The following is a 57671-nucleotide window of genomic DNA, read 5'->3' on the forward strand; positions in this document are numbered from 1 at the left end:
TCGCGGGCGAGGCGGGGAGCGAGACGGCGGCCAGCGCGGCGAGGGTGAGTGCGCTCGCGGCGAGGGCCTTGCGGGGGGTGGGTCTCACACGTGGCTCCTTTGCGGCGGCCGGGTTTCCGGCCTGCTCGGTGGCTGTCCCCGACGGCGTGGGTGTGCCGGAGGGCGGTGCGCGACGGCTGCCGGAAGCCTGACAGATTTGACGCGGTCATGCCATCCGGGATTGGCAAAGGGTCACCGCCGGAACCGGACGCAACGCCCCCGCTCGCAGCGCCGACACGAGCCTCGTACGGGCCCGGCGGGCCTCTGCGAGGAGACGGAGGATGCCCCCCCGTACGGCCCGGGGCGACCCGCGCAACGGCGACGGAACGTCCCCCTCACGAAGACCGGAACGTGCCCCGCATGGACACGAAACGTGCCGGTTCACGGCCCCGGGTAGCCTGCCCCCCGCGGGACGGCAGCTGCCCGCTCACACCAGCCCGCCCCCCGCTGTGCGCCGGGCTTAACTCCTGGCGGCCGGTCCGGGAGACACCTGTGTAATGCACGGTTCGTACCGTCGCAGAGGCTTGCAGAGGCTCTCACCAGGCCGATCGTCAGAAGGAAAGGGGCGCCCGTGGCCGCGTTGGACCCGCCGACCGACAGCGCGACCACGACGAAGGTGCGCACGGTCTGCTCGTACTGCGGTGTGGGCTGCGGCATGGTCCTCGACATCGGCAGCGGACCGGACGGGCGCCGTACGGTCCTGAAGGCGTCCGGGGACAAGCAGCACCCGGCGAACTTCGGCCGGCTGTGCACCAAGGGCGCGACCACCGCCGACATGCTCGCCGCGCCCGGCCGGCTGGCCGGCGCCCTCGTCCGCCCGTACCGCGGCGAGGAACCGGAGCCCACCCCCGTGGACGCGGCGATCGCCGAGACGGCACGGCGGCTGCGGGCGATCGTCGACGAACACGGCCCCGACGCGGTCGCCCTCTATGTGTCCGGTCAGATGAGTCTCGAAGCGCAGTACCTGGCCAACAAGCTGGCCAAGGGCTACCTACGCACCAACCAGATCGAGTCGAACTCCCGGCTGTGCATGGCGAGCGCCGGAACCGGTTACAAGCTCTCCCTCGGCGCCGACGGGCCGCCCGGTTCGTACGAGGACCTCGACAGGGCGGACGTCTTCCTCGTCATCGGCTCCAACATGGCCGACTGCCACCCGATCCTGTTCCTGCGGATGATGGACCGGGTGAAGGCGGGCGCCAAGCTGATCGTCGTCGACCCGCGCCGCACCGCCACCGCCGCCAAGGCCGACCTGTTCCTCCAGGTCCGGCCGGGTACCGACCTCGCCCTCCTCAACGGCCTGCTCCGCCTCCTGCACGACGGCGGCCACACCGACCCCGACTTCGTCGCCGCGTACACCGAGGGCTGGGAGGCCATGCCGGAGTTCCTCGCCGACTACGCGCCCGCGACGGTCGCGGAGATCACCGGCATACCGGAGAGCGACCTGCGCGAGGCCGCCCGGCTGATCGGCGAGGCGGGGGAGTGGACCAGCTGCTGGACCATGGGCCTCAACCAGTCCACGCACGGCACCTGGAACACCAACGCGCTGATCAACCTCCACCTCGCGACCGGCAGGATCTGCCGCCCGGGCAGCGGCCCCTTCTCCCTCACCGGTCAGCCCAACGCCATGGGCGGCCGGGAGATGGGTTACATGGGCCCGGGGCTGCCCGGCCAGCGCTCCGTCCTCGTCGACGGCGACCGTGCCTTCGCCGAGGAGCTGTGGGGGCTCGAGCCGGGCACCATCAGGGCGGACGGCGTCGGCAAGGGCACCATCGAGATGTTCCGGAAGATGGCCGACGGCGACATCAAGGCCTGCTGGATCATCTGCACCAACCCGGTGGCCTCCGTCGCCAACCGCAGGACGGTCATCGAGGGGCTGGAGGCCGCCGAGTTCGTCGTCGCGCAGGACGTCTTCGCCGACACCGAGACGAACGCCTACGCCGACGTCGTGCTGCCGGGCGCGATGTGGACCGAGACCGAGGGCGTCCTGATCAACAGCGAGCGCAACCTCACCCTCGCCAGGCCCGCCGCCGACCCGCCCGGCGAGGCCATGGCGGACTGGCGGCTCATCGCGGCCGTCGCCCGCGCCATGGGTTACGAGAGCGGGTTCACGTACGACAGCGCCGAACAGATCTTCGAGGAGATCAAGCGCGCCCACAACGCGCAGACCGGTTACGACCTGCGCGGAGTGACCTACGACCGACTGCGTGCCACGCCGGTGCAGTGGCCGGCCGCCACCGCGGACGGCCCCGACCGCAATCCGATCCGGTACGTGAACGACGACGGCTCGCTCACCTTTCCCACGCCTTCGGGACGCGCCGTCTTCCACCCGCGTCCGCATGTGCCGCCCGCCGAGATGCCGGACGACGACTACCCGTTCTTCCTGAACACCGGCCGCCTCCAGCACCAGTGGCACACCCTGACGAAGACCGCGAAGGTGGCCAAGCTCAACAAGCTCGACCCCGGCCCGTTCGTCGAGGTGCACCCCGAGGACGCGGCCGCGCTCGGCCTCGCCGACGGCGATTCCGTCGAGGTCGCCTCGCGGCGCGGACGGGCCGTGCTGCCGGCCGTCGTCACCGACCGCGTGCTGCCCGGCTCCTGCTTCGCGCCGTTCCACTGGAACGACCTGTTCGGCGAGTACCTCAGCGTCAACGCGGTCACCAGCGACGCCGTCGACCCGCTGTCCTTCCAGCCCGAGCTGAAGGTGTGCGCGGTGTCCCTCACCAAGGTGTCTACGCCGGTCACCGTGCAGCCGCCGCCGTCGCGTTCCCCGGCGCCCGGGAACACGCCGGTCACGGAAGCGCCTGGGGAGGCGCCCGGGACCGTCCTCGTGCCGACCGCCGTCCAGCCGTCCGCGGCCGCGGTCTTCGGTCTGCGGCCGGCCCCGCCGCCGGTCCTGACCGAGCGTGAACGGCAGTACCTGGTCGGTTTCCTCGCCGGTGTCCCGGCCGGGGCCCCCGGCGTACCGGTGCTGCCGCCGGACGCGCCCTTCAGCCCCGAGCACGCGCTGTGGGTCAACGGCACCCTCGCCGGCATGTACTCCCGCACCGCCGCCGCACCCCCGCGGACCCCGGCGCGCCGGGTCGTGATCCTGTGGGCCTCCCAGACCGGCACCGCCGAGGACTTCGCCGCGACCACCGCCGACCGGCTCACCGAGGGCGGTCACACGGCCTCCCTCGTCGCCATGGACGAGGCGGACCCCGCGTCGCTGCCCTCCGACGCCGACCTGCTGCTGATCACCAGCACCTTCGGCGACGGCGACGCCCCCGACAACGGCGCCGGATTCTGGGACGGTCTCGCCGCGCTGGACACCGGCCGCCTGGAAGGCCACCGCTACGCCGTCCTCGCCTTCGGGGACTCCTCCTACGACGACTTCTGCGGGCACGGCCGGCGTCTGGACCGCCGGATGGACGAGCTCGGCGCGGTCCGGCTGGCCCCGCGCGCCGACTGCGAGCCGGACTACGAGACGGAGGCGGAGGCCTGGCTGGACCTGGTGGCCACCGCTCTCCAGGAGGCCACGGAACCGGTGCCCGCGGCCCCCGGCGCGGCCCCCGGCCCCGCCGGGGCGCGGGTGGCGGTCATGGCACCCGCGCCCGCGCCCGCTCCCGTCACGAAGGCCCCGGAGCCGCCCCGCGCCAGGCGCCCCGCCCCCGTCACCGCCCGCCTGACCGGCAACCGGTTGCTGAGCCTGCCGGGTTCCGGCAAGGAGGTCCGCCGCTTCACCTTCGACACCCGCGACAGCGAGACCCCGCTCGTCTACGAGGCGGGCGACGCCCTGGCCGTACGGCCGCTCAACTCCCCGGAAACGGTGGCGGAGTGGCTGAGCGTCACCGGGCTCGACGCGCACACCCGCGTGCACGTGAACGGCGTCGGCGAGATCGCTCTCGGCGAGGCCTTCCTGCGCCACCTCGACATCACCCGGATCACCCCGGCCCTGCTGCGCTTCACCGCCGACCGCACCCGCGACCCGCGTGAACTGCGCAAGCTGCTGCGCCCCGACAACAAGGACGAGCTGGCGAAGTGGTCCTGGGGCCGTCAGGCCGTCGACGTGGCCGCCGAGTTCGGGATCCGGGCCGACGCGCAGGAGTGGGCCGAGCTGCTGGGGCGGCTGCAACCGCGTCTGTACTCCATCTCGTCCAGCCCGCTGACCGATTCCCACCTCGTCTCGCTCACCGTCTCCGTGGTGCGCTACGAGAACCTGGCCGGCCGCCCCCGACAGGGCGTCTGCTCGCCCTTCCTGGCCGACGCCGAGCCCGGCACCGAGGTCGCGGTCCATGTGCAGCGCGCCCCGCACTTCCGCCCGCCGGCCGACCCGGCGACCCCGATGGTGATGGTCGGCCCCGGTACGGGAGTGGCGCCCTTCGTCGGCTTCCTCCAGGAGCGCCGGGCGCGGGGGCACCGGGCTCCCAACTGGCTGTTCTTCGGCGAGCAGCACCGGGCCACGGACTTCTACTACGAGGAGGAGCTGGCCGCCCTCCGCGGCGACGGCACCCTCGCCCGCCTGGACACCGCCTTCTCCCGCGACCAGCGGGCGAAGGTCTATGTCCAGGACCGGATCCGCGAGCACGGCTCGCATCTGTGGTCCTGGCTCCAGGACGGCGCCCACTTCTACGTCTGCGGCGACGCCTCCCGGATGGCCAAGGACGTCGACCTGGCCCTGCGCGACGTCGCCGTCCTGCACGGCGGCCTGAGCGAGCCGGAGGCGGCCGCCTATGTGAAGCAGCTCGCCTCCGACAAGCGGTACGTGCGGGACGTCTACTGACGGAAGTCACCAAAACAACCCGTGGGAGCGAGGGGTACCAAGTGGGCTTGCGCCGAAGAGAGTTGATATTCGGTCATCGCGGCGAGTCTATGTTCGTTTTATCAACAGGAGTGGACAAGATCTGACGCACCCTCCGTCCGTGCGAAGCCGCACGGATCGCCCCGAGGAAGGTCGTGGTCATGTCGCACCCGCACGTGTCGTCCATGGACCGGCCGGACCGCCCCCAGCGGGTGGAACCGGACCACCCGCGGCGGACGGCCGTCAGCCGTCGCCGTCTGCTCGAAGGGTCGGCCGCCGTCCTGGGCGCGCTCGCCCTGTCCGCGCCCGCCACCGCCCACCGCGCCGTCGCCGCGGACGGTGCCCCGCAGTGGGACGGCGCCATCGACGTCTTCCGGCTCGGTACCGAACCCCCGCACACGACCCTCATGCCGTACGCGGACCTCGCGCAGGCCCTGGCCGCCGACCGGACCCGCTCGCCCTACCGGCTGAGCCTCGACGGCACCTGGCGGTTCGCCCACGCAGACCGCCCCGACGACCGGGACCCCGACTTCCACCGGACCGACGTCGACGACAGCGGCTGGGACACCATCCCCGTTCCCTCCGCCTGGCAGCTGCACGGCTACGACCGCCCGATCTACATCAACATCACCTACCCGTGGTGGGGCGCCAACGGACTGGGGGAGGAGGCGCAGCCGCCCACCGCCCCCACCCGCTACAACCCCGTGGGCCAGTACCGGCGCACCTTCACGGTTCCGCGCGGCTGGGCGGGACGGCGGACGTTCCTGCACTTCGAGGGGGTCAAGTCCGCCCACTACGTATGGATCAACGGCGAACTGGTCGGCTACCACGAGGACTCCTACGACCCCGCCGAGTACGACATCACCCCGCACCTCAAGCCGGGCGCCAACCAGATCGCGGTGGAGGTCTACCGCTACTCGGACGGCGACTGGCTGGAGGACCAGGACATGATCCGGCTGAGCGGCATCTTCCGCTCGGTCTACCTGTACTCCACCCCGGCCGTCCACCTGCGCGACTTCAGGCTGGACACGCCGCTCAGCGACGGCCACACCGCGGCCGGGCTGTCGGTCACCGCGAGCGTGCGGGACTACGGCGGACAGGGCGCCGGCCGGTACTCCGTCGAGACCCAGCTCTACGACGCCGAGGGCCACCCGGTGTGGTCCCGGCCGCTGCAGCAGGCCGTCGCGCTCGGCTCCGGCGAGGAGACGGCCGTACAGGCCGCGAAGGCGGTGCCCGCGCCGCGTCTGTGGTCGGCCGAACACCCGTATCTGTACACCGCGGTGCTCCGCCTGCGCGACCCGGCGGGAAAGGTGATCGAAACCCTGTCCCACCGCGTCGGCCTGCGCGAGTTCGCGCTGACGGACGGGCTGATGCGCATCAACGGCAAGCCGGTCTCCTTCCGGGGCACCAACCGGCACGAGATGCACCCGGCCCGCGGCTCGGCCCTCAGCCGCGCCGACCTGGTCGAGGACATCGGCATCATCAAGCGGCTGAACATCAACTCCGTCCGCACCTCGCACTACCCCAACAACCCGCTGTGGCTGGAACTCGCCGACGAGTACGGCCTGTACCTCGTGGACGAGACCAACCTCGAGACCCACGGCATCCGGGGCGAGTACCCCGGCAACCACCCCGAGTGGACGACGGCGTGCGTGGCCCGCGCCCAGAACATGGTCCACCGCGACAAGAACCACGCCTCGGTCGTCATCTGGTCCCTCGGCAACGAGGCGGGCGGCGGCAGCACCTTCAACGCCATGCACGACTGGATCCGCTCCTACGACACCACCCGCGTCATCCAGTACGAGGGCGACGACCGCCCGGGGATCAGCGACATCCGCTCCGAGATGTACGACAGCCCCTCACGCGTCGAGCAACGGGCCAGGGACACCGCCGACACCCGGCCGTACGTGATGATCGAGTACTCCCACGCGATGGGGAACTCCAGCGGGAACTTCAAGAAGTACTGGGACCTGATCCGGCGTCACGACGTGCTCCAGGGCGGCTGGATCTGGGACTTCGTCGACCAGGCCCTGGACTGGCCCACCCCCGGCCGCAAGCTGTTCACCGAGACCGGGCCCGCCGCGCTCCGGGGCGAGCTCATCGCCCCCAGCGGCTCCTTCTCCCGCGACAAGGGCGTCCTCGGCGGAACCGTCTTCGCGCGCGACGCGGCGCTGGACCTCACCGGCTCCCTCACGCTGGAGGCCTGGATCACCCCGCACGTGACCGGCTACCACCAGCCGATCCTCGCCAAGGGCGACACCCAGTACGCCCTGAAACAGACGAACCGGACCCTCGAGTTCTTCATCTACGGCAGCGGCCAGTGGATCACCGCGAGCTGGGCGCTGCCGGACGACTGGACCGGCACCGAGCACCATGTCGCGGGCGTCTTCGACGCGGCGACCGGCACGCTGACCCTTCACGCCGACGGCGCGGTCCGCGCCACCCGGACCACCACGGTGCGCCCCGCGAACAACACCGCGCCGCTGTCCCTGGCCACCGACGTCGACAACCCGACCCGGGAGTTCAGCGGCACCGTGCGGCGGGCACGCGTGTACGCCCGGGCGCTGGGCGCCGCCGAACTGGCCTCCGCGGGGCGTGGTCCCGGCGACGACGGCGTACGGTTCTGGTTCGACGCCGCCACCGTCGGCCTCACCGAGAAACGGCCCCGCGAGAAGTCCTTCCGCGCCTACGGCGGCGACTGGGGCGACAACCCCAACGACGGGGCCTTCTCCGGCGACGGCATCGTCACCGCCGACCGCGGCCTCACCGGCAAGTCCGCCGAGGTCAAGCGGATCTACCAGGCCGTCGCCGCCGCACCTGCCGTTGGCGACCTGCTCGCCCCGGGAGCGGCGATCACCCTCACCAATGAGTACCTCTTCAGCAACCTCCGCGAGTTCGACGGGCGTTGGGAGCTCGTCCGGGACGGGGAGGTGGTGCGGCGCGGAAAGCTGAGCCGGGCCCAGCTGGACGTGGCCGGGCTGTCGAGCAAGGACATCACCGTGCCCTTCGAGCTGCCGGGCGCACCGGCGCCGGGTGCGGAGTACTTCCTCCAACTCTCGTTCACCACCAGGGAGAAGACGAAATGGGCGCGGTCCGGCTTCGAGGTGGCGAGGCACCAACTCGCCGTCGACGCCGGGAGCCCCGCCGTCACCCCCGTGCCGCTGGACCGCGTCCCGGCCCTCAGGCACGAGGACGGCGATGGATCGGTCACCGTCACCGGGAAGGGCTTCTCGGTCACCGTCGACAAGAAGTCCGGCGTCATCACGTCCTACAAGGCCGACGGCGTCCCGCTGATCTCCTCCGGACCGGCCCCCAACTTCTGGCGTGCGCCCACCGACAACGACCGGGGGAACGGCCAGCACACCCGCAACCAGACCTGGCGCGACGCCGGCGTGCGCCGCAAGGTGACCGGCGTGAGCGTGCGGGCGCTGCGCGACCGGGCCGTCGAGATCAAGGTCGCCGGCACGCTGCCCACCACGACGGAATCGACGTACACGACCACCTACACCGTGTTCGGGAACGGCGAGATCAAGGTCGACAACACGCTGCACCCGGGCGCCGCCTCACTGCCCTACATCCCGGAGGTCGGCACCCTGCTGTTCCTGCCCGCCCGTCTGGAGAAGCTCCATTACTACGGCCGTGGCCCCGAGGAGAACCACTGGGACCGCAACGACGCCACCGACGTGGGCCGGTACTCCGGCACCGTCAGCGGGCAGTGGACCTCCTATCTGCGGCCCCAGGAGAACGGCAACAGGACCGACGTCCGCTGGGTCGCCCTCACCGACGGCGACGGCACCGGCCTGCTGGTCTCCGGCGAGCCGCTGCTGGAGGTCAACGCCTCGCACTTCACCCCCGAGGACCTGTCCGTCGGAGCCCGCCACGACTACCAGCTCACGCCCCGCAAGGAGGTCGTACTGCGCCTGAGCCACCGGCAGATGGGCGTCGGCGGTGACAACAGCTGGGGCGCGCACACGCACGACGAGTACAAGCTGTTCGCCGACCGCGACTACGCCTACACCTACCGGCTCCGGCCGTTGACCGACGTCGACAGGGCGACGGCCGCGTCACGGCGGCCGACGTCGACCTCCGGCTGACCGCTTCGCACCGTCACCGGCGGTACGGGTGCGGGCACGGCCGGGTGGCCGGGCCGGTCCCGTACCGCCGTGGCGGTGATCACTCACGCATTCTCCCCGTCGGCGCGCGAGAATCGGATCGGCAGCACGCATCACCCGTGACGCACTCGACGGAAAAGGAAACGAACGCATGACCGAGCAGGACGAACGCTTCGACGTCGTGGTCCTCGGCGCCGGTCCGGGCGGCTACGTCGCCGCGGTCCGCGCCGCCCAGTTGGGCAAGCGCGTCGCCGTCGTCGAGGAGAAGTACTGGGGCGGCGTCTGTCTCAACGTGGGCTGCATCCCCACCAAGGCACTCCTGCGCAACGCCGAACTCGCGCACATCTTCACCCACGAGGCGAAGACCTTCGGCATCAGGGTCGACGGACAGGTCTCCTTCGACTACGGGGAGGCGTACCGCCGCAGCCGCAAGGTCGCCGACGGCCGGGTCAAGGGCGTCCACTACCTGATGAAGAAGAACAAGATCACCGAGATCGACGGCCGCGGCACCTTCGTCGACGACCACACCCTCCAGGTGGCGGGGTACGACGGCGACACCCGCACCATCGGCTTCGACCACTGCGTCATCGCCACCGGCGCCACCCCCAAGCTGCTCCCGGGCACCAAGCGCAGCGCCCGCGTGGTGACGTACGAGGAGCAGATCCTCGCCGACGACCTGCCGCAGTCGATCGTCATCGCGGGCGCCGGCGCCATCGGCATCGAGTTCGCGTACGTCCTGCACAACTACGGTGTGAAGGTCACGATCGTCGAGTTCCTGGACCGGGTCGCGCCCCTGGAGGACGCCGAGGTCTCCGCCGAGCTCGCCAAGCAGTACCGGAAGCTGGGCATCGACGTGCTCACCTCCACCCGGGTGGAGTCGATCGACGAGTCCGGTCCGCAGGTCCGCGTCACGGTCACCGGCAAGGACGGCGCCCAGCAGGTCCTGGAGTCCGACAAGGTCCTCCAGGCGATCGGCTTCGCCCCGAACGTGACGGGCTACGGCCTGGAGAAGACCGGCGTGCGGGTCACCGAGCGCGGCGCGATCGACGTGGACGGCCGCTGCCGCACCTCCGTGCCGCACATCTACGCCATCGGAGACGTCACCGCGAAGCTGATGCTCGCGCACGCCGCCGAGGCCATGGGCGTCATCGCCGCCGAGACGATCGCCGACGCGGAGACCATGGAGCTGGACTACGCCATGATCCCGCGCGCCACCTACTGCCAGCCCCAGATCGCCAGCTTCGGCTACACCGAGGCCCAGGCGAGGGAGAAGGGCTACGACGTCAAGGTGGCGAAGTTCCCGTTCACCGCGAACGGCAAGTCGCACGGCCTCGGCGACACCACCGGGTTCGTGAAGCTGATCAGCGACGCCAGGTACGGCGAGCTCATCGGCGGCCATCTGATCGGCCCCGACGTCACCGAACTGCTCCCCGAACTGACGCTCGCCCAGCAGTGGGACCTCACCGTCCACGAGGTCGCCCGCAACGTCCACGCCCACCCGACGCTGGGTGAGGCCGTCAAGGAGGCCGTCCACGGTCTCGCAGGCCACATGATCAACATGTAGCTCTTCCGCACCGCACGGGGCGGGCCCGTTCACCCGGACGGACCCGCCTCGCTCGCCGCCGCCGCCTGTCCGGGATGTGCTGGCATCCACCGGACCGAACCCGGTCGGACCGACGGCGAGGGAGTGCGCCATGCCGGAAAGCGGTGTTCCCGCCGACGCGGAACTGGAGGCACTCAGAGGCCGCATCGCGGCACTGGAGGCCGAACGAGCCCGTCGCCCCACGCACCACCGCGTCCGCTCGATCGTCGCGGTCGTCCTCATCGTCCTCGGCTGCGTCCTCGCCCCGCTGGGCGTGGTCGCGGCCTGGACCTCCAGCATCGTGGGAGACACCAGCCGTTACGTCGACACCGTCCGCCCGCTGGCCTCCGACAAGGACATCCAGAACGCGGCCGCCAACCGCGTCACGAACGCGCTGATGGAGCGCCTCGACCTCACCGCGCTCCTCCAGGACGCGGCCCCGGCCCAGCGTCCCCTGCTGGAGAAGGCCCTCGGCAAGCTCGGTCCCTCACTCGAGAGCGCCGTCCGCAGCTTCGTGCACGACAAGGCGCAGGCGGTCGTGGCATCCGACGCGTTCGAGAAGATCTGGACCGACGCCAACCGCAGAATCCACAGCTCCGTCGAGAAGGCCCTCACGGGCAGCGGCGGCGGCGCGGTGAAGATCGAGAACGACACGGTGACACTCGACCTCGCACCGGTCGTGGACCGGGTCAAGCAACGGCTGGTGGACTCCGGGATGACGGTCGCGGGGAAGATCCCCGAGATCCACACCGACTTCACCATCGTCAAGTCCGAGGACATCGGCAAGGTCAAGACCTACTTCCGGGTGCTGCAGCTGGTCGGCTTCTGGCTGCCCGTCATCGCGGTCGTGCTGGTGGCGGCCGGCGTACTGCTCTCGACCCACCGCCGCCGCGTGCTGATCGTCGCCGCGCTCTGCTTCGCCTTCGCCACCCTTCTCCTGGGCGTCGCGCTGACCGTCTTCCGGGTCGTCTACCTGGACGCCCTCCCGGCCGGCGTCTCCCAGCCCGCCGCCGGGTCCCTGTACGACACGCTCACCCGGTTCCTGCGCACCTCCGTGCGGTCGGTGGTCGCCCTCGGCGTGGTGATCGCCGTCGCCGCCTGGCTGACCGGACCCGGCCGCCATGCCGCCCTGGTGCGACGGCTGTGGCACTCGGGCATCGGCGCCGTGCGCGGGACCGCCGATCAGGCCGGGCTGCGCACCGGCCCCGTCGGCCCGTTCGTCGACCGCTACCGCACCTGGATCACCTGGATCCTGGCCGCGGGAGCCGTCCTGGCCTTCCTCCTGTGGCCGTACCCGACCGGCTGGGTCGTGGTCGGCCTGGCCCTCGCCCTGCTCTTCGCGATGGGAGTCGTCGACTTCCTCGCGGCCCGGCCCCGAAAGGACAGCCCCGCATGACTTCGCACTCCCCGACCGGAGAGCCGCACGGCGAGGTGGGCACCGCCTGGTCCACGCCGCGCGGCGGCCCGCCCCGGCCCACCGCGCAGGACAGCCGGGCCGGCGGCGTCGTCTTCGCCGGCGTCCTGATGCTGTGCAGCGGTGTGCTCGCCGTGCTCCAGGGCATCGCTGCCCTCGCGGAGGACGACGTCTACGCCCGCGTCGGCAGTTACGTCTACGAACTCGACCTCACGGGCTGGGGCTGGATCCACCTCGTCCTCGGCGTCCTCGCGGCGGCGACCGGCGCCGCCCTCCTCAAGGGCATGACCTGGGCGCGCTTCACCGGCATCTTCCTCGCCGCACTGAGCCTGGTCACCCAGTTCCTGTTCCTGCCCTACGAGCCGCTCTGGTCGATCGTCGTCATGGCGATCGACGTGTTCGTGATCTGGTCGCTGGTGACGTGGCAGGAGAGGGCGGCCCGCGGCACGGCAGGCCAGTGACCGCCGCGGAGGCCCCCCGGCGGCGCCGACGCCGGTGCCGGCACCGCCGGGGCCGACCCGGTGAGCGGTGCGGGCCACCGAGCTCGATGTCGGATTCTCGCCAGCGCCGCGCCCGCCCCGAGGCGATGCTGGACGTATGCAGAACGGGATGTACACCGATCGCGAGCGTTGCGTGCGGGCCGTGCGGTCGAAGGACGCGCGGTTCGACGGCTGGTTCTTCACGGCGGTCCTGACCACCGGCATCTACTGCCGGCCCAGCTGCCCGGTCGTGCCGCCCAAGCCGGAGAACATGGTCTTCCATCCGAGTGCGGCCGCCTGCCAGCAGGCCGGCTTCCGCGCCTGCAAGCGCTGCCGGCCCGACACCACTCCGGGCTCGCCCGAGTGGAACCAGCGCGCCGATCTGGTCGCCCGCGCCATGCGGCTGATCGCCGACGGAGTCGTCGACCGCGACGGCGTGCCCGGACTCGCGGCCCGCCTCGGCTACAGCACCCGCCAGGTGGAACGCCAGCTCCTCGCCGAACTCGGCGCCGGCCCACTGGCGTTGGCACGGGCCCAGCGCGCCCAGACCGCGCGCCTCCTCATCGAGACGACCGAACTGCCCATGGCACAGGCCGCGTTCGCGGCCGGGTTCTCCTCCATCCGCACCTTCAACGACACCGTGCGCGAGGTCTTCGCGCTCTCCCCGAGCGAACTGCGCGCCCGTGTCCCGCGGAAGAACCCCTCGGGCCGCCCGGCCACGCCCGGCACGCTCGCCCTGCGCCTCCCCTTCCGTGCCCCGCTCAACCCCGACAACCTCTTCGGCCATCTCGCCGCGACCGCCGTCCCGGGGGTCGAGGAGTGGCGGGACGGCGCGTACCGGCGCACCCTGCGGCTGCCGTACGGGCACGGCGTCGTGGCGCTCACCCCGCACCCCGACCACATCGGCTGCCGCCTCACCCTCAGCGACCTGCGTGACCTCACGGTCGCGATCAGCCGCTGCCGACGCATGCTCGACCTGGATGCCGATCCGGTCGCCGTCGACGGCCGGCTGCGCACGGATCCGCTGCTCGCGCCCCTGGTGGACAAGGCGCCGGGCCGCCGGGTGCCCCGCACAGTCGACGAGGCGGAGTTCGCCGTCCGCGCCGTACTGGGGCAGCAGGTCTCCACGGCGGCCGCCCGCACCCACGCGGGCCGCCTGGTCACCGCGCACGGTGAGCCGGTCGACGACCCGGAGGGCGGCCTCACCCACCTCTTCCCGACCGTCGAGGCACTCGCCGCCGTCGATCCCCGGACGCTGGGGATGCCCCGCACCCGCCGCACCACGCTCACCACCCTCGTCGGACAACTCGCCGAGGGAACACTCCACCTGGGGGTGGAGAGCGACTGGCCGCAAGCGCGTGCCCGGCTGCTCTCGCTGCCCGGCTTCGGGCCGTGGACGGTCGACGTCATCGCGATGCGCGCCCTGGGCGACCCCGACGCCTTCCTGCCCACCGACCTCGGAATCCGGCGTGCCGCCCAGGAGTTGGGGCTGCCCTCCACTCCGGCGGCGCTCACCGCCCGCGCGGCGGACTGGCGCCCCTGGCGGGCGTACGCCGTCCAGTACCTCTGGGCGACCGACAGCCACCCGATCAACTTCCTGCCCGTGTAAGGAACCTCAGTGAAACAGCACACGATCACCGACAGCCCGTACGGCGCGCTCACCCTCGTAGCCGACGACGGCGTCCTGTGCGGCCTCTACATGACCGGGCAGCGCCACCGCCCACCCGAGGAGAACTTCGGCCCCCGCGACGACACCCTCTTCGGGGACGCCGAGGAACAGCTGAACGCCTACTTCGCCGGCGAACTCGAGGAGTTCGACCTGGAGCTGCGCCTGCACGGCACCCCGTTCCAGCGCTCCGTCTGGACCGAACTGCGGAAGATCCCCTACGGCGAGACCCGGACCTACGGCGAACTCGCCGCGGCGCTCGGCAGTCCGGCCGCCTCCCGCGCGGTGGGCCTCGCCAACGGCAGGAACCCCGTCGGCATCATCGTGCCCTGTCATCGCGTGATCGGGGCCGGCGGCGGCCTCACCGGCTACGGCGGCGGCCTGGAACGCAAACAGCGCCTGCTGGACCTCGAGAAGGGGACACCCGTGTCCGCGCTCTTCTAGCTCCTGTTCAGGGACCGCCGGGCCCCGACCCGAGGAGAGGCGCCGTCAGAGCTCCGTCGCCGTGAGCTCCCGCAGCAGCTTCGGCAGCGCCGTCCCGATCGGCTCCCGGACGACCTCGTCGGCGACCTCGTCGTACGGCGTCGGCTCGGCGTTGACGATGACGAGCCGGGCCCCGTGGTCGGCGGCGACGCCGGCCAGCCCGGCGGCGGGCTGCACCTGGAGGCTGGTGCCGACGGCGACGAACACCTGGCAGGCCTTGGCGATGGCGAGGGACTCGCCCAGCACCACCGGATCGAGGCGTTGGCCGAACATCACCGTGGCCGACTTGAGGACGCCGCCGCACTCCAGGCACGGCGGGTCCTCCTCGCCGGCCTCGACACGGGCGAGGGCGTCCTCCATCGGGCCACGCGCATGGCACCGCGTGCACACGAAACCGCGTGCGGTGCCGTGGAGTTCCAGGACCTTGCGGGCCGGCATCCCGGCGAGCTGGTGCAGCCCGTCGACGTTCTGGGTGATGACCCTGACCGGCACCCCGGACCGCTCCAGCTCGGCGACGGCCCGGTGGGCCGCGTTCGGCTCGGCCTTCAGAGCGCGGTTCCCGCGCCGCATCTGCCAGGAGCGCCGCCGGATCTCCGGGTCACCCATGTAGTACTCGTACGTCACCAGCTTCTCGGCCTCGGGGTCCTTGCGCCACAGCCCGTTCGGACCGCGATAGTCGGGGATCCCGGAATCGGTGGAGACACCGGCACCGCTGAGGATGGCGACGAGAGGCTTGCCCATGGGTCCGAGGGTAGGACGCCCCGCACAGAGAGGCGAACGGTTTCCGCGGGGGTGGGTGCGTTCCGTCAGCGCCTCCGGCGGGCGTTGAGGCGGGCGGCCTGGCGGGTCAGATGGTCGCGCTCGGCCAGGTTGGGCGCCTTCCGGGCCGCCTCGGCGTAGAGCCGTGCCGCCGTCGCCGGGTCGCCGTCGCGTTCGTGGAGGTACGCCGCCACCGCGGTGTGACGGGGCAGCGAGTCGTCCAGTGCCGCGAGCGCCGCCAGACCGGCGCGCGGTCCGTCGGCCTCGCCGACGGCCACCGCGCGGTTGAGCCGGACGACCGGGTTGTCGGTCAGGCGCGTGAGCTCGTCGTACCACTCGACGATCTGCACCCAGTCGGTCTCCTCGGCGGTGGGCGCGTCGGCGTGCAGCGCCGCGATGGCGGCCTGGGCCTGGAACTCGCCCAGCCGGTCGCGGGCGAGGGCCGCCTGCAGGATCCGGACGCCCTCGGCGATCAACGCGGTGTCCCACCGGCCGCGGTCCTGCTCGGCGAGCGGCACCAGGCTGCCGTCGGGCGCGGTCCGGGTGGCGCGCCGGGCGTGGTGCAGCAGCATGAGGGCGAGCAGCCCCGCCACCTCGGGGTGGTCGATGGCGGCCGCGAGCCGGCGGGTGAGCCGGATGGCCTCGGCGGCGAGGTCGACGTCGCCGGAGTAGCCCTCGTTGAAGACCAGGTAGAGGACACGCAGCACGGTGGCGACATCGCCGGGCTGGTCGAAGCGGACACCGGAGACGGTGCGCTTGGCCCGGCTGATGCGCTGCGCCATGGTCGCCTCGGGCACCAGGTAGGCCTCGGCGATCTGGCGGGTGGTCAGCCCGCCGACGGCGCGCAGGGTGAGCGCGACCGCCGACGACGGCGTCAGCGACGGGTGGGCGCACAGGAAGTAGAGCTGGAGCGTGTCGTCCACCGCGGGCGCCGGCCCGGGCGCCGGCTCCTCCTCGGCCCGGTCCTCACGCCGGCGGCGGGCGGTGTCCGCCCGGGTCGCGTCGAGGAACTTGCGCCAGGCCACGGTGACCAGCCAGCCCTTGGCGTCCCGCGGCGGGTCGGCCGGCCAGACCCGGAGCGCCTCGACCAGCGCGTCCTGCACGGCGTCCTCGGCCGCCGCGAAGTCTGCTCCGCGGCGGACGAGGATGGCGAGCACGCCCGGTGTGAGGCTCCTGAGCAGGACCTCGTTCACTGTGGAGGTCATTCCGTGATGGTGGGGTGCGCGGCCAGGAACGGGCGTACCTCGAGCCATTCGTGGATCGGCTTGCCGCCCGCTCCGGGGGCGGCCGACAGCTGACCGGCCAGTTCGACGGCGCGCTCGTAGCTGTCGACGTCGATGATCATCCAGCCGGCGATGAGGTCCTTGGTCTCGGCGAACGGTCCGTCGGTGACGGGCGGGCGGCCCTCGCCGTCGTAGCGGACCCAGGCTCCCTCGGGGGCGAGGCCCTGACCGTCGACGAACTCGCCGGTCTTCTCCAGCCGGGCCGCGAAGTCGTTCATGTACTGGATATGGTCCGAGATCTCCTGCGGACTCCACTGGTCCATCGGGACGCAGTTGACCGGAGCGGGGGCGCCTCGGTAGTGCTTCAGCAGCAGGTACTTGGCCATCGTGGTTCTCCTCGGTACGGGTGCGACCCCTTGCGGTCGCCTTCACAGCGGGGACGGAGCCGGCCACGGGTTCTCGACATCCCCGGCCGAACTGTTTTCTCGGCTTTCGCGGACGGACCCGGCGGACGCGCGAAGACCTCGGAAAATCCGGGTCGTGTGAGCCGAGGCCGGGCCGGTCCGGCCGGTGCTACCGTCCCGGCATGGCCAAGGTCAACGTTTCGCTCGACGCCGAACTCGTCGTCGAGGTCATGGTGCTCACCGGTGTGGGCAACCCCCAGGACGCCGTCGAACTGGTCGTGCGCGACTACATCGAGCGCGGCCACCGCACGGAGGCCCGGACCGCCGTCCGGGACGAGGTCCTGCGCGAGGTGGACGGCACACCGCGCGACGTCCAGGGATGAGCGGAGCGCGGCAGGGCGGTCGGCCCACGGTCAGCGGGCGGGGCGGCCGTTCTCCAGCTCGGCCGTCGTCGAGCCGTCCGCCAGCGCGTCCAGGGCGGCCAGGACCCGGCGGCCCAGCGAGCCGAGCAGATAGTCGGTGATCTCCTCGCGCGGGACCAGCCGCCAGGACAGCAACTCCGCCTCCTGCAGCCGGATCGCCTTGAGGTCGTCCTCGCCGAGGACCCCGCCGTCGTACACGTACGCCGCCAGCGGCGGCCGGTCCGGGCCGAGCGCCCAGTCCACCGCGAGCAGCCGGCCCGGTTCGAGGTCGAGACCGATCTCCTCGAGCGTCTCGCGGCGCGCGGCCCGCCGGGGGCTCTCGCCCTCGTCGGACTCGATCGTGCCGCCCGGCAGGGCCCAGCCCGCCCGGTAGTTGGGCTCGACGAGCAGGACCCGCCCCTCGGCGTCACGGAAGAGGACGGCGGCGCCCGCCAGGACACGGGGCAGTGAGGCGATGTACGCGACGAAGTCGGGCGTGCTGGAGGTGCTCATCCGGAAAGCCTAAGCGGCGGGCGTCGGCGTGGTGGGCGTGTCGGGTCAGTTCTCCTCCGGCCGGTCCCACGTCCCGACCAGCCGGGTCGTCCGTCGCGCCAGTTCGCTGATGCGCGCACCGTCGAAGCCGAACACCGCGCTGCGCACGGTGTCCTCCAGCGGCTCCGTCCACTGGGGCGGGATCGCCGAGGCCCCGGTCAGGACACCGGCCACCGAACCGGCCGTAGCGCCGTTGGAGTCGGTGTCCAGGCCGCCGCGCACCGTGAGCGTGACGGTCCGGGTGAAGTCGCCGTCGCCGTACAGCAGACCGGCGGTGAGGACGGCGACGTTCGGGACGGTGTGGATCCAGCCCGTGCCCGCGGTCTCCTGCGTCACCGTCGCGACCGTGTCCTCCCAGGTCATGCGGGTGTCATGGAGGGAGGCGACCCGGCGCACGGTACGGGCGAGGCGGCTGCTCGCCGGGACGACGGTCAGCGCCTCGTCGAGCGCGTGGCGCACCGTCGGCGCGGTGAAGGCCGCCGAGATCAGCGCCGCCGCGAACATCGCGCCGTACACGCCGTTGCCGGTGTGCGAGAGCACCGCGTCCCGGCGGGCGAGGGAGGCGGCGCGGCGGGGGAGGCCCGGGCAGGTCCAGCCGTAGATGTCGGCGCGGATCAGGGCGCCGATCCACTCCTGGTACGGGTTGTCGTACGTCGCCGTCAGCGGCGGCTTCAGGCCGGCCGTGAGATTGCGGTAGGCGGCCCGCTCGGCGGTGAACGTCTGGAGATACGGCAGCCGCAGCAGCCACAGGTCGCCGACCTGTTCGGTGCTGAAGCCGAAGCCGTGGGTCTCCAGAAGGTGGAGGCCGAGGATCGCGTAGTCGACGTCGTCGTCGCGGCAGCTGCCGTGGATGCGGCCGCGCACGCACTCCCGCCACTCCGGGCGCAGCCGCAGGCAGTCCTCCTCGGTGGCCGGCTCGGGCAGGTAGTCGGTGAGCGGCAGCGCGGCGGCCCGCCGCAGATAGCGGTCGATGCGCTCGCGCGTCCACGAATCGCCCTGCTCGACCGGTTTGCCGAGCATGTTGCCCGCGATCCGGCCCAGCCAGCCCCCGAGGACGCGGTCGGCGAGCTCCGGCTCGCCGCCCACAGAGGTCATGAGTCCGGTCTACCGGATTCCCGGAACACCCGCGAGGGCTCGGGCGGCCACAGACGCCGCTCAGGGTTGTTCCAGGGTCCGGGCACCGCATGACGGCGGGGGCGGCTTGAGGTTAAGGTCGCAGCGGCGCGACTGGCCCTGACGTGCGCGGGGCCCGGAGAGCAAGGGGATGGCAAGGTGACGGACGCTCCAGCGCGGGGCACCCGACGGGTGCTCGTGGCCGCGGACAAGTTCAAGGGCTCGCTGACGGCCGTGGAGGTCGCCGAGCGGGTGACGGCCGGGCTGCGCCGGGCCGTGCCGGACGTCGAGGTGGAGGCCCTGCCCGTCGCCGACGGCGGTGACGGGACCGTCGCCGCGGCGGTCGCGGCCGGGTTCGAACGCCGGGAGGTACGGGTCGCCGGGCCCCTCGGGCAGGAGGTGACCGCCGCGTTCGCCGTGCGAGGTGACACCGCGGTCGTGGAGATGGCGGAGGCGAGCGGCCTGCAACGGCTCCCGGCCGGCGTCTTCGCCCCGCTCACGGCGTCGACGTACGGCTCGGGCGAGCTGCTGCGGGCCGCGCTGGACGTGGGCGTGCGGACGATCGTGTTCGGGGTCGGCGGCAGCGCCACCACGGACGGCGGCGCGGGCATGCTGTCCGCGCTCGGCGCCCGGTTCCTGGACGCGGACGGCGAGCCGGTGGCCCCGGGCGGCGGCGGCCTCGCGGAGCTGGCCCGCGCCGACCTGTCGGAGCTGGACCCTCGGCTGACCTCCGTGGAGCTGGTCCTGGCCAGCGACGTCGACAACCCGCTGACCGGCCCCAAGGGCGCACCGGCGGTGTACGGCCCGCAGAAGGGCGCCTCGCCGGACGACGTCGAGACGCTGGACGCGGCGCTCGCGCACTACGCGGAGGTGCTGGAGACGGCGCTCGGGTCGAAGGCGGCGGAGTACGCCGCCGCGCCGGGCGCTGGCGCCGCGGGCGGCATCGGCTACGGGGCGCTGCTCATCGGCGCCCGGTTCCGCGCCGGCATCGAGGTCATGCTCGACGTGCTGGGCTTCGCGCCGGCGCTCGAGTGGGCCGAACTGGTGATCACCGGCGAGGGGTCGCTGGACGAGCAGACCCTGCACGGCAAGGCCCCGGCGGGCGTCGCCGCGGCGGCCCGGGCGGCCGGCAAGGAGGTCGTCGCCGTCTGTGGCCGCCTCGCCCTGCCGCCCGCGGCCCTGGGCCGGGCCGGAATCCGCCGCGCGTACCCGCTGACCGAGCTCGAGCCGGACATCGCCACGTGCATCTCGGACGCCGGACCGCTCCTGGAACGGGTCGCGGAGCGGATCGGGCGGGACTTCCTGACCTGAGCCGCACAAGCCCTATACGGGGTACAGGGCGCCGTCCTCGTCCCGGTAGTAGCTGCCGCTCGTCAGGCCCTCGATCTTGCCCTTGTCGAGCCAGTGCTTCGTGAAGCGCTGCACGACCTTGGCGTTCCGCTCCCAGACCACGGAGTGTCCCGCGAGGGCCAGCTTGAACATCAGCTTGTCCGGCCCCTTGATGGCCGCGTAGAGGTCCGGGACGGAGAAGTGCAGGACCGGAGGGAGCGTCGCCGAGGTGTTGGCCTGCGTGTCCTGCTCGCCGTAGAGGATGAGCACGGGCACCCGGTCGCCGAGTACGTAGGCGCCTCCTGGGTCCTTGTGCGGGACGGTCCGGTCGTTCCAGCCCCACCAGTAGGAATTCCGGGACCGCGCCACACCCTCGAACACCCCCGGTGACAGCACCGGGCCCCACTTGCTGCCGACGGCATCGTTCTGCATGAACGCGGCCCACACCTTGTCCTCGATGCCGGGCTCGCGCTGCAGCGGGCTGGCCTGCTCCTTGTCCCAGCCGGCCTTGAAGCCGGTCTTGCTGCCGACGTTCATCGGGAAGCCGAACGTGACGGCCGGCAGGGACATGGGCAGGGTCGAGGCTTCCGCCGGGCGCCCGAAGGGATCGGCGGGGTTCGTGGACCAGCGGCCCTGCGGCGGGAAGATCGGGGCGAGCAGCAGCAGGCTCCTGACGTCTGCGGGGTGCTGGAGCGTGTAGGGGCCCATGACGAACGCCGCCGCGGACCAGCCGATGAAGTTGATCGCATGGTCCCTGCCGGGCAGTGCCCTGATGAACCTGACGACGGTCTCCAGCTCCGCCCACTCGCTCTCGGCGTTGCCCAGCTGGTGCGGGTAGGGAGGCGCGCACGTGGCGGCGAGGGGGTTCGGCGTCAGGACGTCCTCCTGCTGCGCCGGGTTGGCGTTGCACGGCGCGTCCATCTGCGGACGTGGCGAGCGCCCGTTGCCCTGGAGGTCCATGAGGAACACGTCGTAGCCGTCGTCGGCCAGGTCCTGCGCCCAGCTGTACCGGGTCCCCGGTCCGCCGGCTCCCGCGGGGAGCACGAGGTCGAACCCCGCAACCACCGGCACACTTCTGCCGTGGAGCATCAGGACGGGCTGGGGCGTGTGGCTCGGCTTGGTGCCGTCGTACTCCCGGACGAACAGCTTCACGGCGGCGCCAGCGTTTGCCGGGATCGTCGAGACGTGCGGGACGAGATGGTCGGTCGGGGTGTGGGCGGGCATGGTCGTCCTCCGGTCCGTCGAACGGGATGAATCCCTGTGAATGCCCCTGATTCCACCGTCCTCTTCCTGCTCACCCACTGCAACTGGGCAGACGTGAGGGGTAGTTGACGGGTCAAGGGCACACGTCTGACGTCCTTGAAAGCGAAACGGGCGTGGCCCGAGCCTCGGAAGGCTCGGGCCACACCCGATGACGCGGGGCGAGGATCAGGGCAGCTGCGCCGCCCGGGCCTCGCGCCGGTTGTCGCGGAAGTTGTTCACCCGGCGGGCCGTGGCGAACAGCGGGATGACCGCGCCCATGACCAACTGGAGCGCACACCCTGTCTGCAGCAGGAGCTGACCGCTCGGGGCGTCGAACGCCCAGGCCGCCAGCAGGCCCATCGACAGCACGATCCAGGCCAGCATCGCGCCCGCGAGGCGGCCCCGCGGCTTCGGGTACTCGACCCGGCTCACCATCAGCCAGGCGGTGCCCAGGATGGCCATCAGGGTCGCCACGAAGGGCAGCTCGAGGAGCACGATCGAGACGACCGTCAGCGCGCCGAACGGGGACGGCATGCCCTGGAAGGTGCCGTCCTTGACGGTGACGCACGAGAATCTCGCGAGCCTCAGCACCACCGCGAGCAGCACGACGATCGCGCCGACCGCCGCCACCCGCTGGTGGGCGTCGTCGGCGACCATGCCGTAGACCAGGACGAAGTACGCCGGGGCCAGACCGAAGCTGATCAGGTCCGAGAGGTTGTCCAGCTCCGCGCCCATCGGCGAGGAGCGGAGCTTGCGTGCGACCAGGCCGTCGAAGAGGTCGAAGACCGCCGCGCAGAGCATCAGGATGACCGCCGTGGCCGCGCTGTGGCGGGCCATGCCGGATTCCTGGCTGCCGGTGAGGTGCGGGATCAGGATGCCGGTGGTGGTGAAGTACACCGCCATGAAGCCGCACGTGGCGTTGCCGAGGGTGAGCGTGTCCGCTATCGACAGACGCAGAGAGAGGGGCATCTCCTCTTCTTCGTCCACCTCGTCGGCCTCGGGCACCCAGCCCGCCTGGGTCTCCGGGTCAATCACGGTCAATGCGAGTCACCCCTGCCACGGTCTTCTGCCCCACCTCGACCGCGACGTCCACGCCCTCGGGCAAGTAGATGTCGACGCGCGAACCGAAGCGGATCAGGCCGATCCGCTCGCCCTGCTCGACCTTCGTGCCCTCGGGGATGTAGGGGACGATGCGGCGGGCCACGGCTCCGGCGATCTGGATCATCTCGATGTCACCGAGCTCGGTGTCGAAGTGCCAGACGACCCGCTCGTTGTTCTCGCTCTCCTTGTTGAACGCCGGCACGAACCCGCCCGGGATGTGCTCGACCGACGTCACGGTGCCGGCCAGCGGCGCGCGGTTGACGTGGACGTTGAGCGGGCTCATGAAGATCGCGACCCGGGTGCGTCCGTCCTTCCACGGCATGATGCTCTGCACCACACCGTCGGCGGGGGAGATGACCCGGCCCGAGGCGATCTCGCGCTCGGGGTCGCGGAAGAACCACAGCATGCCCGCCGCGAGAGCGGTGGCGGGCACGGCGACGGCCTTGGCGGCACCCGAGCGGCGGGCGCGCAGCAGGCTGACGGCTGCGGTGGCGACGGTCGGCAGGAGCCACGGCGATGCTCCGCGCGCGAGGCGTGCGCCTACCAGGCTGTCGCGGTGTGCAGAGGTTTGGCTGTGGGGCATGGATGACCTTCGTAGCGGATGATGCCGCGCTTCGACGGGGGGACGGCGGCTTTACGCGATCGTAGCGGTTCGGGGCCACAACTGGGTAAGCAAGGAAGCGGAGTCGATGGCGGAGGGAAGTTGACAGGGTGTGATCTTCTTCTCGAAGAAAACACCCCCAACTCGGACAATCACCCTTGGAACCGGTACTCCTCGAGCAACCTGCGCCCGATGATCATTTTCTGGATTTCTGCGGTGCCTTCACCGATCAGCAGCATCGGGGCCTCGCGGTAGAGGCGCTCGATCTCGTACTCCTTGGAGAAGCCGTACCCGCCGTGGATCCGGAAGGCGTCCTCCACGACCTCCTTGCAGTACTCGGAGGCGAGGTACTTCGCCATCCCTGCCTCGAGGTCGTTTCGTTCCCCTGAGTCCTTTTTGCGTGCGGCGTTCACCATCATGGCATGCGCGGCCTCGACCTTGGTAGCCATCTCGGCGAGCTTGAACTGAATCGCCTGGTGCTGGGCGATCGGCTTGCCGAACGTGTGGCGCTGCTGGGCGTAGGAGACGCCGAGCTCGAAGGCACGCTGGGCGACGCCGCAACCACGCGCCGCGACATTCACGCGACCCACCTCGACGCCGTCCATCATTTGGTAAAAACCTCGGCCGGTGACCCCGCCGAGCACCCGATCGGCGGGAAGCCGCAGGCCATCCATGATCAGCTCGGTGGTGTCCACCCCCTTGTAACCCATCTTGTCGATCTTGCCCGGGATGGTCAGGCCGGGCTGGACCTGACCGAAGCCGGGCTCCTTCTCGATCAGGAAGGTCGTCATCGACTTGTGGGGGGCCGTGCCCTCGGGGTGTCCTTCGTCACTTCGGACCAGAACGGCCACCAGCGACGACGTGCCGCCGTTGGTCAGCCACATCTTCTGGCCGTTGAGGACGTACTCGTCGCCGTCCTTCACCGCCTTCGACGTGATCGCGGACACGTCCGAGCCGAGAGCGGGCTCCGACATGGAGAAGGCGCCGCGGACGTCGCCGGCCGCCATCCTCGGCAGATAGTGGTCCTTCTGCTCCTGCGTGCCGTGCTGCTTGAGCATGTACGCCACGATGAAGTGCGTGTTGACGATGCCGGAGACCGACATCCAGCCGCGGGCGATCTCCTCGACGCAGAGGGCGTACGTCAGGAGCGACTCGCCCAGACCGCCGTACTCCTCGGGGATCATCAGGCCGAACAGGCCCAACTCCTTGAGGCCGTCGACGATCTGCTGCGGGTACTCGTCGCGGTGCTCCAGTTCGGTGGCGACCGGGATGATCTCCTTGTCCACGAAGTCGCGGACGGTGGAGAGGATCTCCCGCTGGATGTCGGTCAGACCGGCGGTCTGGGCGAGGCGTGCCATGGCTACTTCTCCTGCTCCTCGAGCTGGGGCCGGCCGGGCTGCTCGCCGCCGCGCTCCTTGATGTACGTCTCGGTCGGCACCATCACCTTGCGGCGGAACACGCAGACCAGCGTGCCGTCCTGCTTGTAGCCCTTGGTCTCGACGTAGACGATCCCGCGGTCGTTCTTCGACTTCGACGGCCACTTGTCGAGCACGGTCGTCTGCCCGTAGATCGTGTCGCCGTGGAAGGTCGGCGCCACGTGCTTGAGCGACTCGATCTCCAGGTTGGCGATCGCCTTGCCGGAGACGTCCGGCACGGACATGCCGAGCAGCAGGGAGTAGATGTAGTTGCCCACGACGACGTTCTTGCCGAAGTCGGTCGTCTTCTCCGCGTAGTTCGTGTCCATGTGGAGCGGGTGGTGGTTCATGGTGAGGAGACAGAACAGGTGGTCGTCGTACTCCGTGACCGTCTTTCCCGGCCAGTGCTTGTACGTCGCCCCGACCTCGAACTCCTCGTAGGTGCGTCCGAACTGCATCGTCACGCCTCCGGGATCTCGAACTTGCCGGTGCGCCGCATGCCGGCGGCGCGTCCCTTGCCCGAGATGACCAGCGCCATCTTGCGGCTGGCCTCGTCGATCATCTCGTCGCCGAGCATCGCCGAGCCCTTCTTGCCGCCCGCCTCGGACGTGTAGTAGTCGTACGCGTCCAGGATCAGCTCGGCGTGGTCGTAGTCCTCCTGCGACGGCGAGAAGATCTCGTTGGACGCCTCGACCTGACCCGGGTGCAGCACCCATTTGCCGTCGAACCCGAGGGCGGCGGCGCGCCCGGCGACCTCGCGGTAGCCGTCGACGTTGCGGATCTGGAGGTACGGTCCGTCGATCGCCTGGAGGTCGTTGGCGCGGGCGGCCATCAGGATCTTCATCAGGATGTAGTGGTAGGCGTCCGCCGGGTAGCCGGGCGGCTGCTCGCCCACGACCAGCGACTTCATGTTGATGGACGCCATGAAGTCGGCCGGGCCGAAGATGATCGTCTCGATGCGCGGGGAGGCCTGCGCGATCTCGTTGACGTTGTTCAGGCCCTGCGCGTTCTCGATCTGCGCCTCGATGCCGATCTTGCCGACCTCGAAGCCCATGGTCTTCTCGATCTGCGTCAGGAGCAGGTCCAGAGCGACGATCTGCTGGGCGTTCTGGACCTTCGGCAGCATGATGCAGTCGAGGTTGGGTCCGGCGCCCTCGACCACCGTCACGACGTCGCGGTACGTCCACTCGGTCGTCCAGTCGTTGACCCGGACCACCCGCGTCTTGCCCGTCCAGTCGCCCTCGTTGAGGAACTTGACGATGGTGTGCCGCGCCTCGGGCTTGGCGAGCGGCGCGCACGCGTCTTCCAGGTCGAGGAACACCTGGTCCGCCGGGAGGCCCTGCGCCTTCTCCAGGAAGCGGGGGTTGCTGCCCGGGACCGCGAGACACGAGCGGCGGGGACGCAGACGGTTGACGGTCATGCGGGGACCTCCAGGGGGTCGAGCTTGTTCGCTTTCCGGATCTCGTCGACGATGCGGCCGATGATTCCGGTGATGTCGAAGTCCTTCGGGGTGAAGACCGCGGCCACGCCGGCAGCCCTGAGCTGTTCGGCGTCTCCATTCGGGATGATGCCACCGGCGATCACCGGGATGTCTGTGGCACCGGCCACACGGAGCCGTTCGAGGACGTCCGGCACCAGCTGGGCGTGCGAGCCGGAGAGGATGGACAGGCCCACGGCGTGCACGTCCTCCTCCAGCGCGGCGTCCACGATCTGCTCGGGCGTCAGCCGGATGCCCTGGTACACCACCTCGAAGCCGGCGTCCCGCGCGCGTACGGCTATCTGCTCGGCGCCGTTGGAGTGCCCGTCCAGGCCCGGCTTGCCGACCAGGAAGCGCAGCTTTCCGACGCCCATGTCCTTCGCGGTCACGTCGACCCTGCGGCGGACGTCGGCCATGGCCGAGCCCTCCTCCGCCGGGACCGCCACCGGCGCCGACGACACGCCGGTCGGGGCGCGGAACTCGCCGAACACCTCGCGCAGCGCCCCGGCCCACTCGCCGGTCGTGACTCCGGCGCGGGCGCACTCCAGGGTGGCCTCCATGAGGTTGGCGGTGCCCTTGGCGGCCTCCTTCAGCTTCTCCAGCGCCTTGCAGGGGCGCGGGTGGTTGAAGGGCGGCTGGTAGCGGGTGTCCCGCCAGTTCTGGAGGGAGGCGACGACCCGGGCCTCGACCGCCGGATCGACGGTCTGGATGGCCGTGTCGAGATCCGCGGTCAGCGGGTTGGGCTCGGTCGTCTCGAAGATGTTGACGCCGATGATCTTCTCCTCCCCGGATTCGATCCGGGCCCTGCGCTCGGCGTGCGAGGAGACCAGCTGGGACTTGAGGTAGCCGGACTCGACGGCGGCCATCGCGCCGCCCATCTCCTGGATCCGCTCGATCTCGGTCAGGGAGGCCTCGACCAGCTCGGCGACCTTGGCCTCGATGACGTGCGAGCCCTCGAAGATGTCCTCGTACTCCAGCAGGTCGCTCTCATGGGCGAGGACCTGCTGGATGCGCAGCGACCACTGCTGGTCCCAGGGCCGGGGCAGCCCGAGCGCCTCGTTCCAGGCCGGCAGCTGCACGGCACGCGCGCGTGCGTCCTTCGACAGCGTCACGGCCAGCATCTCCAGCACGATCCGCTGGACGTTGTTCTCCGGCTGCGCCTCCGTCAGGCCCAGGGAGTTGACCTGGACGCCGTAGCGGAAGCGGCGCTGCTTGGCGTCCTGGATGCCGTAACGCTCGAGGGTGACCTTGTCCCAGATGCGGCCGAAGGCGCGCATCTTGCACATCTCCTCGACGAAGCGGACGCCCGCGTTCACGAAGAAGGAGATACGGGCGACGACGTCGCCGAACTTCTCGGCCGGCACCTGCCCGGAGTCCCGGACGGCGTCCAGCACGGCGATCGCCGTGGACATCGCGTACGCGATCTCCTGGACCGGCGTGGCCCCGGCCTCCTGCAGGTGGTAGCTGCAGATGTTGATCGGGTTCCACTTCGGGATGTGGGAGACCGTGTAGGCGATCATGTCCGTCGTCAGACGGAGCGAGGGCACCGGCGGGAACACGTGCGTGCCCCGGGACAGGTACTCCTTGACGATGTCGTTCTGGGTCGTGCCCTGGAGCCGCGTGATGTCCACGCCCTGCTCCTCGGCGACGACCTGATAGAGCGCCAGCAGCCACATGGCGGTGGCGTTGATCGTCATCGAGGTGTTCATCTGCTCCAGAGGGATGTCCTGGAACAGCCTGCGCATGTCACCGAGATGGGCCACCGGCACGCCTACCCGGCCGACCTCGCCGCGGGCGAGGACGTGGTCGGAGTCGTAGCCGGTCTGGGTGGGCAGGTCGAACGCGACCGACAGACCCGTCTGGCCCTTGGCGAGGTTGCGTCGGTACAGCTCGTTGGACGCCTCGGCCGTGGAGTGACCGGCGTACGTGCGCATGAGCCACGGCCGGTCCTTCTGACGCTCAGTCATCTATGACCTCGGGTGTCTCAGATGTTGCGGAAGCGGTTGATGGCGTCGATGTGCTGGGCGCGCTTCTCCTCGTCGCGCACACCCAGACCCTCCTCGGGGGCCAGCGCGAGGACGCCGACCTTGCCCTGGTGGAGGTTGCGGTGCACGTCGTAGGCGGCCTGGCCGGTCTCCTCCAGGGAGTAGACCCTCGACAGCGTCGGGTGGATCTTGCCCTTCGCGACCAGCCGGTTGGCCTCCCAGGCCTCGCGGTAGTTGGCGAAGTGCGAGCCGATGATCCGCTTCAGGGACATCCACAGGTAGCGGTTGTCGTACTCGTGGTTGTAGCCGGAGGTCGAGGCGCAGGTGACGATCGTGCCGCCCTTGCGCGTGACGTAGACGGAGGCGCCGAAGGTCTCGCGGCCGGGGTGCTCGAAGACGATGTCGACGTCCTCGCCGCCGGTGAGTTCGCGGATGCGCTTGCCGAAGCGCTTCCACTCGCGCGGGTCCTGGTTGTGCTCGTCCTTCCAGAACCGGTAGTCCTCGGCGGTGCGGTCGATGATCGCCTCGGCGCCCATGGCCCGGCAGATCTCCGCCTTCTGGGGCGAGGACACGACACAGATGGGGTTGGCGCCGCCGGCCAGCGCGAACTGCGTGGCGTAGCTGCCGAGGCCGCCGCTCGCGCCCCAGATCAGGACGTTGTCGCCCTGCTTCATGCCGGCGCCGTTGCGGGAGACCAGTTGCCGGTAGGCGGTGGAGTTGACGAGGCCGGGGGCCGCCGCCTCCTCCCACGACAGATGGTCCGGCTTCGGCATCAGCTGGTTGGACTTCACCAGCGCGATCTCCGCCAGGCCGCCGAAGTTGGTCTCGAAGCCCCAGATGCGCTGCTCGGGGTCGAGCATCGTGTCGTTGTGGCCGTCCGACGACTCCAGCTCGACGGACAGGCAGTGCGCGACGACCTCGTCGCCCGGCTTCCAGGCGTTGACGCCCGGGCCGGTGCGCAGGACGACGCCCGCGAGGTCGGAACCGATGATGTGGTACGGCAGGTCGTGCCGCTTGGTGAGCTCGCTGAGCCTGCCGTAGCGCTCCAGGAAGGAGAACGTCGACACCGGCTCGAAGATCGAGGTCCACACGGAGTTGTAGTTGACCGAGGAGGCCATGACAGCCACCAGGGCCTCGCCCGGGCCGAGCTCGGGAAGGGGGACCTCGTCCAGGTGGATCGACTTGCGCGGGTCCTTGTCGCGGGTGTCCAGGCCCGCGAACATCTCCGTCTCGTCCTTGTGCACGGTGATCGCGCGGTACGACTCGGGGAGCGGCAGGGCGGCGAAGTCGGCCGAGGTGGAGTCCGGCGACTGGATCGCGTCGAGAATGGCCTGTGTGGTCACGGTGTTGCCTCCGGCGATGAGCGCCCTGAGGGCGGGGCGCTGAGGGTTACGTCGGTGTGCTGCTGAGGGTCTTGGGAAACGCCGTCGGTTCGGCGGCGGTGCTGTTCGGCAGCGCTTTGTGGCGCGGGAGGTTGCCTGTGACGCAGGCGTCCGGGCGCGCAAACCAGTGGTTTGCGGGGACAGCCGACGTACGAATGGTCTCTGCACGCCGGCCGCCCGGACACCTTCAACGTATGACACCGCGTGTCACCTCGCAAGGCACTGAGTGCCAGAACTTGGCCTCAGCTGAAATCTTTACGTAACAAATGAGCGATGATCGATCGAACGGGCTCTGAATTCCGCGCGAAAAGGGGCTCTGACATGCCAAAACGGCCACCCGATGGGGTGGCCGTCGTCACAGCGTGCGAAGGGTTCCGAGCGGTGCTCAGCGCTCCTTGAGGGCCTGCTCGATGGTGCGCATGACCTCGTCCAGCGAGGCGTCGGTGCGGGCGACCGTCACCAGGACCTCGCCCTGCGCGGAGATCGTCGCCGGGGCCTGCTGGGCGGCGCCGGCGCTGCTGCGGCCGGCCCCGATGCCCGTCCCGAACGTCTTGCGCACGATCGCGAAGGCGTGGTCGAGCTGGGTCTCGACGTCGCCCTGGCCGCCGGCTCTGAGCCAGCGCCTCAGGACGTGGTTGTGGGCGGTGACCACGGCGGACGCGGCGACCTCGGCGAGCAGCGGGTCGTCGTTGGCGTCGTCGTCGTGCGCGTGCTCGTCGAAGTGACCGAGGAGATAGCGGGTGAAGAGCCGCTCGTAGCGGGCCACCGACGCGATCTCCGCCTCACGCAGGGTGGGCACCTCGCGCGTCAGCTTGTAGCGGGCGACCGAGATCTCCGGCCGGGCCGCGTACATCTTCATGACCTCCTTGATGCCGCGGCACACCGTGTCGAGCGGATGCTCGTGCGCCGGGGCCGCGTTGAGCACGGCCTCGGCCCGGATCAACGTGTCGTCGTGGTCGGGGAAGATCGCTTCTTCCTTGGAGCGGAAGTGGCGGAAGAAGGTGCGGCGGGCGACCCCGGCCGCGGCCGCGATCTCGTCGACGGTGGTCGCCTCGTACCCCTTGGTCGCGAACAGCTCCATCGCCGCGGCCGCCAGTTCCCGGCGCATCTTGAGCCGCTGGGCGGCCGCGCGGCTGCCCGCGGCACTCTCCGGCGCGTCGGGCGTGGCTGGTGTACGTGAGGACCTGGCGGGCTGGGGCATGACCCGAACGTACTGCATGTGCGCAGCTCGACGTGCCTGTCCGGGGTTTCCCCCGCCCGGGACGGGCGGGGGTGCGCCTGCGGGGTCGAGCAGTCCGCCCCAGTCCTCTTCTCCTCGCAGCCGGTCGCCGACGCCCTCAGCGGCGGGCATATTCGCGGAAGCCGCGGCCGGTCTTGCGGCCGAGGCAGCCCGCGGCCACCAGGTGCTCCAGGAGCGGGGCGGGAGCCAGTCCGGGGTCGCGGAACTCGCGGTGCAGGACCTTCTCGATCGCGAGGGAGACGTCGAGTCCGACGACGTCCAGCAACTCGAAGGGTCCCATCGGGTAGCCACCGCCGAGTTTCATCGCGGCGTCGATGTCGTCCAGGGTCGCGTAGTGCTCCTGCACCATCTTGATCGCGTTGTTGAGGTACGGGAAGAGCAGCGCGTTCACGATGAAGCCCGCGCGGTCCCCGCAGTCGACCGCGTGCTTCTTGATCCGGCCGCACACCTCACGGACCGTCGCGTGGACGTCGTCGGCCGTCAGGACCGTACGGACGACCTCGACCAGCTTCATCGCCGGCGCCGGGTTGAAGAAGTGCATCCCGATCACGTCCTGCGGGCGCGAGGTGGCGCGGGCGCAGGCGACGACCGGCAGCGAGGAGGTCGTCGTGGCGAGGACCGCGCCGGGCTTGCACACCTTGTCCAGCGTCGCGAAGAGCTGCTGCTTGATCTCGAGATCCTCGGCGACCGCCTCGAGGGCCAGGTCGACGTCGGCGAAGGCGTCGTAGGAGCCGGCCGGAGTGATCCGGTCCAGGATCTGGGCGGCGGCCTCGGCGGTCAGCCGGCCCTTGTCGACGGACCGGGAGAGCGACTTGCCGATCCGGGCCTTGGCCGTCTGCGCCTTCTCCTCGCTGCGGGCGGCGAGGACCACGTCGTAGCCCGCCTTGGCGAAGACCTCGGCGATACCGGAGGCCATGGTGCCGGAGCCGGCCACGCCGACCGAGGCGACCGGACGGCCGGCGGCCCCGGCCCCGCCGGAGAGCGGGGTCAGCGCGTCGGGGACGACCGTCGCACTGCCGGGCGCCTCGTACGTGTAGAAGCCACGGCCCGACTTCCGGCCGGTCAGCCCCGCCTCGCTGAGCTGCTTGAGGATCGGCGCGGGGGCGTGCAGCCGGTCGTGGGACTCGGCGTACATGGCCTCCAGGACCGTACGGGCCGTGTCCACGCCGATCAGGTCGAGCAGCGCGAGCGGGCCCATCGGCAGTCCGCAGCCGAGCCGCATCGCCGCGTCGATGTCCTCACGGGAGGCGTACCGGGCCTCGTACATCGCGGCGGCCTGGTTGAGGTAGCCGAACAGCAGGCCGTCGGCGACGAAGCCGGGGCGGTCGCCGACCGCGACGGGCTCCTTGCCGAGATCGAGGGCGAGGTTGGTGACGGCGGTGACCGCGGTGGGTGCGGTCAGCACCGAGGAGACGACCTCCACCAGCTTCATCGCCGGCGCCGGGTTGAAGAAGTGCAGGCCCAACACCCGCTCCGGACGCGCCGAATCGGCGGCGAGCCGGGTCACCGAGAGCGCGTTGGTGCCGGTGGCGAGGATGGTCTCCGGCCGCACCAGCCCGTCCAGCTCGCGGAAGATCTGCTGCTTGATCTCGTACGACTCCGGCGCCACCTCGATGACGAGGTCGGCGTCGGCCGCCGTGCCGAGGTCGGTGGAGACACGAACGCGGGCCAGGAGCGCCGTGCGCTCCTCGTCGGTGAGCCGGCCGCGCTGCACGGCACGGGCGGTGGAGGCCTCCAGCGCGGCGAGGGATCGCGCGGCCTGGGCCTCGCTGATGTCGATGCCGACCACCTCCCGGCCGGCCTTGGCCAGGACCTCGGTGATGCCGGTGCCCATCGTGCCGAGGCCGATGACGGCGATCGTCTGGAGCGGGGACAGAGGGGTGTCGGACAGGGGAGCGGCCATCGCGGGACTCCAGGAATGAGGTGACGACTGGGAACGCGCCCGGTGCGCCGAGCGGCCTTCGCGAGGCCTGGGCGCACCGGGAGCGGAGAAAGGGTTGCGGGTGTTGCCGGGCTGCAAGCGCACACGCCCGGTGCCGTCGCCGCGGGCGCGCACACGCCCGGAGGACGAACGGAGAGATCCGACCGGCCCTGTCCCGTGGCCGGGTCGTACAGCGGTACACGGAGTACCGATGTGGCTTCTCTCGCGGCGACTGCGTCACCAGGCCACCACGAGGAGGTGAGGCGAGTGGGTAACTCGCTCTTATGAGCTTAACCGGTGGGTAACGAGCGCGCCAGCCCCCGTGACTGTGACCTGTTCCGCTCGAACGGCCCCACCCGGCGGGGCGGGCCGGGTGCCCGGTTCGCGCCTGAGCGCCACGGCCCAGCCCCTACGCTCGGCACATGGACGAAGAGTTGCGATCACTCACGGAGCGCTTACGGCGCGAGTCCGGCGCGACGGTGGCGTACGAGCGGCTGGCCCGCACCGCCGACCACGACGAACTGGCCGGTGTGCTCACCGAGTCGGGGCAGCCGCTGTGGGCCCGCGAGCTGGCCGCGTTCCGGCTGGGTCTAGCCGGGGACCGGCGCGCCTTCGAGGCGCTCGTCCTGCTGCTCAACCACCGGGACCCGCCGCGCTGCTCCTCCGCCGCCTACGCGCTCACGCGTCTCGACGACCCTCGCACCGCCCGTGCCGCGGCCACGCTGGCCACCAACGAACTGCGCGTCGCCTATGCCCTGCACCCCGTCCGGCTGCTGGTGGAACTGCGTGCGCCCGAGTCCGTGCCCGCGCTGATCACGACGCTGCGGCGACGACTGCGGCCGCACGACCCCTACCGGCGGGTGGCCCTCGCGTGCGTGGAGGGGCTGGGCACGCTGGGCGACGGGCGTGCCCGCCCGGTGCTCGAGGACGCCCTGGCCCATCCGGTGCTCGCCGAGGCGGCCGTGCAGGCGCTGGCGCGGATCCCCGGCCAGCGGAAGGCGTAGCGGAACCGCGCCGCATGAGCGCGGGCGGTGTCAGACCGGCCGGTGCCTGACGTACCGCACCTCGGGCACCGCGACGCCCTCCACCTCGAAGGGCTCCTCGGCGCCGTCGGCGTGGAACCCGGCGCTCTCGTAGAACCGGCGGGCCTGGGCGTTGCCCTCGAGGACCCAGAGGTACACGCGGGAGCGTCCGAGGGCGTCGGCGTGTCGCACCGACTCCTGGAGGAGGACCCGCCCCACGCCCGTGCCGATGTGCTCGGTGTCGACGTAGAGGGCGTACAACTCGGCGTCCGGCGTGCGGGCCTCCCCGTCCCGGTAGGCCCCGTGGGCGGCCCAGCCGACCACCCTCCCGGCTCGCTCCGCGACCAGGTTCACCACGTCGGCGCCGCCCTGTCCGAAGCGGTTCCGGCGGTGCTCGGCGTCCTCGCTCGCGCTCAGCGCGTCCAGGTACGAACGGGGCAGCAGGCCCCGGTAGGCGGCCTGCCAGCCGCGGACACGGATCTCGGAGACGCGCTCGACGTCGGCAAGCGTCATCTCGCGCACGAGCGGGGTCGGCGCGCGCCTCACCCGCCCGGCACCGCGGACGCCGCGATCTCCCTCGGGAACTCCGGGCGGACCGGGCCGGCGGCCCGCGCGGCCGCCGCGGCGCCTCCAACGGGAGCGGAAGGCCTGGTCGGTTCACTCATGCGTCCATGGTGGACCACGCCCCTGGCAACGCCCCGACGGGTCGGCGTCCCGCACGGCATGCGTGCGTCGCCGTGAGGTTTCACGCTGCGTCCCGCGCGACTGGCCAGGTACGTAAAGGGCGTATGGCCGATCCATCTGCTGAGGGGGCAATATGTGCATTATTTATGGCAATTAGCGGGTCGAGGATTTGTCGCTCATTAGTTCGTGATTCGAATACCTTCACTACGGGAAGATCGCCCTCCGCCGAAACCGCGAAGGCTGGGTACGCCCGTCGGGCTGCCGAAGTGACCGCGGACGAGGCCGAATTGGTCCCGCTATGGAGGGTGATGGACAGTGACCAGTGCGCAACTCCCCGACGAGAGATCCGACCTGGGCGAGAGATCCGACCTGGGCATGCGTGAAGACCCGAACAAGACGTTCGGGCAGTTCCTGGAAGAAAAGTGGACAGCGGTCTGCCACGGCCTGGGGGTGGACCAGTGGGAGACGGAGACCGTGCTGCGGGACCTGCGGGAAGTGATCCACCCGTGGGGCTCACGGCCCGTCGGAACGCGCTGCGATCCGCCCTCGTTCGTCTCGGCGGACGGTTTCCCCGCCGAACTCTCCGTCAGTTGGAAGGGCGGCCGGCCCGAGGTCCGCATCCTGTTCGAGTCGCTCGGCTCCGAACGCACCCCGCTCGGCTGTCAGGAGGCCGGGCGGGAGCTGACGCGCCGGCTCGCCGGAAGCCCCGGGACGGACATCGCGCGCTACCTGAGCATCGAGGACCTGTTCGTCACGGCCGCCCCCGATCGCTACCGGGCGACCCTCTGGCACTCCTTGGCCTGGAGACCGGGGAAGCGGCCCCACTACAAGGTCTACCTCAACCCGCAGGTGCACGGCCTGGACCGCGCGTACGACGTCATGGCGGAAGCCATGCACCGGCTGGGCCTGGCGGACGCCTGGGAGGCGGTGGGGGACCGCGGAGCGGAACTCGCGCGGCGCGGACACGAGTTGGAGCTCATGGCCCTCGATCTGGACGCCGGAAGCAGCCCGCGGGTGAAGGTCTACTTCCGGCACCGGCCGATGCCGATGGATGAGCTGGACACCGTGGCGGCCTTGGCACACCGCTACGAGCCGGCCCGGGCGGCCCGGGCGCGCAGCGTCATCTACGGGAGAGACGGCGGCACCGTGGACAACGAGCCGATGACCTGCCTGGCGTTCCGGGAGGGCACGTCCGGCCCGGAGGAGGCCAACATCTATCTGCGGCTGCCGGACAACACCCGTTCCGACGCGGAGGCGGCCGTACGCGTCGCGCGGCTCATGGAGCTGGAGGGGATCGACCCGCGTCCGCACGCCGAGATCCTGCGGCAGTTGACGGTGGAACCGCCGGAGGACACCGGGGGGCTGCAGGAGCTGTGCAGCTACCGGACGATTTCGCCCGAGCTGCCCGCCCACATCGGCGTGTACCTGCGGTTCAGTACCTATGCCGACCCTCCGGCCTGAACAGGAGGCGAAGCCGCGCGGCCGAGCACACGGCGGTATCGCGTCGGACCTCCTACAGGCTTATGGGCGGCTACAGGCTTGTGGGCGGCGGCCCGGCGTACGAACGCGGCGGCCGTCGGTCCACCACCGCGAACGCCTCGATCTCCATCAGGAACTCCGGGCGGACCAGCGCGGCGACCTGCACGGCCGAGGCGGCGGGGAGGCGGTCGTCGGCCATGTGCGCGGCGCGGGCCGTGCGGATCGCCGGCATGTGGGTCATGTCCGTGACGAAGTAGGTGAGTTTGACGACGTCGTCGAAGGTGGCCCCGGCCGCGGCGAGGCAGCGGCCCAGGTTCTCGAAGACCTGGCGGGCCTGGGCCTGCGGGTCGCCCTCGCCGACCGGTCTGCCGTGTTCGTCGAGCGGGAGCTGACCGGCGACGGCGACGAAACGGCCGGTGCCCATGACGACATGGCTGTACTGGGCCGCCGCGGCGACTCCGTCGGGGGCGGAGATCCTGGTCAGTTCGCTCATGCGTCCATGGTGGACCACGGGTCTGACAACGCCCCCGACGGGTCGGCGGTCACCGCTCAGCCGCGGAACCCCAGCAGCCCGTGCAGCGTCGAGCCGTGGGCGTTGCGGGCCGCGACCTTCGCGGCCGGCGGCTTCGGTTCGGGCTGGGCCTTGCACACCGCGTCGACCTGGCCGCTCCCGCGCGGCACCGTGCCGTCGGTCAGGTATGCCGCGAGGTGCTTGTCCAGGCAGGCGTTGCCGCTGAGCGTGATGCCGTGGTTCTGGCCGCCCTCCTCGACGACGAGGCTGGAACCGCGCAGCAGCGCGTGGACCGTCGCACCGCCCTCGTACGGGGTGGCCGCGTCGTTCGTCGCCTGGAACAGCAGGACCGGCGGCAGCTCGCCGTTGATGACGTTCACCGGTCCCGCGGGCTCGGTCGGCCAGAACGCGCACGGTGCGTTGTACCAGGCGTTGCTCCAGGTCATGAACGGCGCCTTCTCGTACATCGACCAGTTGTCCCTCCGCCACTCGTCCCAGTCGCGCGGCCAGAACGCGTCACGGCACTGCACCGAGGTGTAGACGCTGTAGCCGTTGTCCCCCGCGGCGTCGACGGCGGCGAGGTTCTCGTACGCCTCGACCAGCGGGCCGTCGTCCTTGCCGTTCACGTATGCCGCGAACGCCTCGGCGAGGTGGGGCCAGTAGCCGTTGTAGTAGCCGCCGGGCAGGAAGGTGTCCTCCAGCTCCGAGGCGCCCACCCGGCCGTCGGCCGGCTTCTCGGCGAGGGCCGCCCGCATCGCGTACCACTTGGTCTCGACCCGGGCCGGGTCGGTGCCGAGCCTGTAGGTCTCGTCGTACTTGGCGATCCAGGCCATCAGGGCGCGGTGGCGGTCGTTGAAGGCCAGATCCTGGGCGAGGTTGTCCTCGTACCAGACACCCGTGGGGTCGACGATCGAGTCCAGGACCAGGCGCCGCACCCGCTGGGGGTAGAGCTTGGCGTACACCGCGCCGAGATAGGTGCCGTACGAGTAGGCGAAGTAGTTCAGCTGCCGCGCGCCGACCGCGGCACGGATCGCGTCCATGTCCCGCACGGTGCTGAGCGTGTCGATGTGGGGCAGCACGCTCGCGTACTTCTTGGCGCAGGCCGCGGCGAAGGACTTCGCGCGCGCGACGTTCGCCTGCTCGATCGCCTCGGTGGCCGGCACCGAGTCCGGGCGGACGGAGCCGAAGTGGCCGGGCCGGCAGTCCAGCGCGGGCGTGCTCCTGCCCACCCCGCGCGGGTCGAAGCCGATGACGTCGTACTGGGCCGACACGGCCTTCGGCAGCGCCGAGGCGACGAATCCGGCGAGGCTCAGCCCCCGGCCGCCGGGGCCGCCGGGGTTGACCAGCAACGGGCCCTGGTACGTCTTCGAGGTGTGCGGGACGCGGGACAGCGCCAGCGTGATCTGCTTCCCGCCCGGCTGCTCGTGGTCGAGCGGCACCTCCAGGGACGCGCACTGGAGCTTCGGCTGAGCGGTGGTGGCGCAGCCCTTCCAGCTGAGCGCCGCCGCGCGGGCGGGCTCCGCGGAGTGCGACGGGCTGGCGCCGGCGGGTACGGCCGTGACCGTCCCGGCCACGACGACGGCGGCAGCGCACAGCACGGCTGCGCGTTGGTTCATGGAGTGCTCCCGGGACGACGAAGAGGCCGGAGACGGCCGGACCGCGCAGGTCACGGCCCTCGCCGCATCGTCCCGAGAAGAGCGTCCGGCAGAACCTGTTCCGGCGTTGTTTGACCCGTTCGGGTCGCCGGATCCGCTCGAACGCGCTCAGATCAGCGAGAGCTGGGTCGGCCCCGCCCCGGTCGGCTCCGCCACCGGCTCGGCCTCGGGCGGCGGGATCCGGCGGGGCATCGCCGCGCGCGTGGGGCCGATGCCGTACTCCTCGGCCAGCTCGTGCACCTGACGGGTGATCCGCCGCTGGTACCACTTGGGTGCGTAGGCGCCGTCCGCGTACAGCCGCTCGTACCGGCGCACCAGATGGGGGTGGTGCTGCCCGAGCCAGGCCATGAACCACTCGCGGGCGCCGGGGCGCAGATGCAGCGCGAGCGGGGTGACGGAGGTGGCCCCGGAGGCCGCGATCGCCCGCACGGTGGCGCGCAGCTGGGCGGGCTCGTCGCCGAGGAACGGGATCACCGGCGCCATCAGCACCCCGCAGTCGATGCCGTGGTCGGTGAGGGTCCGCACGGCGTCCAGGCGCCGCTGGGGGGCCGGTGTGCCCGGCTCCACGGTGCGCCACAGCTCGGTGTCGGTGAAGCCCACGGAGACCGAGACGCCGACGTCGGTCACCTCGGCGGCCTGCCGCAGCACGTCGAGGTCGCGCAGGATCAGGGTGCCCTTGGTCAGGATCGAGAACGGGTTCGCGCGGTCGCGCAGGGTGGACAGGATGCCCGGCATCAGCCGGTAGCGGCCCTCCGCGCGCTGGTAGCAGTCGACGTTCGTGCCCATCGCGACGTGCTCCCCGTGCCAGCGGGGCGAGGCCAGCTGGCGCCGCAGCAGCTCCGGGGCGTTCACCTTGACGACGATCTGGGTGTCGAAGCCGATCCCGGTGTCGAGGTCGAGATAGCTGTGCGTCTTGCGGGCGAAGCAGTACACGCACGCGTGCGTGCAGCCGCGGTAGGGGTTCACCGTCCACTCGAACGGCATCCGGGAGGCTCCTGGCACCCGGTTGAGGATGGAGCGGGCCCGGATCTCGTGGAACGTGATGCCGGCGAACTCGGGCGTGTCGAACGTCCTGGTCGTGACCGCGTCCGCGCCGAACAGCGCGGCGTCCGCCGGCCGGTCGTGGCGGGACTCCACGGTGAGGTTCTCCCAGCGCATGACGCCTCCTCGGTAGCACTGCCCCCACAATAGAACATCTGTTCCCATGATCGTGCGACGGACCTTTCGTCAGCCGTTTCCGATCGCCCCGCGATCGCTTCCTAGGCGCTTCCGGGACCCCGATTTGGGCGGCCGTGGACCGGGGTGGTTGGCTTGCCCCGAACCTGAGGAACCCCGAACAACCCTGAGCAACACGGACCTGGAGGAACCCCATGGCGCAGGTCGAGGCCACCACCGAGCGGGTCGTCGCTGCGGACCCGGAGAAGGTGTTCGACACCATCGCCGACTACAGCGGCGCGCGCGGGAAACTGCTGCCCGAGCACTTCAGTGAGTACGAGGTGCGCGAGGGCGGCGACGGCGAGGGCACTCTCGTCCACTGGAAGCTCCAGGCCACCAGCAAGCGCGTCCGTGACTGCCTCCTGGAGGTCGCCGAGCCGACCGACGGCGAACTCGTCGAGAAGGACCGCAACTCCTCGATGGTCACCGTTTGGCGGGTCACCCCGGCGGGCGAGGGCAGGTCCCGCGTCGTCGTCACCAGCACGTGGAACGGCGCCGGCGGCGTCGGCGGCTTCTTCGAGAAGACGTTCGCGCCCAAGGGCCTCAACCGGATCTACGACCTGATCCTCGCCAACCTGGCCGCCGAGGTCGAGAAGTAGACCAACCCCCGTGCCCTCCCCGCGCGTTGGCTCCTTCACCGGTTCGAGTGGATCTCCCTTGTGACCGGGATGGCCCCGTAACTCGTCGCGCTTGCTCGTAGTTGTCGCTTTACGCGGGAATTGTGTGGCAGGTGCGACGAGGGGAGCGGCACATGGGCGGGACCACGCTGGCACAGGACGAGCCGGTCACGGCGGCTCCCGCACAGGACCCGCCTCCGGCGCCGGCCACCGCGACGGAACCCGGCCGACGCCGGGTGCGACTGGTCTTCTTCTCCCTGATGCTCGCGCTGCTCCTCGCGGCGCTGGAGCAGATGATCGTCGCCACCGCCCTGCCGAAGATCGTCGGCGAGCTGCACGGCCTGGACCGGATGTCCTGGGCGATCACCGCCTACCTGCTCACCGCCACCGTCGGACTGCCGGTCTACGGCAAACTCGGCGACCTCCTCGGCCGCAAGGGCGTCTTCCAGTTCGCGATCGTCGTCTTCGTCATCGGCTCCGCGCTCGCCGGGCGGGCGGGGACCATGGACCAGCTGATCGCCTTCCGCGCCGTCCAGGGCGTCGGCGCCGGCGGACTCATGATCGGCGTGCAGGCGATCATCGCGGACATCGTGCCGCCCCGGCAGCGCGGCCGGTTCATGGGCCTCATCGGCGCCGCCTTCGGCCTCGCCTCGGTCGCCGGACCGCTGCTCGGCGGCTACTTCACGGACCACCTCTCCTGGCGCTGGTGCTTCTACGTCAACGTCCCCTTCGGCCTTCTCACCCTCGCCGTCGTCACCGTCGTGCTGAAGCTGCCGAAGCCGACCGCGAAACCCCGGTTCGACGTCCTCGGCGCCCTGTTGCTCGCCGCCGCCTCCACCTGCCTGGTCCTGCTGACGAGTTGGGGCGGCACGGAATACGCCTGGGACTCCGGCGTCATCCTGGGGCTGGGCGGGGGAGCGGCCGCCGCGACCGCACTGTTCCTCGCCGCCGAACGTGCCGCCGCCGAACCCCTCATCCCCCTGCGGCTGTTCAAGGACTCCGTCTTCGACGTCACCGGACTGGTCGGCCTGGTGACCGGCATCGCGCTGTTCGGCGCCGCCAGCTATCTGCCGACCTTTCTCCAGATGGTCGACGGAGCCACCGCCACCGAGTCCGGGCTGCTGATGCTGCCCATGATGGGCGGCATCGTCGTCGCCTCGGTGCTCTCCGGGCAACTGATCACGCACACCGGCCGATACAAGATCTATCCCGTGCTCGGCAGCGCCCTCTCCGTCCTCGGCATGTGGCTGCTGTCCCGGCTGGAGGTCGACACACCCCGGCTCCAGTACAGCCTGTGGATGGCCGTGCTCGGCGCCGGCATCGGCCTGGTGATGCCCGTCCTCGTCCTCGCCGTGCAGAACTCCGTACGCCCCGCCGACCTCGGCACCGCCACCAGCGCCAACAACTACTTCCGGCAGATCGGCGGCAGCGTCGGCGCGGCGGTCTTCGGCACACTCTTCGCCGACCGGCTCACCGACGCCCTGCACGCCCGCCTGCCCGCCCGAGCGGGCGGCGGCCTCCCGGACCCCGAGTCCCTCACCCCGCAGCTCGTCCACGCCCTGCCCCCGGCGCTGCGCGACGCCTACATCCGGGCCTACGCCGACGCCATGCCGAGGATCTTCCTCTACCTCGTACCGGTACTGGCCCTCGGCCTGGTCATCGCCTTCTTCCTCGAGGAGAAACCGCTGGTGTCCCACCACGCCGCCGAAACGCCGACCCCGCCGGAGAGCACGGCGATCCCGCAGGCCCACCCGCTCCGGGCGCCGCACGGCGCGGGCATCCCCGTCCGCGGCACCGTGCGGCACCCGGACGGGACGGCGGTGGCCCGCGCGGCGCTCACGCTCATCGACGTGAGCGGACGGCAGACCGGCCGGGGCGCCGGCGGCGAGGACGGGCGGTACGCGCTGTCGGCGCCGGGCTCCGGGGCGTACGTCCTGATCGCCGCCGCCGGGGGCCACCAGCCGCAGGCCGTCTCCGTCACCGTCGGCGAGCGCCCCGTCGAGCTGGACATCGTCCTCGGCGGCGCCGGACGCCTCGCCGGGAGCGTCGTGACCGCGGACGGCACCCCGGTGCGGGAGGCCACCGTCACCCTCACCGACGTCCACGGCGAGGTCGTCGCCAGCACTCGCAGCGGACGCGAGGGCGGCTACGTCATCACCGAGCTGGTCGCCGGGGAGTACACCCTCGCCGCCAGCGCGGCCGCCCACCGCCCGGCCGCCCTGCCGGTCAGCGTCCAGGCCTCCCGCGAGACCCGCCAGGACGTCGAACTCGCGGGCGGCGCCCTGCTGCGCGGCACGGTCCGAGCCGGCGGCGGGAGACCGGTCGAGGACGCGCGCGTGACCCTGCTGGACGCTGCGGGCAACGTCGTGGACACGCTCATCACCGGGCCGGAAGGCATGTTCCGCTTCGTCGACCTGTCCTGCGGCGAGTACACCGTCATCGCCGCCGGTTACCCGCCGGTCGCCACCGTCCTGCACATGGCGGGCGGCGGGCGCACCGAACGCGACCTGCAACTCGGCCACGAGGACTGACCGCGTCGGGAACGGACGCCGGGACGTGCGGCTTACCCCGGCGCGCCCCGCTGAAACCAATTCGAGGATTGCCGCACATGCCGATGGACACGCGCCGTACGGTGGTGACGGCGGGACAGATCTTGCACAGCTCTGGGAGAGAGGGCCTGGGCCATGGACCGTGGCACCGAGAGGGACGCACCTCCCAGCCGCGGAGCCGGCAGTGGCGTGGGCGACGCGGCGAGCGAAGCGGGGCGGGAGCAACCCCGTCCCGAGGGCGGGGGAGGGTCCGCAGACCCCGGGCGCGTCCCGCTGGCCGTGGTCGTGGTGGACCGTGAGGGTCTCGTCTCGCACTGGAGCACCGGCGCACGCCGGCTCTTCGGAGTCGGCAAGGAAGAGGCGATCGGTCAGCCCGCGATCGACCTGCTCCCCGTCTCCGGCGCGCTCCCCGAGCCGGACGACGACCTCATCGACGGGGGATACGGGGACTACGCGGCCTACGACGGTCTCGGGCCGGGCCTCGACTCCTCCCTCGACCGCGGCCTCGGCTACCCGGCCGCAGGCCGCGCCCGGCTGACCGTGCCCGACCGCGACCGAGGCCGGGTCGACGTGCTGTGGTGGGCCTACCCACTGGTCGGACCCGGCACGGAACGGCTGCTGGTGCTGGCCGCCGACGCGGAGGGACTGCGCCAGGACGACCCGGCCGACCCGCTGGCCGTCGAACGCATCGCGCCCGCCTTCGCCCTGCACACCGACTTCCCCGGCGCCTCGGAACTCGCCCGCCGACTGCCCGAGATCCTGCCCAGCATGAGTGTCGGGGAAAGCGCCCGCATCGTCGCCCAGGTCCTCGAACTCGGCTATCCCGTACTGGAGTTCAGCCAGAACGACCGGGTGCCCGTCACCCCGGACTGGGGCGTGGCCCGGCGCGTCGAGCGCAGAGCGCGCCGTGAGCGGGCCGCCCGCGCCGCCGCCGAAGGGGCGCCCATACCGCAGGAGCTCGCCGACGAGCGCGAGGACCTCGAGTACGTCGCCGTCCGCGAGCGGCTGGAGTTCCTCAACGAGGTCAGCGGCAGCATCGGCACATCCCTGGACCTCTCCCGCACCATCCTCGAGGTCAGCAGAGCCGTCGTCCCGCGCTTCACGGACGTCGCCGGCACCTATCTGCGCGAACAGGTCGTCGCCGGCGAGGGATTCCCCGACGGCGTGCCGGACACCACCACCATGTGGCACCGGGTCGCCGTCGAGCACACCGACGAACCCGGCCGCTGGGACGACGTCGTACCCGTCGGCGAGGCCATGCCGTTCCCCGCGCACACCCCGTTCTTCCAGTGCATGACCACCGGCCTGCCCGTCCTCGTACCCCGCATCAGCGAGCAGATGGGCCACGCCATCGCCTCGCAGTTCGAGAAACGCGACATCCGGCCTCTCATCACCGGCCGTTCCATGCTGGTCGTCCCGCTCAAGGCCCGCAACGTCGTCCTCGGCTTCATGATCCTGCTGCGCCACCCCGAGCGCGCCCTCTTCAACGACATGGACCGCGTCACGGGCGCCGAACTCGCCGCCCGCGCGGGCCTCGTGCTGGACAACGCACGCATGTACACCTACCAGGAGAGCGTCGCCGAGACCCTCCAGGACAGCATGCTGCCGCACATCCCGCCGCGCATGGCGGGCTGCGACATCGCCACCCGCTATCTGCCGGGCACCCTGCTGGGGCGGGTCGGCGGCGACTGGTTCGACTCGGTGAAGCTGCCCGGCGCACGCACCGCCCTCGTCGTCGGCGACGTCATGGGGCACGGCCTCAACTCCGCCGCCATGATGGGCCAGTTGCGGACGGCCGTGCAGACCATGGCCGCCCTCGACCTGCCGCCCGCCCAACTCCTGCGCAATCTGGACGACTTGGCGCAACGGCTGGGCGACACCTACCTCGCGACCTGCCTGTACGCCGTCTACGACCCGATCGAGGGCGAGCTGCACCTCGCCAACGCCGGCCACATCCCACCCGTGCTGGTGCGTGCCGTCGACGGCCGCAGCGAGCTCCTCGAGCTGCCCACCGGCGCGCCCATCGGCGTCGGCGGAGTGCCCTTCGAGGCGGTACGGGTGCGGGTGGAGCCGGGCGACCGGCTGGTGATGTGCACCGACGGGCTGGTGGAGGTGCGCGGCGAGGACATCGGCGTGGGGCTCGCGACCCTCTGCGAGTCCGCCGCCCACCCGGCGGCCTCCATGGACGACGCCTGCGACACCATCATCCGCGCCCTCAACACCCGCGGCGGCCGCAAGGACGACGTGGCCCTGCTCCTGGCCCGCCTCAACGGCATCGCGCCGGACGACGTCGCCGAATGGCGCTTCCCCCTCGACCCGGCGGAGGTCGGCCGGGCCCGCGCGGTGGTCCGCGAACAGCTCCACGGCTGGGGCCTGGCGACACTCGCCGACGCGGCGGAGCTCATGGTGAGCGAGCTCGTCACCAACGCCGTACGGCACTCCCGCCGGACCCCCGTGGCCCTGCGCCTCGTACGCGGCGACACACTGCTGTGCGAGGTGGAGGACGACGACCACGAACTGCCCACCCTGCTCAGTGCCGGACCCGGGGACGAGTCCGGGCGGGGGCTGCGCGTGGTCAGCACGCTGGCCCGCGAGTGGGGCACCAGCCGCACGGGCGCGGGGAAGTCCGTGTGGTTCGAGCTGACGCTTCCGCGCCGCTGAGCACGGCCGACCCGGACCTGCGGGACGGCGGACGGATCTCGAACGAGGCGTGAAGGAATGCGCACCACGCTTGTCGCGCCGACCGGGGAGCGATAGACCGTACTCGCCCGTCACTCGCGGCGGATCGGCCTTGCATTCTGGGGAGTTGTGCATGAGCGTGACGAGTCGTTACCTGGAGGCGTGGGAGGGCTTCTGGCGCGAGGCTCCGGGCGAACCCGGCGGCGTGTTCTGGGACGCGGACCCGAAGGTCACCGCAGCCCTCCACCTGGCGCTGTTCGAGCCCCATCTCGCCTATCCCGGACTGGCGTTGGTGGACCTCGGCTGCGGAAACGGCACCCAGACCCGGTACTTCGCCGACCGGTTCCCGCATGTGGTCGGCGCCGACCTGTCCGCCGCGGCTCTCGACCACGCCCGCCGCGCCGATCCCGCCGGACAGGCGACGTACCGGCTGCTGGACGCGACCGAGAAGGGCGCGGGCGAGACGCTGCACGCCGAACTCGGGGACGCCAACGTCTACATGAGGGGCGTCCTGCACCAGTGCGAGCCCGACGACCGGCAGCCGCTGGTGGACGGCATCGCCGCGCTGGCGGGGGAACGCGGCCGGGTCTTCCTCGTCGAACTGTCGGAGGCCGCCCGCCCCGTCCTCGGCGCTCTGGCGCAGAACCCGGCCGGTCCGCCGCCGAAACTCGCGCCGATCTTCCGGCACGGCATCGCCCCCGGCGAGGTGGCCGACGACGCGGTGCCCACGTATCTGAGCAGCGCCGGACTCACGGTCCTGGCTTCGGGCGAACTGCCGCTTGTCACCACCGAGTTCGCGCCGGACGGCACCCTCGTCGAGCTGCCGTCGAAGTGGCTGGTCGCCGCTCGCCTCGAGTGACCGCCCTCACATCGAAAGCGGCTCCCGCGGCTGTCACACTCTTGCGGCGCACCGTGTCAGGGGGGTGAAGGAACGCCAGGAAACCCCCTGAGGAGTTGCTGAGATGTCAACCGCATACGTCGTCGTCACCGTGGTCGGAGCCGTCATGGCGGGCTTCTCGGCCGCCTCGATCTTCCTCGGCGCCGAGTGGACGCTGAAGCCGCTGGCCGACTACGGAGTGCCGCGCTCGTGGTGGCCGTGGCTCGGCGCGGCCAAGGCCGCGGGCGCGGTCGGTCTGCTGGCCGGGCTGTTCGTGCCCGTGGTCGGCGTGCTCGCCGCGATCGGTCTGGTCCTGTACTTCCTCGGCGCCGCCGTCACCGTGGCGCGGGCCCGCTGGTTCTCGCACCTGCCGTTCCCGCTGGTCTACGCGGCCCCCGCGGTGGCCTCGCTGGTGCTGGCGTTCTGAACACGGTGTGGGGTGGGGGGGGGGGGGGCCGGCCGCCCCCCCCCCCCCCCCGGGGGCGGGGGGCCCGCGGGGGGGGGGCCCCCCCCCCCCCCCCCCCCGCGCCCCGCACCCCCCCGCCCCCCCCCCCCCCCCCCCCCCCCCCCCCCCCCCCCCCCCCCCCCCCCCCCCCCCCCCCCCCCCCCCCCCCCCCCCCCCCCCCCGGGGGGGGGGGGCCCCACGGCGCTGCTCGTTCTCGGGCTGCTGGCCGGGTTGCTGGCGATGCACGCCCTGGCTCCCGGCGGGGCGGTTCACGAGCACGCCGGTCCGCCGCACCCGACGACCACCGCGGTCAGCGCGGTCAGCGCTCATGACGGGTGCTCCGGAGACGGCGGGGACTGTGGCGGAGGACATCTCCACCACGCCGACGCCACCTGCGTGGCGGCCGCGCTGAGCGGCACACCGGCCCAGCCCGCCCTGGTCCCCGACCCCGTGACCGCCCCCGCTCGTGCGGACACGGTCCGCTCGTTCAGGGCCGGGGCCCCGGACTGCGCACGCGCGCCACCCTCACTGGCGGAACTCCAGCTCCTGCGGATCTAGACACCCCACCGCACCACGTCCACGGCACAGCGACGCGGTGCGCCTCGGCACGTCCAGATCGCCTTCGCAGAACACACAGCAGGAGTTCCAGCATGCGCAACACCCGTACCCTGACCCGCCGTGCCCTCCTCGGGGCCGTGGCCGTCACCGCCGCGCTCACCCTCGCCGCCTGCGGCGGCGGCAGCGACAGTAGCGGTGACGCGGGCAGCGACAGCTCCGCGTCGTCGTCCGCGAGCGCCGGCAACACGGCCGGCGCCACCGACGGCGCGCACAACGCGCAGGACGTGACCTTCGCGCAGGGCATGATCCCGCACCACCGTCAGGCCCTGGAGATGGCGGCGCTCGCCGCCGACCGGGCCTCCTCCGCCCAGGTCAAGGACCTCGCCTCGCGCGTCGAGAAGGCACAGGACCCGGAGATCAAGACGATGAGCGGCTGGCTGACGTCCTGGGGCGAGGACGTCCCGGCCGCCTCCGACAGCGCCGCCGAATCCATGCCCGGCATGGACCACGGGGCCGGGTCCGGTATGCCCGGCATGATGGACGGCTCGGACATGGACAAGCTCGACAAGGCGTCCGGCGCGGACTTCGACACCATGTTCCTCACCATGATGATCGAGCACCACAAGGGCGCCGTGGACATGGCCACCACCGAGAAGAGCAAGGGCGACTACGAGCCCGCCACCTCCATGGCCGACGACATCATCACCGCGCAGACCGCCGAGATCTCCGAGATGAACAAGCTCCTCGGCAAGAGCTGACCCTGTGCGGGGGGCCGGTTTCCGCACCGGCCCCCTGCGCTCCTGTCGGCCATGCCCCGCTCATTCCCGGCTCCTTGACGAACCAGCCGACGACGGGAGCGGCGCGAGGACGGACGCGGTCGTGTCTTCAGTCGGCGCCCGCGACAGTGCGCCGCTCTCCGGCTTCCCGCACCCAGTCCCGTGCCTGCTCCGGTCCCGTCACGACCCGGACGCCCGCGGGTACCGGCGGTCTGCGCACCACGACCACGGGCAGCCGCGCCTCGCGGGCGGCGGTGAGTTTCGGCGCGGTGGCCGCTCCCCCGCTGTCCTTGGTCACGACCACGTCGATCCGGTGGCGGCGCAGCAGCTCGCGCTCCCCGTCCAGCGTGAAGGGCCCGCGGTCGAGCAGCACCTCCGTGCGGGACGGGACCGGTGCCTCGGGCGCGTCGACGGACCGTACGAGGAACCAGAGGTCGTCCAGGGCGGCGAAAGCGGCCAGCCCCAAACGCCCGGTGGTGAGGAAGACCCGTCGGCCGAGGGAGGGCAGCAGCTCCGCGGCCTCTGCCAGGGAACCGGCCTCGTGCCAGAGGTCGCCCGCCACCGGGGTCCAGCCGGGGCGGTGCAGCGCGAGCAGCGGAACACCCGCGGTGGCGGCCGCCTTCGCCGCGTGGGCACTCATGGTGCCGGCGAAGGGGTGGGTGGCGTCGACGATCGCGTCGACCTCGTGCTCGCCCAGCCACGCGGCCAGCCCGTCGGCGCCGCCGAAGCCGCCCACGCGTACCTCGCCGGGCGGCAGTCGGGGCGCGGTCACCCGGCCGGCCAGGGAGTTCGTCACGCTCAGCCCGGGCACGGCGTCCGCCGCCAGGAGTTCGGCGAGGCGACGGGCCTCGGTCGTCCCGCCCAGGATCAGTACGTGCACGACGTCCGGTTTCCTTCCGGGGAGTGAGCCAACGGCCGCGAGTGCGCCGCCGGGCCAGGGCGGTCGCCGCGCCCCACTCAAGCACACCGGCCCGCGGCACCCGGCGGGCCGACGGTGTCTGCGCCCGCGCCTGTGTGACGGCCGCGTACACGACACCGCGGACCGGTGAGTCGCCTCGCCCTGCGAGACACCGGTGCGTACGGGCCGCAAGGGCGACGGTCTGACCCGCCACGACTCCCCGGGCCCGGCGGATACGGTCCCTCCCGGCCCGGGGCCGCCGCCACGGCCGGAGACCCCGCGGACTGCGCACGCCGTCTACGACCGACCGGCGGTCAAAGGGCGGCGTCGCGGGGTCCGACACGCACATCTCCCGCCCTCCGATCGCCGGTCGGCCTCAGTACGGCCCGTGGGTCCAGCGGCCGTCCGTCATCGTGGCGTGCACCGGCATGGCGCGCAGGGTGTCCGTGTCGGCCTCCGCCGGATCCACGTCCACGACCACCAGGTCGGCCGGGTCCCCGACCCTGATGAGCCGGCGCCCCCGGGCCGCCGCGACCAGCGCGTCCGGGACGCGGAGGCGCTGCTCCGGGTGCCAGGCGGGGCGTTCGTCATCGGTGCGGCCCACGGCCGAGGCGACGGCGAGCCAGGGGTCGAGCGGCGAGACCGGGGCGTCGGAACCGAACTCCAGCCGGGCCCCGGCGGCGAGCAGGTCGGCGTAGGCGAAGGCGCGTCCGGTGCGTCCGGCCCAGTGCCGGTCCGCCACGTCACGGTCGTCCGTCGCGTGCCGGGGCTGCACTCCCGCCGTGACGCCCAGCCGCGCGAACCTCGGGAGGTCCTCGGGGCTCAGCAGCTGCGCGTGCTCGATCCGGCCGCGGCAGCGCACCGCCTCGAAGGCGTCCAGGGCCACCGTGTTGGCGTGGTCGCCGATGGCGTGCACCGCGGGTTCGACGCCGTGCGCGGCGGCCCGCCGCATGAGCCGCACCAGCTCGCGCGGTGGGGTCTCCTCGATACCGTGCGACCCGTCCGTGCCCTCGAGGCCCGGATAGGGGTCGCGGCACAGGGCGGTACGGGTGTTGAGCGAGCCGTCGGTGAAGAGCTTCAGCGGGCCCACCCGCACCAGGCCGCCACGCGCGCCGACCTCGTCCCCGGTGCGCAGTCCACGCTCCACGGCCGCGTCCAGGCGGCTCGGATAGACCGCGGCCGACACCCGCACGGCCGGCCGGAACGCGGCCGAGCGCCGTTCCCAGTCCGCGACCGTGTCGCCGTACTGGAAGTCGATGACGCCGGTGACCCCGCGCGCGGCGGCGGCCTCGCAGGCGTCCGCGATCCAGCCGTCGACCACCGCGGCCGGCGCCTTGGGCAGGGCGGACAGGACCTCGTGGCACTCGGTCTCCCTGACCAGACCGGTGGGATGGTCGCCCCGGCCGACGAGGGCGAGGCAGGCCGAGTTCAGCCACGCGGCATGCAGGTCGGCGCTGACCAGGGCGACCGGCCGGTCGGGCAGGACCGTGTCGAGGAGCCGCTTGTGCGGGGCGTCGGGCCACAGCCCGTCCCGGAACCCGTATCCGAAGAGAACCGTGCCGTCGGGCGCCGCGCCGCCGCCGTCCCGCACGAGGTCGGCCACCGCACGGGCGGAGGTCGTCCCGGCGAGGTCCAGCCGGTGCCGGGCGCTCGCCCACTCCGCCATGTGCACGTGGGCGTCCCACAGGCCCGGCAGCAGCACCCGCCCGTCCAGATCGAGGACACGCCCGCCGTCGGCCCCCGCCGCCCGTCCGCCGGTCTCCGTCTCCGCGACGACATGCGTGATCCTGCCGTCCGCGACCCGCACCCGGGTGAGCGGCCCGCCGGCTCCGAGCCGCACCCGGTCGAGTGTCAGTACGGCCGCCGGGAGCGGCTCTGCTCCCGGGAACCCGTGCCCGGCGCTTGCGTAGTCCGCCATGAGAGCCTCCATCCGCGACGGGCAGCGCTCAGCGAACCGACGCCCCACCAGGTAAAGTTAGGGTCACCTTATCTACTGATCGCGCTGTCGTGCCCCTGGTTCGCCGCACCGGAGGAGAGGGTTCGGCAGCGGCAGATAGCGGGCGTCGGCGCCGTCCGCGCCCGTCCAGCGCAGCAGCAGGTTCGTCTTGCCGGGCACTGTGGGCGCGGCGAGCAGGGCGGCGGCCTCGGGAAGGTCGTGACGGGCCAGTTCGCGGCGCACGGCGGGCCAGGGGTCCAGGCCGGGGTGACCCTCGGCGAGAGCCGCCCCGACCTCCCACAGGTGGTTCACGACCAGGCAGTACACCAGCCGCTCCCAGCCGGCCGCCCGCTCCACGTCCGGCAGCAGTTTCACGCCCTCGGCGTCCCGGAACAGCGCCTGCACGGGGGTGCCGTCGGCGTCCACGGCGACCAGCGTGTTCTGCAGATGCGCCTCGAGGACGACCCCGTGGTCGGCGAAGGCGTTCAGCACCGGGGGGACGACGACCGCCAGATAGGCCTGCCACCAGGCCGCCGGGTCCGGCGCGGTGGCCAGCGGGCTGCCGTCGAAGCCCTCCACGAGGCCCGCGGCGAGCAGCGGGGTCGCACCGGGCAGAAGTGCACCCTCCAGCCCGTCGCGGACCAGGACGGCGAGTTCCTCGAAGGCGAAGTCGGCGGTGCGGTAGCCGCGGTCGCTCAGCCAGACCGCCGGCGGGCGGGCAGCCGGGCCGGCGCCCGCCTCGAAGGCCCGGACCACCGCCTCGTCGGTCCGGCGCAGCTTCAGCAGGTCGTGGCGCCACAACCGGCGGATGTCGTTGGTGATGCGGACGTCGAGGCTGAACTTCAGGCACAGGTCCCGCTCGGGGGCGTAGAGCGTGCGCACCGCGGACGTCGGCCAGGCCTCGAAGGCGGTCGTGCCGAGCCGGACGAGGCGGCCGTCGGCGAAGGCGGGCGCGAGCTCCCGGCCGGCCAGGTCGAGCTGCCAGGGGTGGGCGGGCATCAGCCGGTAGCCGGGCGGGGCCGTACCGAGGGCGTCCAGCGCGGAGGCGTCGCCCTCCTCGACGACCGCGTCCTCGCGCAGGCCCAGCAGGACCAGCGGGAAGCGGGCGTGGGCCTCCGGGGCGTACGGCAGCCAGCCGGCCGGCGGTCCGCCGCCGCGCGCCTTGGGGGCGGGATGGTGGGGGTGGCCGGTGACGAGGCACTGCTCGGAACGCAGGTAGCGGCCGGCCGGCGGGGTGGCACGCGCGCGTGCGGTGAGCATCGCGGCCACCGCGTCCCTGCTGTCGGTCATCTCGGCGGGCAGTTCGTGATTGGACAGCCCGGTGTGCGCACCCAGTACCTCGGCGACCAGTTCTACGAGCCCGGCGTGCCCGAGGCGGCGCCAGGCACCCGCCGCGTACACCTCGGGCTCTGCGGGCCGCCGACCGCCACGCACCCGCAGCAGCCGCCCGGCGCCGGACGGCCCGCCGTCGCCGGACGCCCCCTCGCCGCCCGGCAGCCGGTACACGGGTCGGACGTCGCTCCCCGGTGGGCGCGGCAGTGGTTCGGCGACCTCCCGCAACAGACAGTTGAGCAGCGGCGCGGCCGCACAGGCGTCGGCGCGCTCGGCGATGCCCACGGCGGACGCCGTGGCCTCGGCGGGCGGGGGGATGAGGTCCACGCGATCCACTGGTTCCCTGGTTCCCTACGGTTCTTCCGGGCGGAGACGATCATTATCGCGTCGTCACGGCCCCTCCGTGACGTGGTACCCGCACCCTCAGGAGCCCACCCGTGCACCCTCCCCCCACCGCCGAGGCCGAGCTGGCCACGGAACTGGCCGCCGTACGCCCCGCTCTCGGCCCACGGTTCACGACCGCGCTGCCCGGGGCGAGGGCGGCCGTGCTGACCCGGCTGTGGCGGGCGCTCGTCCACGAGCCGCTGCCGTGGATCGCGCGACGGGAGGAGTCCGGCGAGGAGAGCCTGCTGCGGCTGCGCGACGGCCGCCGTCTGCACGGCCCGCGCGCGGATCCGTACGCGACCGCCGCCTATGTGACGGACGTCCGGCTGGACGGGGTTGCCTACGACGATCCCGTGCTGTTGATGACGGCGCTTGCGGTGCCGCACGGTACGGGCTTCGCCGCCGAACTCGGCCACAGTGTCGCGTCGTTGGCGCTGTCCCGGGCCGGACAGGAGCCCGGCAGCACCTCCCTGAGGAATCCGGGCGAGTGGCCGGTGCACGACTGGGAGTGGGAGCAGCGGGTGGTCGACGGGCATCCGTACCATCCCAACTGCCGTGCGCGGCCCGGCTTCTCGGTGGCCGAGCAGTTGGCGTACGGACCCGAGCACCGGCCGTCGGTGCGGCTGGGGCTGCTGCCGGTGCCGGCCGGTGAGTGCCTGGTGTCGGGCGAGTGGCCGCCGGAGCTGCGGGACGGGTCGCGACTGGTGATCCCGGTCCACCCGTGGCAGGCGGCGCATGTGCTCAAGCGATCGTGTGAGCAGGGGGTGGGCGCGCATCCGCTGATGTCGTTGCGCACGCTGGCCCTGCCCGGCGGTCCGCATGTCAAGACCGCCCTGAGCACCCGGCTGACGTCCTCCGTCCGGGACATCTCGGTCGGCTCCATCGCCGCCTCCGCGGCCCTCTCGGCGTTCGCGGAGACCCTGACTCCGCGCACCGACGGCTTGCTGCACATGACCCGGACCCTGGGCGCGGCCACCGCGAACTCCCCCGATCTGGCGGCCGTGTTCCGGGAGTCGCCGCGCGTGTTCGGGGCCCCGGGCGAACACGTCGTCCCGGTGGCCGCGCTCGCCGGCACCGAACTGCCCGGCTCACCCGGATGGTTGGCGGGCTTCGCGCGTCTCGCGCTCACCGTCGGGCTGCGGCTGCTGGAGCTGGGCGTCGCGTTGGAGGCGCACGGCCAGAACCTGCTGGTCGTGCTCTCGGCCTCGGGCGCCCCGTTGCGGCTGGTCTACCGCGACCTGGCCGACATCCGGGTCAGCCCGGCCCGGCTGGCCCGGCACGGCGTCCCGCTGCCGGACGAACTGCCCGAGCGGATCCGCACGGACGACGTGACGGCGCTGCGGCGCAAGTTGTTCGGTTCGCTGGTGGCGGGATCGCTGGCCGGGACGGCGGGGAACCGGGAGACCCTGCGGGCGGCCCTGGAGACGGCCGTACGGGATCTCCCGCGCTCGCCCGACCTCGTGGCGTTGTGCGAGGAACCGCTTCCGACGAAGGCGCTGACGCTGATGCGGCTGTCGGCGGGGGCACCCGGCGACCAGTGGGCCGCGTTGCCCAACCCGCTGAGCGAGTACGCGGTCTGACTGGTCCTTGGCCTTCCGGTCACCGGCCCGCTCACCGACCGGATCCGCCATCGGTCACGCGGCCGGATCGACCACCGGATCCCCCGCCGTTTTGTGGCGGGACGCTTCTGATCAATAGGATCCGCCGATGATCAGAACACAACGGCTGGCGGCGGGCGTCTGCGCCCTGCTCGCCGCGCTCACGGCCGGGATCGCGTTCCCGGCCGGGGCGGTCGCCGACGAGACCACCGCCACCGCGCCCAAGGTCGACCTGGTCCTCGACGTCAGCGGTTCGATGCGGACGAAGGACATGGACGGCGGGACGCGGATGGCCGCGGCCAAGCAGGCGTTCAACGAGGTGCTGGACGCGACCCCGGAGAACGTTCTCCTGGGCATCCGCACCCTGGGCGCCAACTACCCGGGCGACGACCAGAAGACGGGCTGCAAGGACACCGCGCAGCTCTACCCGGTCGGCCCGCTGGACCGGACCGAGGCCAAGACGGCGGTGGCGACCCTGTCGCCGACCGGCTGGACGCCGATCGGTCCCGCCCTGCTGAAGGCGGCCGACGACCTCGACGGCGGCACCGGCTCCAAGCGCATCGTGCTGATCAGCGACGGCGAGGACACCTGCGCTCCGCTCGACCCGTGCGAGGTGGCCCGTGAGATCGCGGCCAAGGGCATCGGTCTGACGATCGACACCCTCGGCCTGGTGCCCAACGTCAAGATGCGACAGCAGCTCAGCTGCATCGCCGAGGCGACCGGCGGCACCTACACCTCGGTGGAGCACACCGACGAACTCACCGACCGGGTGAACCAGTTGGTCGACCGGGCCGCCGACCCCGTGGTGACACCGGTCGCCACCGAGGGCGCGGCCTCCTGCGCCAAGGCGCCGGCCCTGAAGTCCGGGCTGTACACCGACCACGAGGAATTCGGCCAGGAGCGGTGGTACAAGGTCGACGTCGAGCCGGGCCAGGAGCTGCGCGCCTCGGTGAGCGTGTCGGCGGACCGGACGATGAACCCCGACTACGGGGTGCTGCTGCGGGCGGTCACGGTGCACGGCCGGGAGATCGTGCGCGGCGAGGCGGCCGGCAACGGCCGTACCGACGTCATCTCGACCGGTCTGCGCTACCCGAAGGCGGAGAGCGACGAGGACGAGGCGCCCGCCGAGACGGTGTGCGTGCAGGTGACCAACTCCTACTCGGCGGCCCCGGGGGTGAAGACCACGCCGGGCATGCCGCTGGAGCTGACCGTGGACGTGGTCGACGGCCCGTCGCAGGCGAGCGACGTGGCCTCCTTCGGCCTCGGGCGCGGCTGGTGGCTGCTGGGCGTCCTGGTGCTGTTCGGCTTCCTCGCGGGTGTGCTGTGGGGCTGGGTGTCTCGCTGGCGGGTCGCGGTCTGGAGGACCAACTGATGCGTATCACACGTGTGTTGAGCGGCGCCCTGCTGGCGTTCGGGCCGGTGCTCGGGCTGGCGCTCGGTCCGGCGGCCTCCCCGGCGGCGGCCGACTCCACCCCGACGGCGAGCCCGTCCGACGACAGCTCCGCCCCGACCGAGGCGGGCACGTCGTTCCGTACGGCGACGGAGATCGACCAGGGCCGGACGGCGACGGCGAGCGGCTCCGCGGGCGACTACCTCTACTGGTCGTTCCCGGCGGACTCCGGCCAACGCCCCACCGTCAAGGCGACGGTGAAGCTGCCCGAGACCCACACCACGCAGACCTGGCAGGTCGACGTGTACGACGGTCTGCGGCGCCGCCAGGCCTGCCAGTACGGCGCCCAGACGCGCACCGCCGCCCAGGGCACGGCCTCGGTGGAGCTGGCCTGTGTGCTGCGCACGGTCCGCGCCTGGTCGGAGCCGTGGGCCGACGACCCGCTGCCGGGCACGTACTACGTCCGGTTGACGGCCCTCGGCCTGAAGGCGGCCGACCTGGGCCTGCCGGTCAGCACCGAACTGCGGGTGGACTCCAAGGACATCGGGGGTGCCGCGGCCGTCGACGGTTCGCTGGCGAAGCCGCTGGTTCCGGGCATCGCGGTCGAGGCTCCCGAGGAGGAGGGCGACTCGTCGGCCTCGGCCGTCCTGTCGAGCATCGAGCCCGACGACGGCTGGGCCTCCGGCTGGTGGTCCGACCGCTGGGTGTGGACCGCGATCGGCGCGGTGCTGGCCGCACTCGCCGGCATCGGCGGATACACGCTGACCCGGGGGTCGGGACGGCCACGACAGGTACCGCCGGGCGCCTGACCGCGAATTGCCGCTCCATCAGAAGGCCTGCCGCACCCCAGCGGCGGGCCTTCTGCCCTTTCGGCCCGGCATGCGGACCCTCATACGGTCCGCCAAGCAGTCCGGCATGCGGTCCGCCATGGGGTCCGGCGTACGGTCCGGCATGCAATCCGCCACGCGGTCCCTCATACAGTCCGCCATGGGGTCCGGCATGCGGTCCCTCATACGGTCCGGCATACAGTCCGCCACGCGGTCCCTCATACGGTCCGGCATGGCGCCCGACATACGGTCCGCCAGGCCGTCCGTCTCGCCCCGGCCGTACCTCCGGGCCGGCCGTCACGCCTCCCGCAGCGCCTTGGCCAGGGTGCCGTCACCGCCGACCTCGATCCGTCCGGCGCGTACCGCCTCCAGCACGCTCAGCTCACCCTGGGCGACCGCCGTGCAGGTGTCCACGCCGAGGACGAGTCGCGCGTCGGGCTCCCCGGGCGCGGGCCCGTCGCCGTAGACGGGACCGCCCTCCGCGCCGACGTACAGATGGAAGTCCCCCTCGTCGAGCCGGACCTCGACGAGCCCCGCACCTCCGGCCCCTCCGTTTTCGAGCCCGCGCAGCAGGGGCAGCGCGAACCAGTGCGCGCGGAGGGCGTCGGTGCGCCGACGCTCACCCAGCTCGCCTTCGCCCCACTTCCCCAGGGCCTGGAGTACGGGCAGCAACTCCCGCCCGCGCGCGGTGAGTTCGTACACGTAGGCCGCACCGGGCGGAGGCAGCCGACGCCGGGTGGTCAGCCCGTCCCGCTCCATGTCCTTCAGCCGCGAGGCGAGCACGTCCGTGCTCACACCCGGCAGATCGGCGTGCAGGTCCGTGTACCGGCGCGGACCGGCGAGCAGCTCCCGGACGATCAGCAAGGTCCAGCGGTCGCCGACGGAGTCGAGCGCGCGGGCGGCGGAACAGTACTGGTCGTAGCTTCGGCGAGGTGACATGGCACGCAGTCTAGACATGTCGTTGGACTTTCCAAGCTGGAACTTGGTAAAACCAAGCAACACACGAACCGGAGGGGCGAGCGCGCATGGAGTTCCGGCAGTCGAACAAACTGAGCGAGGTCTGTTACGAGATCCGCGGCCCGGTGATCGAGCACGCCGACGCACTGGAGGCGGCGGGCCACAGCGTCCTGCGCCTGAACACCGGCAACCCCGCGCTCTTCGGCTTCGAGGCGCCGGAGGAGATCCTCCAGGACATGATCAGGATGCTCCCCCAGGCGCACGGCTACACCGACTCGCGGGGCATCCTCTCGGCCCGTCGCGCGGTGGCGGGGCGCTACCAGACGCTGGGTCTGGAGGTCGGCGTCGACGACGTCTTCCTCGGCAACGGCATCTCCGAGCTGATCTCGATGGCCGTACAGGCACTGGTCGAGGACGGCGACGAGATCCTCATCCCGGCCCCCGACTTCCCCCTCTGGACGGCCGTCACGACCCTCGCCGGCGGCAAGGCGGTCCACTACCTCTGCGACGAGCAGGCCGACTGGTATCCGGACCTGGCCGACATGGCGTCCAAGATCACCGATCGCACCAAGGCCGTCGTCATCA

47 protein-coding genes (2 of these 47 cut by a window edge) are annotated in these 57671 nt (G+C 71.8%); 22 read left to right on the plus strand and 25 right to left on the minus strand.

Annotated elements, in window-relative coordinates; all coding sequences use genetic code 11:
• A protein-coding gene (locus ACIPFH_RS24305; RefSeq protein WP_401829324.1) for a M1 family aminopeptidase crosses the window boundary here: on the minus strand, positions 1-88 show its 5' portion. The gene continues 1865 nt to the left of window position 1, outside the view; only the first 88 of its 1953 coding nucleotides appear in the window; it begins with the start codon at positions 86-88; its stop codon lies beyond the left edge, outside the window.
• Positions 89-610: 522 nt separating this feature from the next.
• Between ACIPFH_RS24305 and ACIPFH_RS24310 the strand changes: the two genes are divergently transcribed.
• The 7 genes from ACIPFH_RS24310 (at position 611) to ACIPFH_RS24340 (ending at position 14513) form a co-directional block, all read left to right on the plus strand.
• On the plus strand, positions 611-4798 hold the full coding sequence (locus tag ACIPFH_RS24310) for a molybdopterin-dependent oxidoreductase (RefSeq protein WP_401829326.1): 4188 nt from the start codon (positions 611-613) through the stop codon (positions 4796-4798).
• Between the two features lie 179 nt (positions 4799-4977).
• Complete coding sequence (locus ACIPFH_RS24315) at positions 4978-8910, plus strand: glycoside hydrolase family 2 TIM barrel-domain containing protein (RefSeq protein WP_401829329.1); 3933 nt, start codon at positions 4978-4980, stop codon at positions 8908-8910.
• 169 nt (positions 8911-9079) lie between these two features.
• Positions 9080-10492 (plus strand): dihydrolipoyl dehydrogenase, encoded by a 1413-nt coding sequence (lpdA, locus tag ACIPFH_RS24320; RefSeq protein ID WP_401829331.1) that lies wholly within the window; start codon positions 9080-9082, stop codon positions 10490-10492.
• 130 nt (positions 10493-10622) lie between these two features.
• Positions 10623-11906 carry a hypothetical protein gene (locus tag ACIPFH_RS24325; RefSeq protein ID WP_401829333.1) on the plus strand — a complete coding sequence of 428 codons (1284 nt, stop codon included), beginning with the start codon at positions 10623-10625 and terminating at the stop codon, positions 11904-11906.
• Positions 11903-12385 (plus strand): hypothetical protein, encoded by a 483-nt coding sequence (locus ACIPFH_RS24330; protein WP_401829334.1) that lies wholly within the window; start codon positions 11903-11905, stop codon positions 12383-12385. Before ACIPFH_RS24325 ends, ACIPFH_RS24330 begins: the two co-directional genes overlap by 4 nt.
• A gap of 136 nt (positions 12386-12521) precedes the next feature.
• Positions 12522-14012: an AlkA N-terminal domain-containing protein gene (locus ACIPFH_RS24335; RefSeq protein ID WP_401829337.1), complete on the plus strand. Its 1491-nt coding sequence runs from the start codon at positions 12522-12524 to the stop codon at positions 14010-14012.
• Positions 14013-14021: 9 nt separating this feature from the next.
• A complete protein-coding gene (locus ACIPFH_RS24340; RefSeq protein WP_401829338.1) occupies positions 14022-14513 on the plus strand; it encodes a methylated-DNA--[protein]-cysteine S-methyltransferase in 492 nt (163 codons plus the stop codon).
• Between the two features lie 45 nt (positions 14514-14558).
• Here the strand turns inward: ACIPFH_RS24340 and ACIPFH_RS24345 are convergent, their stop codons facing one another.
• The 3 genes from ACIPFH_RS24345 to ACIPFH_RS24355 form a co-directional block, all read right to left on the minus strand.
• Positions 14559-15293 (minus strand): SIR2 family NAD-dependent protein deacylase, encoded by a 735-nt coding sequence (locus ACIPFH_RS24345; protein ID WP_401829340.1) that lies wholly within the window; start codon positions 15291-15293, stop codon positions 14559-14561.
• A gap of 65 nt (positions 15294-15358) precedes the next feature.
• Positions 15359-16516 carry a DUF6596 domain-containing protein gene (locus tag ACIPFH_RS24350; RefSeq protein ID WP_356265387.1) on the minus strand — a complete coding sequence of 386 codons (1158 nt, stop codon included), beginning with the start codon at positions 16514-16516 and terminating at the stop codon, positions 15359-15361.
• Positions 16513-16920 (minus strand): YciI family protein, encoded by a 408-nt coding sequence (locus ACIPFH_RS24355; protein ID WP_401829342.1) that lies wholly within the window; start codon positions 16918-16920, stop codon positions 16513-16515. Before ACIPFH_RS24355 ends, ACIPFH_RS24350 begins: the two co-directional genes overlap by 4 nt.
• A 200-nt stretch (positions 16921-17120) precedes the next feature.
• On the opposite strand from ACIPFH_RS24355, the gene ACIPFH_RS24360 reads away from it, so the two are divergent.
• Positions 17121-17321: a type II toxin-antitoxin system VapB family antitoxin gene (locus ACIPFH_RS24360; RefSeq protein ID WP_356261779.1), complete on the plus strand. Its 201-nt coding sequence runs from the start codon at positions 17121-17123 to the stop codon at positions 17319-17321.
• A 30-nt stretch (positions 17322-17351) separates the two neighbouring features.
• On the opposite strand, the gene ACIPFH_RS24365 is transcribed toward ACIPFH_RS24360, so the two are convergent.
• Both ACIPFH_RS24365 and ACIPFH_RS24370 read right to left on the minus strand, forming a co-directional pair.
• Positions 17352-17852, minus strand: a complete 501-nt coding sequence (locus tag ACIPFH_RS24365) for an NUDIX domain-containing protein (RefSeq protein WP_401829344.1) — start codon at positions 17850-17852, stop codon at positions 17352-17354.
• A 45-nt stretch (positions 17853-17897) separates the two neighbouring features.
• Entirely contained in the window at positions 17898-18986 is a 1089-nt protein-coding gene (locus tag ACIPFH_RS24370) for an ADP-ribosylglycohydrolase family protein (protein WP_401829346.1), read from the minus strand.
• A gap of 210 nt (positions 18987-19196) precedes the next feature.
• On the opposite strand from ACIPFH_RS24370, the gene ACIPFH_RS24375 reads away from it, so the two are divergent.
• Positions 19197-20315, plus strand: coding sequence for a glycerate kinase (locus tag ACIPFH_RS24375; protein WP_401830208.1), 1119 nt, complete (start codon positions 19197-19199; stop codon positions 20313-20315).
• Between the two features lie 12 nt (positions 20316-20327).
• Here ACIPFH_RS24375 and ACIPFH_RS24380 read toward each other — a convergent pair whose 3' ends face one another.
• The 10 genes from ACIPFH_RS24380 to ACIPFH_RS24425 all read right to left on the minus strand — a co-directional run bounded on the left by ACIPFH_RS24380 (position 20328) and on the right by ACIPFH_RS24425 (position 32679).
• Positions 20328-21557 carry an alpha/beta fold hydrolase gene (locus tag ACIPFH_RS24380; protein WP_401829347.1) on the minus strand — a complete coding sequence of 410 codons (1230 nt, stop codon included), beginning with the start codon at positions 21555-21557 and terminating at the stop codon, positions 20328-20330.
• Between the two features lie 204 nt (positions 21558-21761).
• The gene (gene pssA, locus ACIPFH_RS24385; protein WP_356257715.1) at positions 21762-22580 is read right to left on the minus strand and encodes a CDP-diacylglycerol--serine O-phosphatidyltransferase; all 819 of its coding nucleotides are present in this window, start codon (positions 22578-22580) and stop codon (positions 21762-21764) included.
• Positions 22581-22602: 22 nt separating this feature from the next.
• On the minus strand, positions 22603-23259 hold the full coding sequence (locus tag ACIPFH_RS24390) for a phosphatidylserine decarboxylase (RefSeq protein WP_020125547.1): 657 nt from the start codon (positions 23257-23259) through the stop codon (positions 22603-22605).
• A 170-nt stretch (positions 23260-23429) separates the two neighbouring features.
• A complete protein-coding gene (locus tag ACIPFH_RS24395) occupies positions 23430-24635 on the minus strand; it encodes an acyl-CoA dehydrogenase family protein (RefSeq protein ID WP_401829348.1) in 1206 nt (401 codons plus the stop codon).
• Between the two features lie 2 nt (positions 24636-24637).
• Positions 24638-25150, minus strand: coding sequence for a MaoC family dehydratase (locus tag ACIPFH_RS24400; protein WP_356257717.1), 513 nt, complete (start codon positions 25148-25150; stop codon positions 24638-24640).
• A 2-nt stretch (positions 25151-25152) separates the two neighbouring features.
• A complete protein-coding gene (locus ACIPFH_RS24405) occupies positions 25153-26112 on the minus strand; it encodes a CoA ester lyase (protein WP_356257679.1) in 960 nt (319 codons plus the stop codon).
• Positions 26109-28136 carry a protein meaA gene (locus ACIPFH_RS24410; protein ID WP_401829351.1) on the minus strand — a complete coding sequence of 676 codons (2028 nt, stop codon included), beginning with the start codon at positions 28134-28136 and terminating at the stop codon, positions 26109-26111. The genes ACIPFH_RS24405 and ACIPFH_RS24410 overlap by 4 nt, the downstream gene beginning before the upstream one ends.
• 17 nt (positions 28137-28153) lie before the next feature.
• The gene (ccrA, locus tag ACIPFH_RS24415) at positions 28154-29497 is read right to left on the minus strand and encodes a crotonyl-CoA carboxylase/reductase (protein ID WP_401829354.1); all 1344 of its coding nucleotides are present in this window, start codon (positions 29495-29497) and stop codon (positions 28154-28156) included.
• A 424-nt stretch (positions 29498-29921) separates the two neighbouring features.
• Entirely contained in the window at positions 29922-30737 is an 816-nt protein-coding gene (locus ACIPFH_RS24420; protein ID WP_401829355.1) for a TetR family transcriptional regulator, read from the minus strand.
• Between the two features lie 136 nt (positions 30738-30873).
• On the minus strand, positions 30874-32679 hold the full coding sequence (locus tag ACIPFH_RS24425) for a 3-hydroxyacyl-CoA dehydrogenase family protein (RefSeq protein ID WP_401829357.1): 1806 nt from the start codon (positions 32677-32679) through the stop codon (positions 30874-30876).
• Positions 32680-33119: 440 nt separating this feature from the next.
• On the opposite strand from ACIPFH_RS24425, the gene ACIPFH_RS24430 reads away from it, so the two are divergent.
• Entirely contained in the window at positions 33120-33701 is a 582-nt protein-coding gene (locus tag ACIPFH_RS24430; protein WP_401829359.1) for an adenylosuccinate lyase, read from the plus strand.
• A gap of 30 nt (positions 33702-33731) precedes the next feature.
• On the opposite strand, the gene ACIPFH_RS24435 is transcribed toward ACIPFH_RS24430, so the two are convergent.
• Together ACIPFH_RS24435 and ACIPFH_RS24440 are read right to left on the minus strand one after the other, a co-directional pair.
• A complete protein-coding gene (locus ACIPFH_RS24435; protein WP_401829362.1) occupies positions 33732-34232 on the minus strand; it encodes a GNAT family N-acetyltransferase in 501 nt (166 codons plus the stop codon).
• 29 nt (positions 34233-34261) lie between these two features.
• Positions 34262-34384, minus strand: coding sequence for a hypothetical protein (locus ACIPFH_RS24440; RefSeq protein ID WP_401829364.1), 123 nt, complete (start codon positions 34382-34384; stop codon positions 34262-34264).
• Positions 34385-34718: 334 nt separating this feature from the next.
• Here ACIPFH_RS24440 and ACIPFH_RS24445 point away from each other — a divergent pair, with 334 nt between their 5' ends.
• Positions 34719-35864 (plus strand): tryptophan dimethylallyltransferase family protein, encoded by a 1146-nt coding sequence (locus ACIPFH_RS24445; RefSeq protein ID WP_401829366.1) that lies wholly within the window; start codon positions 34719-34721, stop codon positions 35862-35864.
• A 70-nt stretch (positions 35865-35934) separates the two neighbouring features.
• Here ACIPFH_RS24445 and ACIPFH_RS24450 read toward each other — a convergent pair whose 3' ends face one another.
• The 3 genes from ACIPFH_RS24450 to ACIPFH_RS24460 all read right to left on the minus strand — a co-directional run bounded on the left by ACIPFH_RS24450 (position 35935) and on the right by ACIPFH_RS24460 (position 39206).
• Positions 35935-36375: a RidA family protein gene (locus ACIPFH_RS24450; protein WP_401829367.1), complete on the minus strand. Its 441-nt coding sequence runs from the start codon at positions 36373-36375 to the stop codon at positions 35935-35937.
• Between the two features lie 56 nt (positions 36376-36431).
• Positions 36432-38009 carry an alpha/beta hydrolase gene (locus ACIPFH_RS24455; RefSeq protein ID WP_401829369.1) on the minus strand — a complete coding sequence of 526 codons (1578 nt, stop codon included), beginning with the start codon at positions 38007-38009 and terminating at the stop codon, positions 36432-36434.
• A gap of 147 nt (positions 38010-38156) precedes the next feature.
• Positions 38157-39206 carry an Rv2578c family radical SAM protein gene (locus ACIPFH_RS24460; protein ID WP_401829371.1) on the minus strand — a complete coding sequence of 350 codons (1050 nt, stop codon included), beginning with the start codon at positions 39204-39206 and terminating at the stop codon, positions 38157-38159.
• Between the two features lie 212 nt (positions 39207-39418).
• Between ACIPFH_RS24460 and ACIPFH_RS24465 the strand changes: the two genes are divergently transcribed.
• From ACIPFH_RS24465 to ACIPFH_RS24495, 7 genes are all read left to right on the plus strand, one after another.
• A complete protein-coding gene (locus tag ACIPFH_RS24465) occupies positions 39419-39862 on the plus strand; it encodes an SRPBCC family protein (RefSeq protein WP_401829373.1) in 444 nt (147 codons plus the stop codon).
• Between the two features lie 152 nt (positions 39863-40014).
• Positions 40015-42411 carry an MFS transporter gene (locus ACIPFH_RS24470; RefSeq protein WP_401829375.1) on the plus strand — a complete coding sequence of 799 codons (2397 nt, stop codon included), beginning with the start codon at positions 40015-40017 and terminating at the stop codon, positions 42409-42411.
• A gap of 153 nt (positions 42412-42564) precedes the next feature.
• Positions 42565-45090, plus strand: a complete 2526-nt coding sequence (locus ACIPFH_RS24475; RefSeq protein WP_401829377.1) for a SpoIIE family protein phosphatase — start codon at positions 42565-42567, stop codon at positions 45088-45090.
• 151 nt (positions 45091-45241) lie between these two features.
• A complete protein-coding gene (locus ACIPFH_RS24480; protein ID WP_401829378.1) occupies positions 45242-45967 on the plus strand; it encodes a class I SAM-dependent methyltransferase in 726 nt (241 codons plus the stop codon).
• A 103-nt stretch (positions 45968-46070) separates the two neighbouring features.
• A complete protein-coding gene (locus ACIPFH_RS24485) occupies positions 46071-46412 on the plus strand; it encodes a DoxX family protein (RefSeq protein WP_401829380.1) in 342 nt (113 codons plus the stop codon).
• A gap of 240 nt (positions 46413-46652) precedes the next feature.
• Positions 46653-46988, plus strand: a complete 336-nt coding sequence (locus ACIPFH_RS24490; RefSeq protein WP_401830211.1) for a DUF6153 family protein — start codon at positions 46653-46655, stop codon at positions 46986-46988.
• Between the two features lie 92 nt (positions 46989-47080).
• Positions 47081-47746 carry a DUF305 domain-containing protein gene (locus tag ACIPFH_RS24495; RefSeq protein WP_401829383.1) on the plus strand — a complete coding sequence of 222 codons (666 nt, stop codon included), beginning with the start codon at positions 47081-47083 and terminating at the stop codon, positions 47744-47746.
• Between the two features lie 127 nt (positions 47747-47873).
• On the opposite strand, the gene ACIPFH_RS24500 is transcribed toward ACIPFH_RS24495, so the two are convergent.
• From ACIPFH_RS24500 to ACIPFH_RS24510, 3 genes are all read right to left on the minus strand, one after another.
• Complete coding sequence (locus ACIPFH_RS24500; protein ID WP_401829384.1) at positions 47874-48644, minus strand: cobalt-precorrin-6A reductase; 771 nt, start codon at positions 48642-48644, stop codon at positions 47874-47876.
• A 394-nt stretch (positions 48645-49038) separates the two neighbouring features.
• Positions 49039-50580, minus strand: coding sequence for an amidohydrolase (locus ACIPFH_RS24505; RefSeq protein WP_401829386.1), 1542 nt, complete (start codon positions 50578-50580; stop codon positions 49039-49041).
• 72 nt (positions 50581-50652) lie between these two features.
• Positions 50653-52266: an IucA/IucC family protein gene (locus tag ACIPFH_RS24510; RefSeq protein WP_401829388.1), complete on the minus strand. Its 1614-nt coding sequence runs from the start codon at positions 52264-52266 to the stop codon at positions 50653-50655.
• A gap of 101 nt (positions 52267-52367) precedes the next feature.
• Between ACIPFH_RS24510 and ACIPFH_RS24515 the strand changes: the two genes are divergently transcribed.
• From ACIPFH_RS24515 to ACIPFH_RS24525, 3 genes are all read left to right on the plus strand, one after another.
• Complete coding sequence (locus tag ACIPFH_RS24515; RefSeq protein WP_401829391.1) at positions 52368-53894, plus strand: IucA/IucC family protein; 1527 nt, start codon at positions 52368-52370, stop codon at positions 53892-53894.
• A gap of 127 nt (positions 53895-54021) precedes the next feature.
• On the plus strand, positions 54022-55284 hold the full coding sequence (locus ACIPFH_RS24520) for a VWA domain-containing protein (protein ID WP_401829392.1): 1263 nt from the start codon (positions 54022-54024) through the stop codon (positions 55282-55284).
• Positions 55284-56111, plus strand: coding sequence for a hypothetical protein (locus tag ACIPFH_RS24525; protein ID WP_401829394.1), 828 nt, complete (start codon positions 55284-55286; stop codon positions 56109-56111). Before ACIPFH_RS24520 ends, ACIPFH_RS24525 begins: the two co-directional genes overlap by 1 nt.
• Before the next feature lie 315 nt (positions 56112-56426).
• Here the strand turns inward: ACIPFH_RS24525 and ACIPFH_RS24530 are convergent, their stop codons facing one another.
• Positions 56427-57068, minus strand: coding sequence for a winged helix-turn-helix transcriptional regulator (locus ACIPFH_RS24530; protein WP_401829396.1), 642 nt, complete (start codon positions 57066-57068; stop codon positions 56427-56429).
• 86 nt (positions 57069-57154) lie between these two features.
• On the opposite strand from ACIPFH_RS24530, the gene ACIPFH_RS24535 reads away from it, so the two are divergent.
• Positions 57155-57671 carry the start of a pyridoxal phosphate-dependent aminotransferase gene (locus ACIPFH_RS24535; RefSeq protein ID WP_401829398.1) on the plus strand. 692 nt of this gene lie beyond the right edge of the window, so only the first 517 of its 1209 coding nucleotides appear in the window; it begins with the start codon at positions 57155-57157; the stop codon falls past the right edge of the window.

Origin of the sequence: Streptomyces sp. NPDC088157, from assembly GCF_044741545.1 — a bacterium.
GTDB lineage: Bacteria > Actinomycetota > Actinomycetes > Streptomycetales > Streptomycetaceae > Streptomyces.

Coding starts and splice junctions, on each gene's coding strand:
- ACIPFH_RS24390 (WP_020125547.1), bottom strand. CDS start 23,259: ATGCCCCACAGCCAAACCTCTGCACACCGCGACAGCCTGGTAGGCGCA.
- ACIPFH_RS24455 (WP_401829369.1), bottom strand. CDS start 38,009: ATGAACCAACGCGCAGCCGTGCTGTGCGCTGCCGCCGTCGTCGTGGCC.
- ACIPFH_RS24435 (WP_401829362.1), bottom strand. CDS start 34,232: ATGACGCTTGCCGACGTCGAGCGCGTCTCCGAGATCCGTGTCCGCGGC.
- ACIPFH_RS24330 (WP_401829334.1), top strand. CDS start 11,903: ATGACTTCGCACTCCCCGACCGGAGAGCCGCACGGCGAGGTGGGCACC.
- ACIPFH_RS24470 (WP_401829375.1), top strand. CDS start 40,015: ATGGGCGGGACCACGCTGGCACAGGACGAGCCGGTCACGGCGGCTCCC.
- ACIPFH_RS24495 (WP_401829383.1), top strand. CDS start 47,081: ATGCGCAACACCCGTACCCTGACCCGCCGTGCCCTCCTCGGGGCCGTG.
- ACIPFH_RS24480 (WP_401829378.1), top strand. CDS start 45,242: ATGAGCGTGACGAGTCGTTACCTGGAGGCGTGGGAGGGCTTCTGGCGC.
- ACIPFH_RS24365 (WP_401829344.1), bottom strand. CDS start 17,852: ATGAGCACCTCCAGCACGCCCGACTTCGTCGCGTACATCGCCTCACTG.
- ACIPFH_RS24450 (WP_401829367.1), bottom strand. CDS start 36,375: ATGAGCGAACTGACCAGGATCTCCGCCCCCGACGGAGTCGCCGCGGCG.
- ACIPFH_RS24475 (WP_401829377.1), top strand. CDS start 42,565: ATGGACCGTGGCACCGAGAGGGACGCACCTCCCAGCCGCGGAGCCGGC.
- ACIPFH_RS24525 (WP_401829394.1), top strand. CDS start 55,284: ATGCGTATCACACGTGTGTTGAGCGGCGCCCTGCTGGCGTTCGGGCCG.
- ACIPFH_RS24405 (WP_356257679.1), bottom strand. CDS start 26,112: ATGACCGTCAACCGTCTGCGTCCCCGCCGCTCGTGTCTCGCGGTCCCG.
- ACIPFH_RS24440 (WP_401829364.1), bottom strand. CDS start 34,384: ATGAGTGAACCGACCAGGCCTTCCGCTCCCGTTGGAGGCGCCGCGGCG.
- ACIPFH_RS24420 (WP_401829355.1), bottom strand. CDS start 30,737: ATGCCCCAGCCCGCCAGGTCCTCACGTACACCAGCCACGCCCGACGCG.
- ACIPFH_RS24530 (WP_401829396.1), bottom strand. CDS start 57,068: ATGTCACCTCGCCGAAGCTACGACCAGTACTGTTCCGCCGCCCGCGCG.
- ACIPFH_RS24400 (WP_356257717.1), bottom strand. CDS start 25,150: ATGCAGTTCGGACGCACCTACGAGGAGTTCGAGGTCGGGGCGACGTAC.
- ACIPFH_RS24460 (WP_401829371.1), bottom strand. CDS start 39,206: ATGCGCTGGGAGAACCTCACCGTGGAGTCCCGCCACGACCGGCCGGCG.
- ACIPFH_RS24345 (WP_401829340.1), bottom strand. CDS start 15,293: ATGGGCAAGCCTCTCGTCGCCATCCTCAGCGGTGCCGGTGTCTCCACC.
- ACIPFH_RS24425 (WP_401829357.1), bottom strand. CDS start 32,679: ATGGCCGCTCCCCTGTCCGACACCCCTCTGTCCCCGCTCCAGACGATC.
- ACIPFH_RS24350 (WP_356265387.1), bottom strand. CDS start 16,516: ATGACCTCCACAGTGAACGAGGTCCTGCTCAGGAGCCTCACACCGGGC.
- ACIPFH_RS24395 (WP_401829348.1), bottom strand. CDS start 24,635: ATGGCACGCCTCGCCCAGACCGCCGGTCTGACCGACATCCAGCGGGAG.
- ACIPFH_RS24325 (WP_401829333.1), top strand. CDS start 10,623: ATGCCGGAAAGCGGTGTTCCCGCCGACGCGGAACTGGAGGCACTCAGA.
- ACIPFH_RS24370 (WP_401829346.1), bottom strand. CDS start 18,986: ATGACCTCTGTGGGCGGCGAGCCGGAGCTCGCCGACCGCGTCCTCGGG.
- ACIPFH_RS24520 (WP_401829392.1), top strand. CDS start 54,022: ATGATCAGAACACAACGGCTGGCGGCGGGCGTCTGCGCCCTGCTCGCC.
- ACIPFH_RS24360 (WP_356261779.1), top strand. CDS start 17,121: ATGGCCAAGGTCAACGTTTCGCTCGACGCCGAACTCGTCGTCGAGGTC.
- ACIPFH_RS24355 (WP_401829342.1), bottom strand. CDS start 16,920: ATGGCCAAGTACCTGCTGCTGAAGCACTACCGAGGCGCCCCCGCTCCG.
- ACIPFH_RS24430 (WP_401829359.1), top strand. CDS start 33,120: ATGGACGAAGAGTTGCGATCACTCACGGAGCGCTTACGGCGCGAGTCC.
- lpdA (WP_401829331.1), top strand. CDS start 9,080: ATGACCGAGCAGGACGAACGCTTCGACGTCGTGGTCCTCGGCGCCGGT.
- ACIPFH_RS24410 (WP_401829351.1), bottom strand. CDS start 28,136: ATGACTGAGCGTCAGAAGGACCGGCCGTGGCTCATGCGCACGTACGCC.
- ACIPFH_RS24380 (WP_401829347.1), bottom strand. CDS start 21,557: ATGCCCGCCCACACCCCGACCGACCATCTCGTCCCGCACGTCTCGACG.
- ACIPFH_RS24465 (WP_401829373.1), top strand. CDS start 39,419: ATGGCGCAGGTCGAGGCCACCACCGAGCGGGTCGTCGCTGCGGACCCG.
- ACIPFH_RS24505 (WP_401829386.1), bottom strand. CDS start 50,580: ATGGCGGACTACGCAAGCGCCGGGCACGGGTTCCCGGGAGCAGAGCCG.
- ACIPFH_RS24485 (WP_401829380.1), top strand. CDS start 46,071: ATGTCAACCGCATACGTCGTCGTCACCGTGGTCGGAGCCGTCATGGCG.
- ACIPFH_RS24335 (WP_401829337.1), top strand. CDS start 12,522: ATGCAGAACGGGATGTACACCGATCGCGAGCGTTGCGTGCGGGCCGTG.
- ACIPFH_RS24315 (WP_401829329.1), top strand. CDS start 4,978: ATGTCGCACCCGCACGTGTCGTCCATGGACCGGCCGGACCGCCCCCAG.